Source organism: Bradyrhizobium sp. LA6.8 (assembly GCF_040547935.1).
GTDB classification, from domain to species: domain Bacteria; phylum Pseudomonadota; class Alphaproteobacteria; order Rhizobiales; family Xanthobacteraceae; genus Bradyrhizobium; species Bradyrhizobium barranii.
Genome location: NZ_JBEPQQ010000003.1, coordinates 952,092 through 1,003,352 on the forward strand (window position 1 = coordinate 952,092; position 51,261 = coordinate 1,003,352).

Genomic DNA, 51,261 nt, shown 5'->3' on the forward strand with positions numbered 1-51,261 from the left:
CGGCCTATGTGATGACGCCCGGCCTGTGCCTGGCGTTCCGCGGCGTGAGCGGCGACTTCATCCAGCGATTCTGCAGTGGCGCGCCGATCCCGGCGAACCCGCCGCCGCAAGTCTTCGTGGCTTTCTATCGCAGCCTGTTCGACCCCGGCCGCGAGGCGGCACGGCCCGTGATCGTGCGCGGAACGAAGCTCGGCGAGACCGTGGTCTCGGTCGACCCGGCCGTGCAGACCGCCGACGCCTGGCACGAGGCCGGCCGCCTGATGCTCGCACTTGCAATCGCACTGCCGCTATTGTGCGTCCTGGTCTACGCCGCACTGGCGCGTGCGCTGCGCCCCACCCGCATGATTCGCTCCGGCCTCGAACGGATCGCAGCCAATGACCTGTCGACGCGGCTGCCGCCGTTCGATCTCGCCGAACTGTCGGCGATCCGCGACGTCTTCAACCATCTCGCCGAAAGCCTCGACACCGCGCTGGCCGAGCGCAGCGAATTGACGCGGAAACTGATCGCACTCCAGGACGAGGAGCGCCGCCATCTCGCGCGCGAGCTGCATGACGAGTTCGGCCAGTCGCTGGCCGCCATCCGCGCGCTCGCCTCCTCTGCCCGCCAGACCGCCGTACAGGACTGCCCCTCCCTGCTTGGCGAGTGCGACGGCATCGCGCGGACCGCAACCGGCATGATGGAGACGCTGCGCGGCGCGCTGTTCCGGCTGCGCCCGCCTGATGTCGAGGAGCTCGGGCTCGTGGCGAGCCTCGAAGGCCTGGTCGCGGGCTGGAACGGGCGCAGCCGCGGCCAGACGCGGTTTTCGATCCGTTTCGACGGTGCGTTCGCGACCCTGCCCGCCACGATCAGCGCGAGCCTCTACCGCATCGTGCAGGAGGCGCTCACCAACGCCGCCAAGCATGCCGGCGCCACGCGGGTAAGCCTGGAGCTTGCGATGCGTGCCGACGAGATCGCACTTGCGATCGACGACGACGGACGGTCGAACGATCCCGTCGCAAAATCCGGAATGGGCCTGCTCGGCATGCGCGAGCGCGTCGCGGCCCTGCGCGGCCAGTTGAGCTTCGAGGCCGCGCCGAACGGCGGCTCCGCGCTGCGCGTGGTCATTCCGCTTGCAGGCCTCGATCGGCAGCCACTGGAGCGCGCGGCATGAGCGCGGCCGATGCAACCATTCTGCTGGTCGACGACCATTCCGTCGTCCGCGAAGGCTATCGCTCCGTGCTCCAGAAGCAGCCGGGGCTTCGTGTCGTCGCCGAAGCCGCCGACGGCGCCGAGGCCTACCGTCTGTTCAAATCCGAGGCGCCTGACCTCGTGATCATGGATCTCAGCATGCCCGGCATCGGCGGCATCGAGGCCGTCAGGCGCATCAGGCAATGGGACAAGGCGGCACGGATCCTGGTCTTCACCATGCACGAGAATGCCGGCTTCGCCGTGCAGGCGATCCGCGCCGGCGCGCGGGGCTATGTCACCAAGACCAGCCCGCCCGAGACGCTGGTGCGCGCCGTGATGGACGTGCTCGCCGGCAAGATCGCCATCAGCCCCGACATCGACCACGAGCTCGCGCTCAGCCGTATTAGCGGCGAGAGCTCGGCCGCCGACGTGCTCACGCCGCGCGAGTTCGAGGTGCTGCGGCTGCTGCTCGCCGAGAACACGACGGAGGAGATCGCCGAGACGCTCCACGTCAGCCCGAAGACGGTGGCGAACCTGCATTCGCTGATCAAGGACAAGCTCGGCGTCGGCTCCGACATCGAGCTGGTCCGGCTGGCGCTGCGGCAAGGCATATTGACCGAGGTCGATCTCGGCGAGGCCTGATCGCCGCCGAGCGCTTAAGGTTCCAGCTTTGCTCCGTCGGGCGAAAATGCCTCCACCGCGTCGCTGATTTTGCCGCGTGCCCGAGGATCATTCGCGCGCGACCACCTGGTCCAGCCACGCGCAGTTCAGCGGCGGCACGCGCGGATCGGCGACGCGCACGCCGCGGGCTGCCGCATCCAGCCGCATGTCGCGAAGCCGCTTGCGCTGTTCGTCCGGCATATGGAGGCGCTCGTGGCCCCACAGCGAAGGCCCGTCAAAGGTCTCGTGCGGCTGCCAGGTCTCGGGATCGATGATGCGCCCGCCCCAGCCGTATTCGATGAAGAAGCCGGAAGGCGTGTTCACATAGAACGAGGTCATGTGGTCGTTGGTATGCCGGCCCAGCGTGTAGACCACGCGACCGTCTTCGAGCTGCGCGAGGTCGTAGCCCTGCCCGACGTCGTCAAGGGTCCCGAGCTCGACCATGAAGTGGTGCAGCGCCTTGCGCCCCGATCCGACCATCGCGAAGGAATGGTGGCGACCGTTCACATGGAAGAAATAGAGCCCGTAGGGTTTCAGCCCGTAGTCCGAAACGTGGAAGCCGAGCACGTCGCGATAGAACGGCAGCAGCGGCTCGACATCTTCGACATTCATCACGACGTGGCCCATGCCGAGCGCGCCGGTGCGAAAGCCCGAGATCGGCCGGCCCGGCCTGAACGGCTCGTTCGCAAGCTCCGGCTTGCAGAAAGCCTCCAGCCGGTTGCCCGCGGGGTCCGAGAAAATGATCAGCTCGGCGACATGGCGCTCGTCGGCGAGCGCGCGCGAGCCACGCGTCACCCTCACGCCATGGCTTTCGAGCCTGCCAGCAAGCTGCTCCAGCTCCACGGTCGAGGGAACCTCCCAGCCCATCACCGCCAAACCGGCATCGCTGCTGCCATCGACGATCAGCCGCTGTTTGCGATCATCCATGCGGAAGGCGCGCATCTTGCCGCCGCGATCGACCTGCTGCATGCCGAGCAGCCCGGTCGCCATCTGACCCCACTGATCGAGCTGGGACGAGTTGATCCCGATATAGCCGAGCGCGGTGATTTCCATCGACGTCCTCCCGAGGGCATCGCGTTCACCGCAGTGCGGCGAACTTGATACCGGCCGCGCGCGATCCTACGGTGGTGTCCCGCAATCGCTTCGCGTTCGCAAAGACGATAGTCGCGGCGCGATCTGCCACAAGGGAGGAAATACGAAGTGTCCAAGGAGCGGACGCGGAACGGCCAACCTCGGCAATCGGAGGGCGTGCGCGCCTTCAAGCGCGGGCTGGACGTGCTGCAGGAGGTCAACCGCTCCGGCGGCATTCGTGCCGGCGACGTCGCCCGCGCGCTCGATCTGCCTCGCCCGACCGTCTATCGCCTGCTCGAAACGCTGGAGGAACTCGGCTATGTCGCCCGCAGCGCCAGCGACGAGCGCTTTCGCGTGACCCGCCTCGCTCTGAGCCTCGGAGACGGTTACGATCCCGGTGTCGTGATCTGCCAGGCGGCCGCGCCTTTTCTCGCCGAACTCAGCAAAACTCTGGTCTGGCCGGTCGATCTCTCGACTTACGAGAACGCCGCGATGGTGGTGCAGGAAACCACCCATTCGCGCAGCCCGCTCTCGATCGACCGCGGCATGATTGGAAAACGGCTGCCGATGCTGCGGACCTCCGCAGGCCGCGCTTATCTCGCCGCATGCCCCACGCGCGAGCGGGACCTCATCGTCAGCCATCTCCGCCGCATCGATGAGGCCGACGACCGTCCCTTCCTCGATGAGGGCCGTCTCAACCAGATGATCGCCGAGACGCAAGCGCGCGGCTACGCGGTCCGCAGCGAAGGCGAATACAATCCCAAGACCGCCTCAATCGCCGTTCCGATCGTGCGCAAAGGCGCCGTCTACGGCTGCATCTCCATCATCTGGATCCGCTCGGCGCTGGGGATCGAGGAAGCAATGGCGCAGTTTGTCGGCCAGCTCCAGGAGACGGCGTCCGCCATTCCGGTCGAGCCGTAGCGCGGCCGGTATGTCCACGCCGTCATGCCCGGGCTCGCCCCGGGCATCCACGTCTTTCGTGCCGCGCGGCAAGGCGTGGATCGCCGGGTCAAGCCCGGCCATGACGACCTTGCCAAGGGCCGTCCGCTGGGCGGACACTTGGCGCGACGGCGTTGATGCTGCGGCGCGGCTTGGGGAAGAGATAGCCCCATGCAGGATAAATCCGCCCCCGAGGAATTTGACGTCGTGATTGTCGGCCGTGGCCCGGTCGGTGCCACGCTCGCCAATCTGCTCGGCCTATGCGGCGTGCGGACCCTGGTGCTGGAGCGCGAGGCGCGGACCTATCATCTGCCACGCGCGGTGCATTTCGACGACGAATGCATGCGCGTATTCCAGACCATTGGCCTGGCCGATACGATCCTGCCGCAGGTCATTCTCAGCCCCGGCATGCTGTTCCTCGACGCCGACGGCAAAATGCTGCTGGACTGGTCGCGGCCGCAGACGATGACGCCGATGGGCTGGAATCTCAGCTATCGCTTCCACCAACCCGATCTCGAGGACGTGCTGATCAGCGGCCTCGCGCGCTGGCCGCACGTCAGCTTGCGCAGCCGCTGCGACGTGTTCGCGCTGGATCAAGACGAGAGCGGCGTGCGCGTCCGTTACGAAGATCTCTCGAACGGCAAGCTCAGCGAGGTCCGCGCCGGCTATGTGATCGGCTGCGACGGCGCGCGCTCGCTCGTCCGTCGCTTCATCGGCTCCGGCATGGACGACCTCGGCTTCCACGAGCGCTGGCTGGTGATCGACGTGCAGCTCGAGCGGAACCGCGACGATCTCGGTGACTACAGTATCCAGCACTGCGACCCGCACCGACCCGCGACCTATGTCCGCGGCACCGGCACGCGGCGGCGCTGGGAGATCACGGTCCTGCCCGACGAGGATTCGAACGACGTCGCGCAGCCGGCCAAGGTCTGGGAGCTGCTGTCACGCTGGCTCACGCCCGACGATGCCGAGCTCGAACGGGCCGCGGTCTACACCTTTCATTCCGTCATCGCCCAGCAATGGCGGAGTGGCCGGCTGCTGCTTGCGGGCGATTCCGCGCACCAGACTCCGCCCTTCCTCGGCCAGGGCATGTGCGCCGGCATCCGCGATGCCGCCAACCTTGCCTGGAAGCTTGCCACCGTCATCCGCGACGGCGCCGCACCTGAACTGCTCGATACCTATCAGAGCGAGCGCCAGCCGCATGTGCGCGAGTTCATCGAGCTCGCTATTCGCCTTGGCGGTGTGATCAACACCAAGGCAATCGAGGCGGGTCTTGCAGCTGGCGAACCGCGCAAGAATGCTCCGGTGAAGCTCGAAGTCAAGAAGCCCCTGCTTGGTCCCGGGCTCGCGCTCGGCGACCTGCCTCTCGCCGGACACCTCGCACCACAATTCACGCTGAACGACGGCGGCCGTGGCGACGACCGGATCGGTTATAGCTATGTGCTGCTTGTCGAGGGCGCAGCCCGTCCCGCTCTCTCGCAGGCGGGCATCAATATCCTGACCAGTGACGTTGCCGAGGGCATCGGCCCCTGGCTCCGCGAGCACGGCATCATCGCCGCGCTCGTTCGCCCCGACCGCTACATCGGCGGCACCGCCCGCAACGATGCCGAGCTCGACCGGCTCGTCGCCGCCATCACGCCTCCAACCCACGTGCCGTCCGCGGCCTGACCGAACTCTCCTCAAGGACATCCCATGAAGCTGCTTTCGTTTATCGCCAGTGGCCGCGCCTCTTTTGGGGCCGTCAAGGACAATGGCGTCGTCGATCTCGGCTCACGCATGGCGCCCTGCACCACGCTGCGGCAATTGCTCGAAGCCGGTCGCGTTACCGAAGCGGCAAAGCTGGTCGCCTCCACAGCGCCCGATCATCCACTCGACACAATCAGCTTCGCACCTGTGATCCCTGATCCCGGCAAGATCATCTGTGTCGGTCTCAACTATCGCGACCACGTCGCCGAGACCGGCCGCACCGTCACCGAGAAGCCGGCACTGTTCGTCCGCTTCCCCTGCAGCCAGGTCGGCCATCTCCAGCCGATCGTGAAGCCGAAAGTGAGCGACGATTTCGACTATGAGGGCGAGCTCGCACTCGTCATCGGCAAAGAGGGCCGCCACATCCCGGCAAGCCGTGCACTCGACCATATCGCCGGCTATTCATGCTACAATGAAGGCAGCATCCGCGACTGGCAGCGCCACACCAGCCAGTTCCTTTCCGGCAAGACGTTTGCGGAGAGCGGCAGCTTTGGCCCGTGGCTGGTGACGGCGGATGAGATCCCCGATCCGTCGAAGCTCAGCCTGCAGACGCGTTTGAACGGCACCGTCGTCCAGGACACGACCACCGACCTCCTGATCACCGCCGTCCCCGAGCTGATCGCTTACATCTCCACCATCTGCCCGCTCGTCCCCGGCGACGTCGTCGTGACAGGCACGCCGGGCGGCGTCGGCGCCAAACGCGCGCCGCCGCTGTGGATGCGCCCGGACGACACCGTCGAGGTCGAAATCTCTAGCATCGGAGTTTTGCGCAACAAAGTCATCGCCGAACCGGCCTGATCGCCGCCATCGACCAATCAAACATAACAATATTCAGGAAACGCCATGGCCATTCTCCGCACCCCATCCGCCGCCCTCCTGCTGGTCACGCTGGCGCTCGCGGGCTCCCCTGCGCGCGCCGAGATCAAGGGCGCCGCCATCCGCATCGGCGTCCTCACCGATATGAACGGCATTTTCGCAACCGCGATGGGCCCGGGCTCGGTCGAGGCGGCGCGGATGGCCGCGGAAGAATTCGGCGGCAAGATCAACGGCAAGCCGATCGAGATCCTGCAGGCCGATCACCAGAACAAGCCGGACCTCGCTGCCTCACTCGCACGAAAGTGGTTCAGCGACGGCGTTCAGGCGATCGCGGATGGCGGCAGTTCCGGTGCGGCGCTCGCGGTGCAGGAGCTGGTGCGCGGCAACGGAAACATCTTCCTCGTCTCCGGCGCGGGCGCCAACCAGCTCACCGATGAGGCCTGTGCGCCGACCAGCGTGCAATGGACTCAGGACGCTTATTCCACCGCAACCGCGGTCGTCTCCGGCATCATGCAGACCAGCAAGGAGCCGTGGTTCTTCATCACCGGCGACTATGCTTTCGGACACTCGATCGAGGCGACCGCGCGCGACCGCATCGCGGCCCTCGGCGGAAAGGTCGCCGGCAGCGTCAAGGCCCAGCTCGGCACGCCCGATTACAGCTCCTTCCTGCTGCAGGCGCAGTCCTCCGGCGCAAGAATCCTGGCGATCAACGTCGCCGGCGACAACGCCACCGCGATCAAGCAGGCGGAGGAGTTCGGCCTCGCCGACCAGGGCATGAAGATCGTGCCGATGTCGTTCCAGAACGTCGACATCGAGGCTGTCGGCCTCAAGGCAACGCGCGGCGATCTCATCGTCACCTCGTTCTTCGAGGATGTCTCGCCAGCCGCCCGGAAGTTCTCCGACGCGTTCTATGCGCGCCGCAAGGCGATGCCTTCACAGATCCAGGCCGGCGTCTATTCCGCCGTGCGCCACTATCTGCAAGCCTTGAAGGACACCGACACGGACGACAGCGCCACCGTGATGGCGAAGATGAAGGCAACGCCGGTGTCGGACGCCTACACGCCCAACGGCCGCATTCGCGAGGACCAGCGCATGGTGCACGATCTCTATTTGGTGCAGGTCAAGACGCCGGAGGAATCCAAGGGCCCCTGGGACTTCGTCAAGCTGGTCGCGACCATCCCGCCCGACCAGGCCTTCCGCCCGCTCGACCGCAGCAAGTGCGGCCTGGTCGGTAAGTGATCGACTAGGCCAGATAACGCGTTAGATAGCCTTCCATGGCGTAGAGGGCGCAGAGCGCGAGGCTCGACCACACTGCGGCGGTGAAATACAGGAACATCCAGGTCAGCTCGCCCTTCCAGTGCGCGATGTCGTGGGTCACCACCCAGCGCGTCGCGACGTCATGCAGACCTTCGAGGAAGCCGAGGAGCTTGTTGCCCTCTTGATGCCCTGCCCGCCAGCGGCTGAGATACATCGGCACGTCGACGGTGACGAGGAAGGCGAGGAAGCAGGCGATGCCGACGATGCCGGCGATCAGCGCCCATCGCACCGGTCCCTGGAATTCCGGCATGAGGCGGCACAGCGCGATGCCGGCGAGGAAAAACGTCACCGCCCACAGCGAGTTCTCGATCGCGTTATAGAGGAAGTTCGTGGTGACGACCGCGTACCAGGAGAAGCACTCCGCGACGATGATGATGGGCACGATCACCAGCGCGATGTTCACCGCGGTCTCCGCGCCCGTCATGTGACCCAGCTGATGCAGGATGATCGCCCATTGCGCGACGAAGCACAGCTCGGCCACGGTCGCGACGGTGCGGCCGACGAAGACGCTGGAGAGCCAGGTGTCGAACAGGCAGATGCGCTGCACGTCGGCGCGCGGCAGGAACGATCGGAACGCGCAGCCGAACACATAGCCGGCGCAGAGCAGGAACATCAGCCCGATATCCGAACCGCCGCCGGCGCTGCCGGCAACCGTCGGATAGAACTCGCGGTACAGCATGAACCAGACGAGAATGTTGGCAGCACTGACAAGCGTCAGGGACCCCCACCACCACGCGAGGGGATTTGACCGCGCCTGCCACTGCAACATGAATCGCTCCGCCGTAACCGATATGACATTTAGTGGTAGCAATTCTGTCATAAATCGGCGGCACGACGCGACAAAAATCTACGTTATGGCGCTGTCATAATTGACCTGCGCGCTGTCATATTCGCGAAGGCGGCTGCTCTCCCCATGCGTTTCCGAGCTTATTCCGGGGCGCCTCTTCGAGGCCCCCGGAATAACGCTGGGGATTCTATTTCTTCATCCCACCAACATACGCCGCGAGCTTGTCCAGCGTCTGGTAGCCGTATTCGACGGCACCGAAGCCGATCATGCCGTCGCGCTGCTCGGTGCTCGAGGCCAGTTGCCGCATCATCAGCACGGTCTTGCCGTTGCTCTGCTCGGCAAAGGTGAGGGTGAAGCGGAACATGCCGGGATCATCGTCCTGGTCGACGCCGTGATCCATCTCCATCAGCGACGGCCGCTCGATGCGGCGGAAGCGCATGCGGTTCGGATAGACGGTGCCGTCAGGACCGATCATGTTGAAGCGCCAGACGCCGCCGACGCGCACGTCGATCTCGAAGGTCTCGATCTTGAAGCCCTTCGGCCCGAACCATTGCGGGAGATGTTTTGGATCGGACCACGCCTCGAACACCAGATCGCGCGGCGCGTCGATCACGCGCGACATCACGATCTCGCGATCGATCGACCATTGCGACAGGGCGGGATTGGCAGAATTCGTCATCACTCAGAACCTTTCCGTTTGGTTGTGCGGGACGGCCGCTTGGCGGCCGCCCTCTCCTTCTCTTTCTTCAGTTGCATGACGTAAGCCTCGAACCGGTCGAGCCGCGCCTCCCAGATCGCGCGCTGCTGCTGGAACCAGTCCTCCGCGCCGACGAGCGCGTCCGGGCTGAGCCGGCAGGTGCGCACGCGGCCGGATTTCTCCGACTGAACGAGCCCGCTCGTCTCCAGCACATGGATGTGTTTCATGAAGCTCGGCAGCGCCATCTCGAACGGATCGGCGAGCTCACCGACCGACGCCTCGCCGGCGCAGAGCCGCATCACGATCGCCCGCCTTGTGGGATCAGCGAGGGCTGCGAAGATCTGGTCGAGCTGGGATAATTGGTTAGCCATGAAGCTAACTATAGGCCCACCACCGCCCTGCGTCAATAATTGTTAGCTCACAAGCTAAGTAATTTCCGCAAGCCCCCCGCCGGCGGAACCCACAACGCGGAATCGTGAATTGGGGCACCCGGCCCTCGCCGTTAGAAGAGAGAGGGGGCGCATCGCATCAAGCGTCAGAGCCGTGCCGTCTGTTGTCACCTCGTCACACCTCACCCGGCGGGCCCTCGCGCGGGCCGCGTTGGTTCCCCTCGTGTTGGCCTGGCCGCGCCGCGCATCCGCGGATTCCGACATGATCGCGCAGATGCGCGACATCGTCGCCAACGAGCTGGCGCCGACCGCGACGCCGGACCAGCCGGGCGGCCTCGCCGCTGCGCTCTATGCCGGCCGCCATGTCGAGTTCTTCAACTACGGCTTCGCCGACGACGGCACGCGACGACCGGTCACACCGGACACGCTGTTCAACCTTGGTTCGCTGCGCAAACCGTTCGAGGCGACGCTGGTGGCGCTGGGCTCGCTCCGGAGTGAATTGCGGCTCGACGACCGCCTGCCGAAATATCTGCCCGAGCTCACCGGAGACTATGTCCGCCGCGTCACCGTCGGCCAGCTCGCCACGCACACGTCGGGCATGCTGCTGTCGACCGACCATCCGCCCTGGCCGAACGATTCGTTCTCGCGGGCGCAGTTCATCGACATGTTCAACGCCTGGGAGCCGCAGGCCGGCGAGGCGCCCGGCAAGCAGCGCATCTACAGCCATGCCTGTTACGTGCTGCTTCAGCTCGTGCTCGAGCGCTGCTACGGCGTTCCGATCGCAACTCTGTTCGAAGAGCGCATCCTTGGGCCGATCGGCATGAATGCGACCTCTCTGCCGGAGCGCGGCGAGGACAACCGCGCCGTCATGGACGTGGCGTGGATGCAGCGCGTCGTGCAAGGCTATTCGGATCAGGGCATGGCGATCGGCCCACCCGGCAACCAGCAGAGCTATTTCGACTTTCCCGGCGCCGGCCAGATGTTTTCGTCCGCGCGGGATCTCGCGACCTTCGTTGCGGCCTGCGTCGACGGCCGCTCGGTCGATCCGCATTTGCGCGAGGCGCTGCGGATGACGCAGCGCGAGACCTTCCGCGTCGACGACAAATTCGGACAAGGCATGGCCTGGGAGACGGTCCACCTCCCCGACGCCACCATCGTCGATAAGCCCGGCGGCCTCAACAATGCCTCCGGCTATCTCGGCCTCGTCCCTATCAGGCAGATCGGCTTCGTCCTGCTCGCCAATCGCGGCGAATACCCGCACGAGATCGTTCGCTACAAGATCCTGCCCGCGCTGACGAAGCTCATGGCCTCGCACTGAACCGTCCCTCGCAACAGAAAGCCCCGGCAGAGCCGGGGCTTTCCGCGCCAGATCAGGAACGGGATGAGCTCAGTACCTGGCGACGACCGGTCCGCCGAACTTGTAGTTCACGCCGACGCGCACGATGTTCGACTTGAGATCGACCGAGTGGGTATAAACGTTGCTCGGATATTGCGTTACGCCGCCGACCAGATTGGTACTGGTCGCGCTGGCGCGGCCGAGATCGACGTAGAGATATTCGGCCTTGAGCGACCAGCCGCCGCCGAAGGCATATTCGGTGCCGACGCCCGCGGTCCAGCCGAGGCGCGTGTCGCGGATCGCGGCCGACTCGGTCGCGGCTGAGAACGTGTCGGTGAAATTGAAATTGCCCTTCACCTCGGAGATCGCCGCGCCGCCCGTCGCGTACAGCAGCCAGGTCGGAGCCGCGAGGAAGCCGATGCGACCGCGGATGGTGGCGAGCCAATCGGCCGAGACCTGCGACGACACGGTAAAGCCTGTCGGCGCGCAGCAGGGATAGAGCGCAGAGCCCGTCGCGCTGCCCTTGAAACCGAAATAGTTGATGTCGCCTTCGAGGCCGAGCACGGCGTGGTTCACCTGCCAGTTATAGCCCGCGGTGAAGCCGCCGGTCACGCTGGAGCTGTTGACGCCTTGGGCGCCGACCGTGTTGATGGCGGGGACGCTGCTGGCGGCGAAATAGCCGGCCGGCGTCCAGATGGTCGAGGTGTTCAGATCGGCGTTGCCCCACTGCCCGCCGACATTGCCGCCGACGTAAAAGCCGGTCCAGTTGTAGGCCGGCGCCATCACCGGCGCCTTGGTGTATTGCGCCGCGAGGTCGGCCGCCTGCGCGGATGCGGTGCCGAGCACAATTGAAGCGACCGCCAGCAAAAACTTGTTCATTCCGAGTCTCCATGCCCCACGCGATCGACGCTCGCGTTTCAATTGCGCACCGGTGGGAGCCATCCGGCGCAGATTGGGGATAGGGAGTGGACCGCTCGCCGTCTCGGTCTGCGGCGCAGTTCGTATGGACTGTGACGTAGTCCGTGACTTATCGCGCAAGACCAGTGACGAGTGTGACCCGAACGCCACGCGTCGCCCCGCCGCAGCGGCGCACCGCGCAGGCCGCGCGTCGCGTTACGACAAGTGCACCAGAATGGCGGAGCGAAGCCGCGCGCCGACTCACACCGAGCGTGTCAGTCCGCCGTCGACGCGGATATTCTGGCCGGTGATGTAGGCGGCACCCTCGGACGCCAGGAACGACACCGTCGCCGCGACCTCCTCGACCTTGCCGTAGCGCTTCATCGGCACGCTCTCGCGCCGCGCATCGGTCTGCGGCAGGCTGTCGATCCAGCCCGGCAGCACGTTGTTCATGCGGATGTTGTCGGCGGCATGAGTGTCGGTGAAGATCTTCGTGAAGGCGGCAAGGCCTGCGCGGAACACCGCAGAGGTCGGAAACATCGCGCTCGGCTCGAATGCCCAGGCGGTCGAGATGTTGATGATGGCGCCGCTCTTCTGCGCCTGCATCACCGGCGTCACCAGCCGGGTCGGCCGGATCACGTTGAGGAGATAGGTGTCGAGGCCGGTGTGCCACTGCTCGTCGGTGATCTCCGTGATCGCCGCGCGCGGCCCGTGGCCGGCGCTGTTGACGAGCACATCGATGCGTCCCCATTTGGCTATCGCCCCGTCGACGAGCCGCTTCAGATCATCGTTCGACTTGTTGGAGCCGGTGACGCCGAGGCCGCCGAGCTCGACTGCCAGCGCCTCGCCCTTGCCGGAGGACGACAGGATCGCGACGCGAAAGCCGTCGGCCGCGAGCCGCCGCGCAGCCCCTGCCCCCATGCCGCTGCCGCCAGCCGTGACAAGTGCGACCTTCTCTGCTGCCATGACCGATCATCCCTGTGTTGAGGCGAGCCCCGGGCCCGGCCTATCATGAGGCCTTCTACCGCCGGACCTGCCGCCAGGTCCACCGCCGAAGGCATCCGTCATGAGCGATCTGCAGATCCGCAATTTTCGCCCCGAGGAGATCGCCATCGCCGTCGACTGGGCCGCGGCCGAGGGCTGGAATCCGGGCCTCGGCGACGCCGCCTGTTTCGCGATCCCGGACGCGAAGGGCTTCTTCGTCGGCGAGATCGACGGCGAGCCGGTCGCAACAATCTCCTGCGTCAATTTCGATGATCGCTTCGCCTTCCTCGGCTTCTACATCGTGCGCTCAGGCTTTCGCGGCGCCGGCCACGGACTGCGCATCTGGAACGCGGCGATCGCACATGCAGGCGCCCGCGTGATCGGGCTCGATGGCGTCGTCGCGCAGCAGGATAATTACAAGAAGTCCGGCTTCCAGCTTGCCTACGCCAATATCCGCTATGGCGGCATCGTCGCCGCGCCGCCGAATCCACCCGCCGAAATCGTCGCGCTCGACAATGTCCCGTTCGCGCTCGTTGAAGCCGACGACGCGACCGTCTTCCCGGCCGCGCGCAGCACCTTCCTGCGCGCCTGGATCAACACATCAGGCCATCTCGGCGGCGCGCTGCTGCGCGACGGCGAGCTCGCGGCATGGGGGGTGATCCGGCCCTGCCGGACCGGCCACAAGATCGGCCCGCTCGTCGCCGACGACCGCGGAGCGGCGGAAGCGATCGTGCAGGCGCTGCTGGCGAGCGCAGGCGGCGGCGAAGTCTTCCTCGACGTCCCCGCGATCAATCGCGCGGCCATCGCGCTCGCGGAATCGCTCGGGCTCAAGCCGGTGTTCGAGACGGCGCGGATGTACACAGGGCCGATCCCGCCGCTGCGGATCGACCGCGTCTTCGGCGTGACCAGTTTTGAGCTGGGCTAGCTGGGCGGACGACGCCGCTCAGTAGCAGCGCATGATGTTGACCGTGTGCTCGCCGCCGCCGCGGCCGGGCACCGTCACCTGCTCCGTCGGGCAGCTTGGCACATAGGGCCGGTCGGACGGCACCACATTCGGCGGGAAGCGATGGGTCCAGTCCCAGGGAACGTCGTACGTATAGGTGTAACGCACGTCGGTGGAGGCCGGCTGCCCGGCATCGACGAAAGGCTGGTTATAGCCTGCGTTGTCGTAGAACCCGCCGCCGCCCGGCCAATAGACCCAAGGCGTGTTGCGGCCGCGGAACCGGGCGCCAGGACCGATCTGCGGACGCGCGATCGCGCCGGAAGGCGCGGCGGCCATCCCGTGCGCGGCGGTGGCGGTGGCGCCGGGCCTGGCAAAACCGTCATTGGCAGAAAGGAGCAGCGCGGCTGCGCTGAGCGAGGCGAAGAGCGCCCCATATGATCTGGACATCATGATACGCACCAACTCGTTTGGCTTCGGCGGCTCCCCACCGCACGCTAGGCCGGGCCGTCGCCCACCCGCAAACGTATAATTAATTGTTGGTTAAGGCACGGAATTACAGCGGTGCGGCGGCCATTGCCGCTGTCCCGAAATCGGTCAGCGCGGCAATATCCGGATCGTGACGCCGTGCATGCGCGCCCCGATCATCGGCTGGAGATAGGCGCATTTGGCGTATTTCGCTCGGTAGGCCTCGTCGATGCGATGGTTGATCGCCCCCTCGACCGGCGCAAAGGTGACGTCCTTCATCATGCCTGCCGCGACGATCCGTCCCGCCTTCTGCCGCACCGCGGCCTGGTACCAGTTCGAGTTCCGCCCGTTATACGGGCGCGCGTAGAGCGCATCGTCAACCGCGACCGACCAGATCCAGGTCGGCGTGCCCGGCGTTGCGCCGTCCTCGCGGAACGGCGCAACGTGCAGGTCGTCCGCATCCGCGATACGGCGCAGCTCATCAATTGGCCAGGACGTCATGATGCTCACGCCCTGTATTGGGCATCGGTGACATGTTCGAGCCAGTCGACAGTCTTGCCGCCAACCGATTCCTGGATAGCGATGTGCGTCATCCCGGTCGCAGGCGTCGCACCATGCCAGTGCTTCAGATCAGGTGGAAACCACACGACGTCGCCGGGCCTGACCTCCTCGATCGGGCCGCCCTCGCGCTGCACCCAGCCAAGACCCGACGTGATGATCAGCGTCTGGCCAAGCGGGTGGGTGTGCCAGGCGGTGCGCGCGCCGGGCTCGAAGGTCACCTGCCCGGCACCGACGCGGCCGGGTTCGGGCACCTGGAACAACGGGTCGATGCGCACCGATCCCGAAAACCATTCCGCAGGTCCCTTGCGGGAGGGCTGCGAGCCATTGCGTTTGATGTTCATGTCGATCTCCTTGGCATGGGCGAGCCTTGCAGGCGCGCTCGCAAGCAGCGCTGCTACGAGCACGCTCCGTCGCGATAAATTGCTCACGGCTTCGGCCGCTTCTCGAACACGTCCTTGAACACCGACACTGCCGAGAACGCGTTGGGCCAGCCGGCATAGAACGCAAGCTGCGTGACGACCTCACCGGCCTGTTCCTGTGTCAGCCCGTTATCCATCGCCCGATTCAGATGATAGGTGATCTGCGCGACCTGTCCGGTTGCGACCAGCGCGCTGACCGTAACGAGGCTGCGGTCGCGCGGCGCCAACTCCGGACGCAGCCAGAGATCGCGGAACAATACATCGGTCGTGTATTGCACGAGGCCGGGTGCGACGTTGCTGAATTGCTGGCCCACGCGCGTCGCCCGCTCGGATTCCGCGGCCTCGTTGAGCGGCAACAGCGCAGGCGAGACCGCCGCCAACTGGTCCGACGCGATCTTGCGGGCAGCAAAGACATCCTTCGCAACCGAGACTGCCGACATCGCATTCGCCCATCCCGTGTAGAACGCCAGATGCGTGACGATCTCGGAGATCTCGGCGGGCTTGACGCCGCTGTCGAGCGCCAGGTTCAGGTAATAGGCGAGCTCGACGGTCTGGTTGCGCGCGATCAGCGCTGCCAGCGTGACGATGCTGCGGTCGCGCGCGCTCAACTGCGGACGCTTCCAGAGATCGCCGAGCACGACGGTCTCGCGGTATTTTTCCAGCGCGGGTGCGACGTCCCTGATGCTGTCAGACATCGGTTTGGCTCCTTCGGTTCCCTGCTCGCTCCTCGCCGGCGCAGCGGCAATCAGGCCGAGTGCAGCGATGGCGATGGTCATTCGTCTCACGGGAAACATGGCGCGCCTCGCTCAATAGTCCTGGCGCGTCGGGCGGAACAGGATCTCGTTGATGTCGACATCCTCGGGCTGGCTGATCGCGAGGGCGACGGCACGCGCGAACGAGGACGCGGGGATCGCGACCTGCGCATAGAATTGCTGGATGCGGGAGGCCGCATCGCGGTCGGTGACGCTGTCGGGCAGTTCGGTCGCGACCGCGCCGGGCGAGATCACGGTGCTGCGGATGTTGTAGGGTTTCACCTCCTGGCGCAGCCCTTCGGAGAGCGCCCGCACCGCGAATTTCGTCGCAGCATAGACGGTCGAGCCCGGCCCCACCCTGTGGCCGGCAACAGAGGAGACGTTGATGATGTGACCCGCCTTCTGCGCGGTCATGTGCGGCAACGCCGCCGCGATGCCGTAGAGCACGCCCTTGATGTTGACGTCGATCATGCGGTCCCACTCATCGACCTTCAACCGTTCGAGCAGCGACTGCGGCATCAGGCCGGCATTGTTGAGCATCACGTCGATGCGACCGTGGGCCTTCACACCCGCGTCCACCAGGGCCTTCACCTGCGCGCGGTCGGCAACGTCGGTCGTGACGGCCAGCGCCTTGCTGCCGCTCGCCGTGATCTCGTTCACGAGCGCGGCAAGGCGATCGGCGCGCCGCGCACCGAGCACGACCGCGGCACCCTGTGATGCAAGCAGCCGCGCGGCGGCCTCGCCGAGACCGCTGCTGGCGCCGGTAATGACAACGACCTTGCCTGAGATACCCTCGTTCATGACGTTCAACCTTCTTCAATGCGCGCAGCGACGATCCCTCCGTCGTTCGCGGACGGGATGTCCATTCCGGTGATTTGCTGTCGGCTGAAGCTAGGCCGTTTCCGGCCAAGTGATTAGATGATAAAACCTGAATAGATTTATCGCCTGGGCTAATGAATGGACCGCGACAACGCCAGTGACCTCCTCGCCTTCCTCGCGGTCGCGAGAGAGCGCAGCTTTACGCGGGCCGCTATCAAGCTCGGCATGTCACAATCCGCGCTCAGCCAGATCGTGCGCGCGCTCGAGGAGCGGCTCGGCGTGCGGCTGCTCAGCCGCACCACGCGCAACGTCGCCCCGACCCAGGCCGGCGAAAGGCTGTTCCGGTCGATTGCTCCGAAATTCGAGGAGATGGACGTCGAGCTCGCCGCACTCGGTGAATTCCGCGAGAAGCCCGCGGGCACCATCCGGATCACCGCGACGGAGAATGCGGCCGATGCGGTGCTGCTGCCGGCGCTGGCCAGGATCCTGCCCGACTATCCCGACATCAAGGTCGAGGTCATCATCGACTACGGCCTGTCCAACATCGTCGCCGAGCAATATGACGCCGGCATCCGGCCAGGCGGTCTCGTCGCCAAGGACATGATCGCAGTCCGCGTCGGTCCCGATCTGCGCATGGCCGTGATCGGCGCCCCGTCCTATTTCGCAGGACGCAAGAAGCCCCGCACCCCGCAGGACCTGACCGAGCACAACTGCCTCAACCTGCGCCTGCCGACGCATGGCGGGCTCTATGCCTGGGAGTTCGAGAAGAACGGCCGCGACCTCAATGTTCGTGTCGAGGGACAGCTCGTCTTCAACGGCGCTGGCGCATTGCTCAGTGCCGCGCTGCGCGGCTTCGGCCTCGCCTACATCACCGAAACCCAGGTGCAGCCCTATCTGGTGAGCGGACAGCTCGTCCGCGTGCTCGCCGACTGGTGCCCGCCCTTCTCCGGTTACCACCTCTATTATCCGAGCCGCCGCCAATCCTCGCCGGCGTTTTCACTGCTGGTGGAGGCGCTGCGCTACCGCGGCAGGCAAAACAACACGCGCCCGTAGCCAGTAGCCCGGATGGAGCGAAGCGCAATCCGGGGCCGCTGCATCTGCGGGCGAGAACCCCGGATTACGCTTCGCTCCATCCGGGCTACAAGACCTTGCGTTGCCCGACGGGCAAAACACCCAAACACTCGGTCAACCCGCATCGGCAAAAATATTCCACTTTACCGAAATTCGGAATTGGCGGATAGTGCATCCAATCCGGCCCAAGGAAGAGGGGCGTATCGCGATCGTGTGACGCGCAGTTTCATATGACACCTCCCGGGATCAGCCGGGATTATCCGGGAAACGGTGGGAAGTGATTGGAATGCAAGGGCTTGGGCGGCCCTCGGCGAACTTCGGCGGCACAGACGGCGCGCAAGTTCAAATGTCACCCAGCGGGCGGCCGGCGCGCGAAATAGCCCGGAAAACCTGGAGGCGCCACGCGAACTCGGACTCAAATCCGGGTTTTGGAGAAGCGGAGTCCGAGTTCGACGAAAAATGCCGTAAGCGCTTGTCTGGCAATGACTTAGCGGCGCAGCGCCGCTGCCGGCCACGGGCGAACTCGGACTCGGAACTCGGACTCATGACGGGGCAGGAGAATGCGGGTAGATATCGGATGATCGACTCAACCTGCAGGTTCTTGAATGATCGCTTCACCACGCGATGTCGCAGCCATAGCCCCGCAGCTGTTGCGGTTTAAGGAGCTGTTTGTCGAAGCCTTCGACGAACTCCATGCCGCGACTACCGAGAACTCTCGAAGCAAAAAATATCATATCGGGCCTCACAGCCACTATCCGATCATGACCGTGCTCGATAACGGTTTTCCATCCTTCAGCGAAGCGGGCTTCTATAATGATGGAAGCCCGAGGGACTACGTCGGAGCCATCCGACCGACAGGTCTCTTTGCAATTTTCGGCGGCGGGCACGGGCGTCCCGATTCGGATTTCGTAAAGTCTCTCGAGCTCCGCACATTTCTCCAGAATAACGACATCGGTGAGCGGTTGCGCTTGGGCAGCTCGGGGACCGTTTCTCGCCACCAGGTGAATGCGATGGTCGCTCACGCTGTGGAACGATACATCCACCTCTTCGGGTTGACGGCTCCCGTTGATGTGAAGCGTCGCGATGCAATACTGCGTCCTCTAATTAGGGGTGTAGTTTTCAAAGAACTAAGTCTCCGACTCGTCATTCCAGTCACGCTCACGCATTTTGATGTCCACCACTATCGGCTGACCGATACAAGTTACATCGTCAAACTACCGAAAAAGCTTCAACTCGCCCGCGGCAGCATGAGCACGCGGGGGACCGGCGCCGTAGACATGGTGGTTGGCGCCGCGACGCATGCATTCGTTTCAAATCAATGGCATCTTGACGTTGATGATGTTGATACTGTCCGGCGCTCACTCAATGATAGGTCACCCTCTGGCGCGCTTGATGCAGCGGATAGTTTCCTGGCGGCACTTCGCATCGTGACCGGCATAAGTGCTGGCTATGCACAGCTGCTTTGGGCTCCGCGTGCATGGGCGTTGGAGTATTTTTGCGATCTCACGCCGGTTTATGGAACCACGGTGCGTCGATATCCGAGCCATCTTGACAACTTCGGATGGATTCGCACCGGTGAGACAGTCCCGAAGGAGGCACTGCCTGAGTTGCGTCGTGTTTACCGGGCGATTATCGAGAGCGAGAGCGAGGCAATGCGGCTAGCGCTGAGACGACTTAATGGTTGCCTCTCCCGAACTGATGCTGCAGACGCAATCCTGGACGGCACAATCGGTCTTGAACTGCTCCTCGGCGACACCCAGGGCGAAGCATTGTCGTACAAACTACGGCTACGGGCTGCTGCACTCGCGTCCCTGCGGAACGATCCAGCATTTCCCCCGCAAGAGGTTTCCTTCAAAGTAAAACGCTTGTATGAGGCAAGGTCTGCGATCGTCCATGGCCAACGGAAGACTCGCTCGAAAAGGGCCTTGGAGTCGGCGTCGCGCGACTTGACCAAGGAGCGTTTGCTGGCCGCAGAATTGCTGCGGTTCGTTCTGGACGTTCTTCTCATTTACCCTCAGTTTCAAGACGAGCCGCTAAGAATCGACTCCGGGCTTCTCCTGCGCGGAGACGATTTAAGTCTGGGCGATATCGGCGGTTAGCTAGCAATTGCCTAGCGGCATTTTTTAGTGGCCCGATCTGAAGTCGTCGACCGCACGGACGTCATGATCAACTCCCGCGCCTGGTGCGCCTTGTTGCTGCGGGCCACCGAATAAGTCAGCTGCACAGGCCGCATGCGGAAGCCGGCGAACGTCTTCCGGATCTCCGGGACGTCGTTGATCGACATGATGAAGCGGCCTTTCAAGCCCCGTAAAACATCCGCCATCTGGGCGTATTCCGACCGCTCGAACAGGCCGGCGCCGTAGTCCTTTTCGCCGCCGAAGTACGGCGGATCGAGAAAGAACAGCGTGCCCGGCCGGTCGTATCGGCTGATGAATTCCGCCCATGGCAGGCACTCGATCGTGACGCCGGCCAGCCGCTCGTGCAGCTCGTCCAGCATCGGCGCGAGCTTGGCCACGTTGAAGCGCGCGCCGGCCGGATCGACGCCGAAATTGCGGCCCGCCACCTTGCCGCCAAACGCCGTGCGCTGGAGATAGAGAAAGCGCGCGGCCCGCTCCAGGTCGGTGAGCGTCGCCGGGTCGGATGCCTTCAGCCGCTCGAACTCGGTCCGCCCCGTGATCTGCCACTTCAGCATGTCCATGAAGGGCACGTAGTGGCGTTGCAGGATGCGAAAGAACGTCGCGACGTCGCCGGAGCGGTCGTTGATGATCTCTCCCTTCCTCGGCCGCCGCCGGCGCAGGAAAACGCCACCCATGCCCACGAACGGCTCGGCATAGGTCTCGTGTGGAATCCGCTCGATGCATGCGACGATCGTTTTCGCCAGCTGTTTCTTGCCGCCGATATAGCCCGCGGCCGGCTTCACCGGCTTGTAGACAACCCTTGAACTCATCTCTTCGAATCGCTCCGCCCCGCCTACGGTCGCCGCGCTGCGCAGCAGCGGCGGGTCGGCGAGGACGGTTACTCTCGTCGTGCGGGTCAGTCTGCCAGGATAGGCCCGCGGTTGCAGCGTTTGCGCGCTGTCGACCCCCGCCACTACCGTGCCGGGGGGTAACCCTCACTCATCCAGCGCCTCGTCGAGGCTCGCCGGCATCTCACCTGGTCGGTAGGCGAAGCCGGGATCGATGCCTTCGGGCACCAACACAGTTCGCGTGCTGCCGTCCGGAAGGTTGATCGTGCGTTCGACCATCTGCGAGACCGGCGCCTGGTCGGAAACCGTGAGCCCGTAGCGCCGCAGATCGTCCTCGGAGAGGCTATCGACCCAGCAATGGCAGCCCCAGCCGTTCGGCGGGTAATGCGTCTGCCACCACGGGTCATCGACCGGCAGAATCGTGCCGTCCCAGCTCTCGTGCAGCGGGCGCGGATGCTTCTGGCCTTCGAGATGGCGATAGATGAGGTACGGCCGCGTGCGCTTGACGCGCTGGATCTGATCCCAGCGGCCGGCGGCATAGGCCGTGCTCATGTTTGTGTCGAAGATTACGCGGCTGCGCCAGCCGCGCGATCCGTTGTAGCTCCAACCGTGGTCCTCGACGATGCGGTCGAAGTCCTTTCGGAAAGATTCGAGCGTCTCGCCGCTCTCGATCGCCTTGTTGACGGCATCGTGGAAGTCGGCGACCAGGCCATCGGTCATCGCGCCGGCGACGGTGAAGCTGGCCGAGTGCTCTTGTTGCCAGAGATCTGTCCAGGCGGCGGTCGGGACGTTCGTTTTCTTCTTGAGGAAGTTGATCGCCTCAGTCGGATTGGTTGAGAACGGCAGCACCTCGGCGTGCAGCGATGCCCAGGAGCAGCCGCAAGCCCGCCTAATCGGTGTGCCGTGGTACTTAAGCATCCGGAATCTGCGCCCGACCTGTGAGATTGGCGACCACGCGCGCCATCCGCATCAACCCCGCGAGATTCCGCTCGGCGATTCCAGGCTTCAGCTTGCGCAACTCCTCCTGGACCTGGTCTAGCGAGGTCGAGCGCTCGACGACGGCGCGCACCTCGTTGATGATCGCATCCGCGCCGGATCCGCAAAGCCGCTCGGCCTGGTCTGCCAGCGCCGCGATCGGATCATGCACCTCTTGCATGCGCGTGGCCGCATTCAGCGATGGCGCGGCCGAGAACGCATCGCCGCCAAATCCGCCGAAAGACGGCGCCTGCGCGGGCGCGACCAGCAATTCGTCGCCGTCTTCCGGCACGGGAATGCCGAGAAGCTCGTTGAAGAACGTCTTCTTGACCTTGAGGCCCATCGGCACGAGCTTCGTGGCGCTCTCGACGGTCAATTGAACGTCGGTGTCTTCGGACCGGCCGATGCGAAGCCGCGGATAGGCCTTCTGCGCGCCGAATTGCAGATCGATGCCAGGTCGAACCAGATCGCGGTTGAGAATTGCGCTCAACGCCTTCGCGTCAGCGCGCTCGATGTCCTCCTGAACCTGCCGGTGCTCCTGGCCGACGGCGTGTCCGCCGGCAATTGCATCAGTCGTCGCAGTCTGGCCGAGCACGGCCTTGGACACTTGCTGGTCGAGCCAGTCGCAGCGCTTCTGGTAAAGGTCGCTGCCGGGGCCGACGTTCTTGGATTCGATGAACTCGATGTTCATCATCTCCGGGATGATCGCCGCACAGTCGCCGGCAATGTTAGCGACCGCGTTGAACAACGTGTCCTTGTCACCTTGCGAGGAGCCTGCCGGATACTTGCCGACACGGACCGGTTGGCCGAAGGTTTGCGTGAAGATCGCCCAGTCGCGCTGAGTGAACGCCTTGAACATCCACGCCCACGCGACCAGGCGCGAGAGGCCGGATCGGATCGGCAGCCCGGACTTCGCGCGGATCACGGTGGTGATGAACTTGAACGGCGCCAGCGTTGTCTCGCCCGATGACGTCATGGGCACTGTGCCGACACCATCAGCGCTGTAGTCGCCGAGCAAAAGCGGCGTCTCTCCGTCGTTGCGGTCGAAACGAAACCAGCGCGGATCGCGCCAGGCGAGCTTCTTGACGGTCCAGTCACCTTCGGACGTGTCCCAGATGATCTCCGTGACGCTGACACCCTTGCCGATGGCATCGAGCATGTCGAACAGTTCGTCCTGGAGCGTGTCGCGCTTCAGGACGCCCTCAACCCAGGCCGCGTGCGCCTTTGCATCCGGCGTATCCTCAGCGGGCTCGACCGTGATGTCGAGCTGAGAGACTTGCCGCTTTCGCGTGCCAAGGACGCCGGCATAATGCAGGTCGCGCTCCTCGATCTGCTCGGCCAGCTCGAAGAAGCGCAGCGGATCGTACGCATCGGCTGCCTTCAGTATGTTGGCGAGCCGAATAGGATTGAGCCCATCGGCCGGGTAGCCCGAGATCGGTGACCTCACGCTACCGACGCGCGGGCCGGCGATCTCTTCGGTCAACACTTCGCGCTGGATAGCGCGGCCGAACTGATCGAGGATGGGTGACGTCTTGACGGCCATTAAAAGCCTCCTCGAATTCGAGCGCCCAACGGAGCCTTCCACCAGGCGCGGCCGGTGTCTCTATCCTCGTCGCCGGACGGGTTCTCAGGATCACGAGTCGCCGCCGAGCGATAATCGAACTCGACCAAGTTCGCCCGCGTTTGCGCATAGGCCAGCACCAGCGCAATCGCGACGTCGCCGTGCCGCTTCTTTCCGTCAGCGCCCTTGGTGCGGATATCGGGGACGCGTGGAACGCCCTTGATGGTCTGCACCAAGGCCAGATCGTCGAGGCCATCCGCGTCCTTCGGCAGCAAAATACTACCGTCCTCGAAGGCGCTCTTGAGCGGCGGGAAATTTTCCAGGTACCACTCGGTCGACATCTTGACCTGCTCGATGCGGAGCGGTCCGTACTTCTGCGCCGCGACCTCGGCGAGGTAGGCGCCGTTGCCGGAAGCGTCCATCTTGCCTCCGACGAAGCGCGGCAGGCCATCGCAGAGATAGAAGAGCACTTGCCGTTGCTGCTCGAACGGGATGTTCGACATCTCGATCCAGAACGGCACGGTCCGCCGCAGCGTCTTGCCGATCTCGATCGGTATCAGCACCGAAAGGTCGAGGTTGCGCGCGAAGTCCTGGCCGAAGGCGTGCTGGCGCTCCGGATCGAGCTTCTTCAACAGCGGTTCAAGGTGCTCTTTGCACCAGTCAGCGATGTCGGCTTCGCGGTACTCCTTCGGCAGGAAGGTGAACTCGGCCGGCCGCGGCAGGCGCAGCACCGGCGCATCCATCACCATGCGCGCCTCGATCAGCGCACGCGGCAGATAGACGCCGCCGCCCTGCGAGGGAATGCAGAAAAGCTCCTCGTCGGCGGCGTCGCCGTAGGACGCGATGATCTCGGCGCGCCACTTGGCTTCGCCCTCCGGCGTCCACTCCTCGCCCGTAACAAGGCAGATTCGCTGGTAGAGGCCGTCCTTCAGCGCATCGTCGAAATCGTAGCGCTCGACGTGGTAGGGTTTTCTCTTGGCACGCGCGTCCTCGATCACCCGATTGAACGGGTTGGCCACGCCGAGATGTGTAGAGATCACCAGGACACGGCCGCCCCACATCAGAAGCGCGAGCGCCGCCTTCATCATGGCGTCGAGATCGTCGTGGAACGCTGCCTCGTCGAGGATGACGAAGCCCTGCATGCCGCGCAGCGAGCGTGGCCGAGACGGTAGCGCGATGATCTCGAAGCCAGAGGCGAAGCGGATACGGAACGCCTGGATGTTGCTATCGGGATCGCCGTCGTCGAAGACGAATTCCTGCACCTCGGAGGCGGCTTCCTCGAAGCTCTTCGCCCACATGCCGCAGACGTCGATGAACTCCCGCGCCATCTCCTTGTTGTAGCCGATGTAGAACACGTCCATGCCACCGGCCGACTTGACGGCCGCGGCGGTGAGCGCGGCATCGGACGCGACGCCCCAGGTCGCGCCGATACGACGTGACTTCTCGCAGATCGTGACATTATGGCTCGCTGTCGAATTCAGCAGCCGCTTCTGATAGCCCAGCAACACACCTTCGATGCCGCCCGCATCGCGCGCGAGCTGCGCGCCGACAGCCAGGCCGGCGCGGCGCGTCTCTGCCCATTCGGCATCGGAGATGGTGCGGGCAGACTCGGTCATAGCCGAAGGAATCTCATTTCGTTCATGTTTTCAGCAGCGCCACATTGTGATTGGCTCCTTGCAACCAGGAGGAGAGAAGATGACGCAAGGTGGACCGGGTAACGAACCGCAGCCCGAAGAGCGGAAGATCAACATTTCCCAATCTCTCAATGCGCAAATCGCAACAGGCGGCTCACTCATGATGGCGCTTCAGGCGGTCCTCAAGTACGCCGTCTGGCCGGACCGGATGAAGATCGATGCTCCAACTCCGAACAGCCGGCTCGAATTTCTCGCCAAGGAGGCACTCCGCGAGATCAAGAACGCTACGGCCAATGGCTTTCCGGCAGCCGACGAGGCAGCGGGAAAGCAAACTGCCCTTATGATTGTCGAGCAGATCGCCGGCGCGATACGGAAGGAGATTGAGTCTCGCCATGAGTAGTCTCCCTTAAGACCAGTTCCAGAAGCCTTGCGCGCCGGCAGACGGAATCGGCGTTTCAAACCGCTTGATGTCCGACAGCGGCCAGCCATAGAGGCTATGGTCAAGACGGGCGCTGTCCGCGATCGGCGTACCCTTGAAGATGTCGAGCACGCTGCGAGGCTCGCCGATGACGGCCGAGCCTAGCGCGACACTGAGCGGAGCCATGTGAAGATTCGCGTGCTTGCCGTGCGCCCTCAATGCCGCGAGCATTTGGCTCACGACTGGTCCGGCAATCCGAGCGTCAAGCGCGGACTCGCCACCGTCGATGCGATCGAGCAGATCTTCAAGCTCGACGAGCGGCGGCCGGCGCGCGCTGGCGTGGATGACAATGCGCTTGCCGACCAGCCTTGCAAGGTGCGGCTTGTCTGTGAACATCCAATCGCGGAATTCGTGCGGCTTGGCGCCGAGGATGATCAGCGTTGCCCACGGCTGATAGACGGTCAGCGCCTTCGTCCCGGCCGGCAGATCGAACGCCTTGAGCCCCTGTTCGGCCTTCTCGACAACACGAACCGCCTCGCGATGGTTGTCGCTGATGCGGCCGGTGGTTCGGTAGCTCTCGTAGACGGCCGCTTGCAGCGGCCTCGGCACCATGCGCCAGTGACGCGGGCACATGAAGATATTGCTGCGGACGTTCGTCTTGCAGCCCTCGATCGGACACTCGTGGCTCATGTCGCATCTTCCTCCTGACTGAAAGACGTTGGTGATGACGAAATGGATCGACGTTGCCACGCCGATGCCGGCGAAGATGATCCAGAGAACGAGACACAGCGCCGGCCGCACCTTGCTTCTGCGCTCAGCCCTCAGCCGCGTGTCGCGCTCGTCGAGGTGATCCCGTGAACTCATGAGGCTTTCTTCTCGATGCCGAGAATTCGGCTCTTGATCGCGTCAACCGTCTCGGCCGTGAGACCTTTGGTCCTCGCGACGGTCTCGACGGCCTTGATTGCGTTTTCCTTCAGCTCGGCCGCGATCTTGCGGCGGCCGTCGGCGCTGATGCGCTTGGCTTCCTCGGCGTGCTTCAGCGCGCGCGACGTCATCATCAGCATCTCGGCGGTGTCGCCGTCGGCGCCGAGCTCGCCGGCGTTGCCGAGCATCTCCGAGATCAGCGTTTTGATCGTTTCCGCGACCATCAGGGTCAGCGAGTTGTCACCGGCCTCGTCCAGCTTCGGCGCGATGATCGCAGCGATCTCGCGGGTCTCTTCCAGGCGCCGTCCGAGCAACGCGACCCGCATGGCGGTGCGGTTGAAAGCCGAGCGCGAGATTTTCTCCGGCAAAGGTGCGCTGGCATCGTTGGCGAGCGAAGCCGCCCTTAAACGGGCGTTGAACTCGTCCAGAATTTCGAGCTGGCTGCGCTTCCGTTCCTTGAGCTGCTCAAAGGCCCAGACCTTGGCTTCATCCGCCCATTCCGGGAGCTTGTCGATCTCCGACAACCGGCCGCGGCGGGCCTTTGCGTGCTGTGCCATCGGGCGCTAGCCCTCCGGCAGGCTGGGACGCTTGATGCCCTCGATCAGAAGGCGTCGCTCGACGTGCTCGATGCCCTTCGGAGCAAGCGTGACAATCACGGCCGTGCCAGCGCTGACCTTCGTCGCCGCGCCCATGTCGACGAGCCAGTTCAGCTCCTCGCGAATCCAGTCGCGCGATTTGGCGATTGCAAACGACTCCAGCACCTCCTGAAGCATGCTGTCGCTCGACGAATAGTTCGACTGCTGATGCAGCCAATGCAAGATGATCAGCCGCGCGTGCTCTCGAATGATGTCCCGTCCCATCAGCTCATCACCTTCTCGACCATAGCTTCCTGGATGCGATCGGCCATCGCGGCGATCGGCTTCATCCGCTCGGTCAATTTGCCGACCTCGGTCTGCATGCCCGCCAACGCCATCTCCAGCCGATGCGTGACATCCTTGTCGGGCAAATGCGCCATGTCGGCTTCGAGCTTGACGACACGGTCCTTGACCATGTCGCTCTCAGCCTTGACCACGGACGTGCGCACGATCGCGGCTTCGCGATCATCCTTCTGTGTCTTCTCGATCGAATCCAGCCGTGCGTCGATCTTCTTCGCGCGGCCGTTAAGGATCGGGTAGAGAAACGCAGCGAGCGCTATGGCGATCGACACCCACGGCGCCCAATCAATAAAGTTCACGTCTCACTTCCCCTTTGCAAGCCGCTCGCGTTGCCGCTTCTGGCATTCACGCGTGGCGTCGGTGTTGGCATTGGCTTCACCGAGCGCGACGGCGTATTCGCCGATCTTCTGCCACGGGTCGCTCTGTTCGGTGACAACGGGATCATCGACGTTCCGCGCCAGATCTTCGCAGGCGCGCGACAAGACCGCGCTTTGGCTTGCCCGCGACGGCGCCGGCTGCCTGCTTTCGACGTTGGAGGTCGTGCAGCCAGTCGATGACGCCAGCGCGAGGAGCACAAGCGGCAGCGTTAGGATCGTCGCCAAACTTCGCCTGGTACACACTGAGTTTACCCCTTGCATCCTGTGCCTGCGCATCAGCGTCGGCTTTGAGGTCTTCGGCATCGGCAGCCGCCTTGGCCTGATTGCCGAGTTGAAACTCCTTGAAGGCGAGATCACTCTTGACCCGCTCCAGCTCGGCGCGTGTCCGCTCGGATTTAACGCCAAACAGATAGAGCAGCGCCGCGAAGCCGATGATGGTGACCAGCGAGGCCGCCTTGGTGAAGGCGGCAGCCTTGGGAAACAGCAGGGTGACGAAGGGCAGATGGGCAAGCGCGAAGCTCGCAACCACGACAGCGGCAATGACGACCAGCACGAGCGGTGACGTCGCGATCTGCCAGAACACTTCCGCGCTGAAGCTGTTGATGGCGTCGAGGGCGGAAACCAACCACGCGGCCGGGTCGAACCAGATGAACAAGGTCATGCCGGCTGGCCCTCCGGCACGTCCGCGCGGATCTCGCCGTCGATAGCCTGCCGCGCCTTCTTGGCCTTCATGCTGGACCAGAGCGAATAGAGCAGCGCACCGACGCCGGCGAGCACGCAGAGGATCACGATGGCCGTGTAGATCTTCATCAGCCAATCGGAGCTGCCTGCGATCGGTTCGACCTGGTCTTTCACACCCTGGAGCATGGTGCCGACCGTGCCGGAGCCGACACCGCCTTTGACGGCGTCGCCGGCGTCGATCGCCGGCTGCGCCACGTCGCTCGCATAGGCCTTGGCGTCGCCCTGGTCGAGGTGGGCCTCGATCGGCTTCGGCCCGACTGAGCCTGTCGCCCAAGCCTGGCCGATCTGCTTGACGTTGGCGACGCGCTTGCTCCAACCGGCGCCGAACGTCGACCAGGTCGAGAGGTGCTGGAGCATACCGAGCCGCAGCGCGCAGAGATCGGCAACCAGTTTGTCGTGGTCGGGATGCGCATTGAGCGCGGCGAGCGTTGCTTCGCCCAGATGGCCGTCGCAATCGTTCATGCGCAGCGCGCGCTGGAGCCACTTCACCGCCTGGAACGGGCCGGAGTTCACCGCCGAATCGAACATGACGATGTCGACGCCGGCCGGCAGGTCGTCGCCGCGGATCGCATTCCAGTACTGTGCACGATAGATCTGGTCGCGCTCGCGCTTCCAATCGGCGGTGTCGCGCATATCCGGCGTCAAGGCCCGACGCGGCTTGCCGCTGCGATCCCGGAAGCCGTCATAGACACGTTGAATGATGCCTTCCAGCGTAACGCCGCCGGGATCGCGGAGGTGGTTCGACCAGCCGCCCTCGTACCGAAGGACGACCGGCATGCACTTGCTGAAGTCGGTCCTCATTCGAGCATCTTTCCGAGTTTCTCGATGATGACGTGCACGCGCCCGGCGTCGATCATGCGCAGAACGCGAGCGGCGCCCCGTGAGAGGTCGATGTCGACGCCAGTGGATTTGGCAGGGCCGCGGTCGTTGACGCGACAGATGACGCTCCGGCCGCGCCAGTGGACCCGCACGAGCGTGTCGAAGGGATAGGTCCGGTGGGCACAGGTGAGATCGTCGGTGTCATAGGTCTCGCCGTTGGCCGTGTAACGGCCGCTCTCGTCGCCGTACCAGGTCGCGACGCCGGCGTAGATCTCGGCACGGGCGGGCGCGCTGACAAACAACAGCGCGAGGGCCACGCATGCCCGTTTCAAAGATCGTTTGAATGAAGGTTGAAGCAAGCTGGCCCCCCGGCTGAGGAGGCCACAATCCCGGAATTACTCGAAAATCCCGACCCTGACAGGTGTCAGGCCGGTGATGATCCGGTGCGCTACTCTCGCACAGGCAGCGCAGAAGTCAAAAAAGCTTGCCCTGCTTGTCGTTCTTCGGCTTGCCGTGCCTTGCGCGGTGCCGATGCACGGTGCGCTGTGTCAGGCCGAGCTGCTTGCAGATCTCGGCCGACGATTTGCCTTCTCGATCGAGAGCGTGAATCCGCTGGGCGACTGAACGCAGAAACTGGCGGTAGGTTCCGCCAACGTGCAGCGGAAGGTCGATCCGCTGGCCGCGGCCGTCGACCTCGAAGTGTGCGCAGATCTTGCGCGCCAGCTCGATTCCGACGCACTCGAAGAGCCAGTAGTTTTCATAGCCTTCGTGCAGCCGGCTTACGGCCGGGAAGTAGACGCGCTGCCCGCCGCGCTTGGCGGCGATCATCAGGGCGGCGGTCTCACCCACCACCTCCGCGATCTCCGCCAGCACACCGGGCAGCTGTTCGGTCATCGCCGCGCCTTCATCTGCTTGGGCTTCATCGGCGGTGCGAGGACGGTGACGAGCCGGCCCTTGACGACCACGTAGTGATTGCCGTCCGCGGCGATCGTCACCTCGGTCTGGTCGAGCAGCTCGGCCGCGCCGACGGCGCGGTCGAGAGAGTCCGCAAGGTGCCGGCGCAGACCTTCGACATCGAGGCCGCCGACGCGCTCGAGGAAGCGGAGCAACGCATGATCGCAGACGCGCAGTGGCCGGGCCATGGTTCACCTCGCGCGTGCGCGCCAGGGCGCGTTCGGACCGGCGTTGACGAAGGATGCGCCGTGAGGCCTCGTCGGCTTTGCGTCTCGCCGTTGTGAGCGGAACAGATGCGAGGCGCAATAAGGTACGTCCGCGTTGTTGGCCTTCGGAGCGCAGCAGAAGAAGAAATCGGCGTCTCGCGGATCTCCGACCGGCCAGTGACAGCACGCATCATTGAGCTGAAACAGCGAGCGGCGCTGCTCGACCGGAATCTGGGCATCGGCGACGCTTGGCGGGATCGACTTTTCCTTCGCGGGCTCGTTGACGCGCACAACGGGTCCGCGCGTGCGAACCCGCCGCTGGCGCGGTTGCCGAACGCCCTTGGCCTGGTCGGTCGAGCCACGCGGCAACTTGCGCTGCGGGTCGGCCAGCTCGCCGCGGTGCATCTTGCCGATCACCGCGTTGCGGCTAACACCCCCGATCAGGCGGGCAACGCGAGCGGCCGAAAGGCCGCCGTTGTAGAGCGCAGTCGCCACCGTGACGCGGGTCTCGGTCCAGCCGCGGCCGGCCTCCGCCTGCGCCTGGTGGAGCTGTGGGTGATGCATCGTCATGATGGGCGCTCCTACTCTTGCCGCGCCAGCGCACCGCGCAGCTTGTTGCCCAGCGCCTTCTGGACGTCGTCATAGTCGCGCGTCGAGAAGGCGTCCCAGCGGTTCTTGCGGGCGATGCGGCCGGCGTAGAACTGGAGGTCTTCCATCGGGTCGACGGCCTGGCCGACCGGCTTGACCTCGCCGATTTCGATCAGCTTGCGCCATTGCGCGTTGAGGATGGCGCGCTTGCTGGCGATGACGCGGTCACCTTCGGTCAGGTCTTCGAGGTCGTGGTGGCTCGGCCACTCGACGCCGCCGTCGCGTTCAAGCCACGACTTCAGGCCTTCAATCGCGCTGGATGCCGCTTTGGCGTCCTTAAGAAACCGGACATGCGACACGCCGGTCTGCCGCTGAAGGAAGGCCAGCATCGCGCGGTCGGTGCGCTCGCGGACGATGCCCAGATTGTAGCCGGCGATCCACAGCGCGCGGAGCTTGCCGCCGAGGGCGCTATCGAGGCCGGCGACGGCACCCCGGATCTCCGCCTCGCCAGCGACGCTGCGCAGATCCTCAATCACGCGACCGGCCTCGCTGGTCGTCAACTCCTTGGCGGAGCGCTTGCCGCCGGCGCGCCGTGCGAGGAAGTCGCGATAGGTATCGTCGTCGAACTTTGCTTTGGCCTTCAGCACGTGAATGGTCGAGATCATCGACGTGGTCGCGAGATGGGAAGACAAAGGCATGGTTACTCTCTCCTGTTGAACGCTTCTTGGTTTGGGTTAGGCCGCGACCTGGCCTTCGGCTTCGTCGAGCAGCAAGGCGACCGCATCGGCGACGACGTCTTCCGGCTTCTCGCCGGTGCCGGCGCAGTAGCGGCGCAGAGCGGCATCGAGCGCGAGCGGCAGTTCGTAACCGCCGGTGCGTGGCGTGGGCTCTGCGAGCAAGGTGATGGATCGCGCGCGGCGTGGCAGGAAGGTAATCCAGCCGCGCTCCTGCAATCCGCGCAACAGCTCGACGACGCGTCCCGGCGATTTCAGTCCCAGCATTTTCGCAAGCTCCCTTCGTGTCGGTGTCTGTTTGAACGTGAATTGATGACGCTCGATCAGCTCCAGGCATTCGCGCTGGCGAGCCGTGAGGCCGATGCGGATCGGCGCCGGCGTCATGCCGCTGACTCCGACAGCTCTGCGCCGAACGGCTCGACCGCGAATACCTCGCCGGCGCGGCCGACCGAGACCCCCTCGATCGTTCGCGCCAGTTCGGCGTTCTTGAGCATCGCCTCCTTGTCGACCTCCTGCTTGGTACGCAAAAAATCGAGATAGGAGTCCGACGTGATGTCGTCACCGCGATCGGTAGCCTCGGCGGCGGCGTTCACGATGCGCGCGATGATGTCGTCGTGCTCGCCGGAGAGCCGCACCTTCGGCGGGTTGTGACGCCAGCTCACCGTGCCGGTGCCGAGGTTCGCCGTCTTGGTGCCGCTCTCGCCGAGCAGCGCTTTGCGGTTTGCTTCGCAGAAGGTTTGCAGGCCGCGAAACAGCTCCACCGCTTTCTGCATGTGCGGCCTCGCGCGGTCCTCGACGTCACGCTTGGTATTTGCCAGCGTCTCCTGCAACTCGACTTCGAGCAGAGCCAGCTCCCGCGCGACGGCGCCGTATTCGGCCAGCATGGCCGCAGCTTCATTGCGGTTCTGCGGAATGCGGACATTGGCTGCCGCGGCCTTAGCTTTCACCATGGGACTACTCCTGAGCTTGGGTTGGGACGGTTGCGGGGGAACGGCCGAAGCCGAGCGCCTCTAACGCGGCGCCGACGACGGCAATCTTTTCGAGGGTCTCGCGGCGCAGCTCGGCACGGGCGGGGCTGCCCTTCGGCTGGTCGTCCATGGCGTCCGCGGTCTGGAACATGTCGTAGGTGCGATCGGCGATGTCGCGGAGCCGCAGCAGGAAGGCCGCCATGGAGATGACATCGACGGTCGAGGCCTGCATCGCGAAGCGTTGCTTGGCCTGGTGCGTGGAGTGGCCGACGATGAGTTCGGCCACGGCTTCCGGATCGACCGCGGAGATCTGTGCGGCGAGCCTGGTCTCGACGAGCTCTGCGGAGGTGGTCATGAGGCGCCTCCGTCCGTCGTCGAACGCGCCAGCATGCCGGCGATGATCCTGTCGAGCCGCACCTTGGTGAGCGAGACGACCTTCGGATCGCGCTCGCCCGTGAGGTCGATCGGCACGACGTTCTGTTCCGGCAGCTCTGCTCGCAGCGCCGCGTCGAAGGTGTCATTGGCGACACCAAGCTCCATCAGCCCGACCTGGGCCATGACGGCGCGCAGGTCACGCTTGAACTCGGCTGCCTCATAGGTCGTCATCGGCGCGCGACCGCTGATCATCGCGTCGAAGCGCGCGTAGAGTTCTTGCAGCTTCCGGGTGGTGCCCATCATCGCGGCACCTCCGGCAGACGCGAGTTCGGACACCTCGGCGCACCCATGCCGTGGCAGGAGCGATAGCAGCGGCCGCTCGCCTCTGAGGAAAACGGCGGTGTGACCTTCTGCAAGTCCAGGCACTGATCCCGCCCGATCTCGCCATAGACGGGGCACATGACTTTCGCGCCGAGCAGCGCGCCGCGCACCTTCTGCTCGACGGCGCCCATGTCGCCCGGATATTTGTTGGCGAACACGTGCGAGAGGACGGCGGGCGAGTAGCCGATGTTCTTCGCCGCGCGAGCGGCAGTGATGCGGTCGGCTTCCTCGGCCAACGCTTGTATCCAGTCCGGCGCGGGATTGCCCCACGCCGCTCGCGCCTTCTGGACAAAGGTCTGTTTCTCGTACCTCACGACTTCACCTCTCTCGCGATCGGCGCGGCGCCCATGAACTTCTTGAGGTTCGGGTCCCAGACCGATTTGCCGTTGATGTGCTTGAGGCTCGGCGGAAGCGGGCCAGTGCTCATGCCCGGCTTGAGACGCCAGGCCGAGGCGCCGCCTTGCCCTTTGACGCCGCCACGCCGCGTCGTCCGCGTCACGGCGAGATAGCCGGCCTTGTGCAGCCGGCGGACGAAGCAGCCCGCAGTCTGCTTGTTCGGCTTCAGGTCCTCGGTGGTCGCGGCGAACACCAACTCGTCCAGGCTGAAGCCCGTCGTCAGGTTGCGCATTGCGATCCAGAGCTGTTCATGCGCGGTGGTGGTCGGCACTAGGCTGCCATCGGGACGCAACCGTGGTGCCTTCAGAGGGTGCTTCAAGAGCTTGTAAAGCGGTGTCGGGTATTTGCCCTTGATGGCGTGCTGCCGGGACGCGATGCGCTCGACGAAGCCGGCGGCGACCAGTGCCGTCAGATACTTCGAGATGCACTTGACCGACACGTTGCTCATCCCATCGACGTCGGCGACGGTGAAGCAGCCTTGCCCCTTGTCGAGCCTGACCATGATCTCCCAGAAGCCTTCGAAGCCGCGAGGCACGCGGACCGGAAGGCTCGCACTGTCAAAGTGCTCCTTGTGCATCAGGCGGCCCTCACAATCCGGCGCGGAAACTGCTCGATGTCGCGCTGAGCCGGCGGCTCGCCGGTATAGAAGTCCTGGTTGCCCCAGACCTTGAGATCGAGCGCCTTGTGGCTACGGTTGCGCGCGTAGTCGGCGACCCTTTCGAGGTTGACGACGATGCGCCTCGCCCGGCCGCCGGAACGCTGGCGAATGGTATCGAGCAGATCGTCATCGATCCTGACCGTCGGCACGAATGCCTTGGCGAGCACTCGCGCGTCGTCGAGATCGCAAGGCTGCGCCGGAAACCAGTCCAGCACGCGGTTGTGCATGCGCTCGACGGTAAGCAGCTTAGCGGGAAGCTTCTCCTCGCCGATCAGGATGATCGGCACGCCGGACTCCTGCTGAAGCTCGCGGATCACCTCGATCATGTTCTTGTCGACCAGCTTGTCGGCTTCGTCGACGATCAGCGGCCGCGAGGCATCGGCGCCGAGCGCGGCTTTCGCCAGCTCGGCGAGATCGGAGGCGCTCCAGCTCTTGCGTACGGTCTCGCCGCACTCCTTCAGGATGTGACGGAGCAGCGCCCGGCGCGTCCAGGTCTCGCCGACCTCGATGCGACGTGCCTTCACTTTCATCTGCACGTACATCGAGGCCCAGCTCTTGCCGAGGCCGGACGGGCCGTGGCAGACGCCGAAGCCCGGCAGATGCGGCGCGCGCTCGATCAGCTTGACCGTCATCGCCATGAAGGACGCGACGTTCTTGAGGGCGACCGGGCCTTGTGCGGGTGTGTTCGTCATGGAGTCCTGACCTTCCATTGATGGTTTAAGAAGACGAGGCAGCCTCGTCGGTTGATGCGATCTCGCCGTAGACGGCGAGGAAGCCGCGGTACACAGAGCCTTCGCGGAAGCTGCCGAGCCAAAGCAGCTCGTCCGGTTCGACGAATTCCTTCGCCGCAATGCGCGCTTCGAGCGCACGTGCGCGATTCCAGAGTTGATGATCGGTTTCGACGGGCCGCAGGGCCTGGACGTTCGCCGGCATTGGCGGTTCGGCGCGCAGCTGCTCGGCCAGCGCCGCGATGTCCGGCGCGTGAGTTGCCTCGACCGGTGTGTGCGCCACGCGCGCCGCAGCGAGCGCCGGCGTGTCGTGCGCTTCGACCACCTTGGGGAATTCAATCAGCTTTCCGTTGCTGGCGGCGAGCTGCGCCTGGCGGTGGATGGCCGGCGCAAAATCCTTCGCCTTGATCTTGCGCGCGGTCTTCTTCACCGCGTCCATGCTGTCGTTGATCAGCCGCTTCTGCTCGGCACGTGCGGCGGCAATGGCCTTGGCCGGATCGATGCCGGCAAGCTCCGGCGCGATGGCTTCGCCTAGATAGGTCTCGCCGTCCTCAGTGTAGACATACGCACGGCCCATGTCGGCGGGGTCCATGCGGATGAACACGGTCTCGCCGACGTCGAGGAAGCCGCCGATGTAATGCGCGCCGTCGATGCGCAGTCCTGTCTTGGTGACGGTACGCAGGCCATCCTTGCCGGCGACCGGCGCGAGCAGCATGTCGAGCGCGCGCACGTCCTCGATCTTGCGGATGCTGCCGGCCGCCATCGCTGCCGCCTCGAAAGGCGTCCGGCCGCCGAGGCTGGCATGCGGCTTGGTCCCGTAGACATCACGGCACCAGGCGTCGAGGTGAGTTTGCAGCTCGGCCGCCGACAGCGCGATCTGGAAGGTGTCCTCCGGAGCGTCGCCGAGCCGGGCCGAGAATGCCTTGCGGTTCTCGATCACTTTGCGGTCCGCGACGCTGTGGCCGATGAAACCTTCAAGCGTGCGCATCAGGCCACGTTGCATAGTGCCGATCGCGCGCTCGACATGGCCCTTCTGCTCCGGGCTGAAGGGGGCCGACTTTTCGTGGTCAATGCCGAGTGCCGCAAACAGGCGGCGCGTCGTGTGCGCGATGAAGTCCGAGCCGTTGTCCGTCTTGATCCGCTCCGGCACGCCCCAGGCAAGGATGGCCTTGCGGATCAGAAGCCCGACCGCGGCAGCGCGCGGGGTCTCGGTGACGAGCGCGACCAGGCGCCGCGAGTAGATGTCTTCGCAGACATAGATCGCCTGGCGGCGGCCCTCGGTGGTCATCACGTCGGCGGGCGATGCGTCGATCTGCCAGATCTCGTTGAGGCGCGAAGCTGGCTGTGCCACGCGCGCGGCGAACCGCATCGTGCTCTTGAAGTTGTCGGGGTTGCGGATCGATTCGAGCGCGACACGGAAGGTCGTTCGCCAGCCCTTCAACGCGGCTTGAAAGGTGCGGATCGGCGGCAGCTCGACAACCTGGTCGCCGACCTTCAGCTCCGGGAAGCTGTCTGCGACCAGCGAACGGATATGATAGGCGGTGAGCTGCGGCTGCTTGGCGACCAGGGCGAGGATGTGCGTCCGCACCTGGCCATCATTGGCGCGATCGAGCACGCCGGTGCCGCGACGGGCGGCGGCGCGATCGACGCCGAGTTTCGACTTGTGCCCGGCCTTGGCGGCGGCGCGCCAGCGCGCCAGCGTGCGCGGGTTGAGGCTCTTTACCTCGCTCCTGATCCACGGCGCGATATCAAGCTGGCCGGTGTTGTAGAGGTCGCAGAGCTGGCGATCGGCGCGCTTGTGGCCGACATTGGCGTCACGCGCGATGCGATCGGCATGGCCGAGCAGCGCAAGGCGGGCATCGCGCGCATTGGCGGCACCGCCGGTGACGTTGACGGCTTCGGGCTCGCTAGCAGCTTCGCGGGCCATTGCCGCCGGAATCTCGACGGCTTCGATATGCTTGCCGACATAGGCGGCGCGTGCCGGCGCCGGCAGCGACTCCAGCGCATATTCCACGCCGCCGCCGCGACCCGCGCGCGGACGCGACTGCCAGCTCTGCTTTTCCGCCGTGCGCTTGATGGCACGTTCGGCAGAGGACAGGCCCGGCAGCCTCTCTGCGGCGATCTCTGCGGCTGACAAAAAGATCTTCACGTCCAAACTTCCCCCGTGCCCAATTCTGGGCGAGTCCGTCTGCCGCGCGTTCAGCGCGAGCGGTCGTCGTAATCCGAGTGTTGCGGCCAGAGCTGGCTGGCTTCGTCGTGGCCGCGCGACTTGCCGCCGATGACGCCGATGCGGAAGCTGATCCAGCAGGCGCCGATCAGCACCGGCAGGTAGAGAACGGCGAGCAGCGTGATGATGATTTCGAGCTTGCTCACTTGGTGGCCCTCCATTGTGCGTCGGCGTCGTTGATCTCGTTGCGAAGCAGATCGGCGAGTTGCTCCCTGCGGACTTCGCGTCGGAGCAGCGGTTCGTAACGAGCTTCGACGGCGACGAAGGGCGTGCCTTCCAAGGCTGCGTTCAGCAGGCGGGCGTCGCCGGTCACCATGGCGAGCGCGATCAGCCGATGCGCCGGAATGTTGTTTCGCTCGTTGGCCTCGGACGAATATTGGTAGAGCGTGCCGGCGGTGACGCTCTCGTCGAGAAAGGCCGACATGCCGGCGGCGATCTGCTCGCGCGAACGGCCCGAGTCCTTGATCGCCGCGGCGACGGCCTTGGAGATCCGGCTCGCCACCTTCGGCGAACGCACGCGCTCGTCGGCGAAGCGGTCGACAACCGGCGCCAGGCGTTCCTGCTCGTCACGGCGCCGGCTCACTTGCGCGCCTCCGGCAGCGGCATCACGGCCCATGGCTTCACCTTGGTCATGACGCTGGCGACGGTGTTGAGATAGACGCAGACGAACTGCGCGACGAACATGTCGTCGTAGGTTTGCGCCTTGTCATGACGCCCCGTCGTCTTCGGCGCATGAAGTAGTTGCGCCGTCGCGTGACGGCCCGTGTTGGCGTAGCGCCCCGTGAAGAAGCGCTGCCGCGAACCGTCCATGCGAGCGATGCAGTGCTTCGTCATGGCCGCACCGTCGCGATCGAGACCGCGTGCTGCAAACGGACGACGCCAACGCGCCGCTGGTCGTGCGCGTTGCCAATGATCAGCACAATGCCGGCGACAGTGAGAACCGCGACCGCGATCAGGCTGCGACCGGCAAGGGCTGTGCGCTCACGCATCGCAGAACCCCTGCATCTGCGCGAGCACGCGCGGCATGATCAGCGTGTAGGCATCGCCGGCGTCGTTGGAGCCGATCGCGATGCCGTCATAGGCCAGCGCATGCTCGCGCCCATCGGCGCGGTCGCGCACAATCAGGCAGAACCGGTCGACGGCGACGAGATCGACGGTGGCTTCGACGAAGGTCGCGGGATCGGCGGGGGAGGACGGCGGGTGGCTCATGAGGCCCCCGGGGTCGACTCATGGGCGCAACGCGTTTTTGAGTCTCGCTGTGCGCTGCGCCCGGTAGAACTACGACTGCCGGAGAGTTCAGTCAGGAGTACCCGATGGCACAGCGCCGACACGAGCACCGCCGCCCGATCCTTGACCCGCATCATGTCGGAGACGACTTCGCCTCCGGCTGTGACGTGCAGGATTATGAGGACTGGCTGCGACTGGTGTGGTGGGTGGACGTGCCGGGCAACGGCAGCGGCGCCCGCTGCAAGGTGCGCGGCATAGTCCTGCCGCGATCGTCGTTGCACCAGGTCGTCCTGAATTTGCGCGACAGCGTCGGCTACGGCCGAGAAACGCGGCGGCATTGACCGTGCGGTCATCATGCTGCTCGCTCCTCGGCCAGAAAGACGCGGTCGTCCCATCGCAACCGACGGCGACGCGCTTCAGCTCGGATCAGTCTGACGTGTCTCAGCGATGGTTCGCCGATGCCGGCTTCCCAACGAGAGATCGTCGCCTGTCGGACGCGACAGATTTTCGCCATCTCCTCCTGGGTGATGCCGAAAACTTCGCAGCGGGTGTGCTTGATGGGATTCATCCATCTATGGATATCCAGAAAAGGATAAAAAATCAACCAACAAATCACGGAATGGATTGGATACCGGGATATACAGAAATGTATATTTCGGGGATGGAGATAAGCCACTTAATACAAGGGCTTCTGTCGGCCCGGGGCTGGACCCAAGAGGATCTAGCCGCCGCCGTCGTCACGAAGCAAAACAACGTTTCTCGTTGGCTCGCCGGCGTCGAGCCCCGCGGCAAGGCGCGGGATCGCATCATGGAGCTCGCTCGTGAGTCGGGCCTCATCGAGGGGGAGCGCGAGGGCGTCACGACGATTGCCATAATGGGCAAGGTCGGCGCGGGCGCCGTCATCGATCCGGATCATGAACAGGTGCCTCCGGAGGGGTTGGAGCAAGTCGAGCTTCCGATCGCCATAGCGGATGACGTGATCGGCTTCCGTGTCGAAGGCGATTCGATGCTGCCCAAATATGGAGATGGCACAGTGATCGTTGTTCACCGGGGCCAGGTCCAGTCGGTCACGAGCCTCGTGGGCGAAGAGGTTGCGGTCCTGACATACGAGGGAAAGCGGTATCTGAAGACACTGAAGCCCGGCTCGGCACGCGACCTCTACAATTTGGAGAGCCTGAATAGCTCGCGCGCCATCACCGGGGTTAGGATCAGATGGGCCAGCGCTATCGTGGCAATCATCCCGCCGAGGCAAGTGCGGCGTGTCGGGCGCGCGAAACCCACGAAGGCCGCGGCTCGATCGCAAAAGGGAGCGTCCAGATGAAGGGCGCCGCCGTGCTGGCGATCTCACTACTCTGGAACGCAGGAAGCACGGCTGGTGAAGTCTCATTTGTCACCGCCTGCGAGGGAGCCGTGAAGCAACGGCTGTTGGCGCCGTCGACTTATCACTTCGTCAAAGCCTCGGAGGACAAGGAAGCGGTTTCATTCGATGCGTACTTCGCCAAGAGCGGCTATCCCGAGAGCGTGCAGAAGCTCATGCGATTGACCGCGAAGGATACTCCCGTCCGGCTCGTTGCCTCGATCGAGTACGTATCCTCCAGCGCGGCGGGAGTGCCCGTCAGATCTCGATCGAGATGCACATACGAAAGTCTTGGCCAGCCGTCATTGTCGGATGAGACCGGGAAGTTGATGGTCGAGATCGACGGAAAATCGAACACTCAATGGCTGGCCGAGCGATCGGCCGCGCGACGCTAGGATCGGAATTGATGCGTTGGATAGTTGGACTCTGGTTGATCGTCGCCAGTTCGGTGGCGGCCGGTGCGGACTCACCGATAAGGGGCGACTACGACTGGATCGCCGAATGCGTGTTTCTGAAGCTCGACCCATTGTCGCCGGGCAACGTTCGCTTTGCTGATCTGCGCTCGCACGGCACGGCCATGGTGACGTTGGACATCCCCGCGGGCGCGGGAACGATGAGAAACGTCAAAGCCGTCCTCGCGCGTGCCGGGGATGGGTTGACGGCTGTGAACCTCGAAGGGTCGGTCGGAGGCCACTTTACAAACAAGGCCCGTGAGCTGGTCGCGGAGTGCTCCGCCGAGGCCCCGGCGCCAAGGCGAATCGAGACCCGGCCCCCGGCAAAAGGGGTGACCCGCTAGGAAGCCCGCCCATGCGTTTGGGCGTCGGCGCGCACAAATCCGTCTGGAAGTCTTTGAAGATAGAATTGAAGCCCCTGAGCCCCGGCGCGGGCCTATTCCGCCTCATCCCCTCGGTCGCCATCCCGATCGGGGGCCTTCAGGGCATCGTTTCACGGGAAACCGGTGTTTCACGGCCCATCATTCCGTTGACCAAGCCGCTGTTGCCGGCCGAGGCCGGCGCACCAGCCCTAGCGGCTTCTCTCTGGGCAGATTCGGCGCCATCATGGGCGGTGTCCCCACGCATCATTCAGATCCCGCTCTCGGGCGGCGACCGCAAGGCCCAGGCCAAAGGCATCCGCCAGGCGCACGGCCTGCACGCGAGCTATTTCCGGGAGTCCGTGCTGATCCGGGAAGCCGCCGAGGCCAAGCTGCGCGACGCCGACCGGCTTGAGTGCGACGCGTGGAATGCGATCATGTGGGCTGGCGGCCCGGCGATGCCGTCGCCTGGCGAAGCCCAGGCGAACCCGACGATCGCCAAGGCACTCAATGCCGGCTACGACCTGGTCGAGGCCAAGTGCAACCGATGCCGGCGGATCTCGCTGGTGTCGCTGCGCGCGATCAAGCGGCCGGCCGACACGCCGATCTGGAAGCTGGAGCCGGTGCTTTATTGCGAGCCGTGCTCGGACGTGCGAGGCCGGCGGCAGCGCGCCCATATTCTGCGGCTGACATTTGCCAGGCCGGACGGCGGCACGACGGAGAAGGCCCAGCGATGACGAAGTTTTCCACCGACTACGCGAACCCGGAAGCCGCCGCCCGCAAGCTGGTCGAGATCGCGGCCAGCGTCGGCGCCGCCCAAGACGGCCGCATCTTCATTGAGAAGATCAACGCGCCGTTCCTGTTCACGCTTAAAGCCAAGGGCAGCGAGTTCGGCGCCGGCCTGAGGTTCGCGGTCGAGCGGGGTTGGCTGGAGCTGCACGAGAGCGGCACCTACGTGCGGCTCAGGCCGGCGGGCGAGGATTTGGCGGCTGCCAGCTAGGAACTGCAGCCAACGGCAAGTATAATCAGGGTTCAACTTGAACTGATTTGGGGGACGCCTTGAGCTGGTGCGATCGATTGGCCTCTACTCCGGGGGTGGGCTTCCATCTTACACCTCACTTTTCAACGGTCGAAATTATGCAGAGTTGGTCCCCAATGCTGGATCGCATGGTAGACCAATTCCATAAGCCGACCTTTTCGATTGCAGAGAACGGAGGCCTTCTCAGTTTCAGCAATAGGGACGGCTTCGTCTACCAAGCAGATCACCTGCGGGCCGCAGTTACGTTTCAGTACCACCTGAAAGCGAAGCCGGTTAGTGGCGGGCCGCCAATTATGGAAATGCTCTCGACTCCTCAGCCCTACACGGAGATGCTTCCGATTGTCTCCGAAAAACTCGTTGAGGCGACTCGGTTGCTGCCTCAGGTCTCAAAGCGAAAGATATTGCAGGTCGGAATCGTTAGCGTTACGCGCGCAGCTCTCGCAGACCTGCCGCCGGGCATCGTTCGCTTCATCGAGTATCTGAAACGCCCTTGGAGCAACAAAGATCTTCCATCGTTCAGTATCGAGATAGTTTCAGAAATTGAAGAAGCCGAGCACTGGGTCGATCGATGCCAGCATAGAATCGTGCTGGCGGAAGATCCCGACGAGTTGATGTCACTGACGTTCGACTTTCATCGCAAGTTCAAAGTCGGCCAACCATCCAGCGAATCGCAAATGAAGACGCTGCTAGCAAAGGGCAGTGAAGCCGCACTATCGTATTTCGAGAGAATAGGAGAAGGAAACTTATTCGATGAGTACCTTATCGGCCGCAAGGCAATTTGAATTCGACTTTCGGAGCGACAACTCCGACGTCGCTCAGCAATCGATCTCTTCCGGCGCAGCCCCCCGTACGCGCGCCGGCGGCGCTGACATCTTTGACATGCCTCGTTTCCCGACCTTCTCTTATCCAACGAGCGTGGGCGCCGCGGCCTCGCGCAATGCGGCACGCTTGAATGCCGCGTCTATCGACCCTGTCGAGCATAAGGGATTACTCGAAGAGCGGCAGATGCTTCTCGACAAGGAGCTAGCGGAAACATTGAGCCATGAAGAAGCGAACCGCTTGGCATATGTGCGTTGGTCGCTTGATCGTGTTGACGACGCCAAGTATGGGCTCGGCCTGGAAAGGTTGGAGAGCATGGTCTCAGATCTCGAACGTTTTCACACCGATGTTCGCCAGTTTCATTCCGAACTTGACCGCTTAAAGAAGTCGGGGGGACGACGTGACCGATATCGCAATTAAGGATCGGCGAGTTGTGTCGCGCTCATCGGTGGAGCCCGGTAAGCCATATACGGAATATCGACAGAGCTTAAGGAGAGATTTTTTCTATTCGTGCGCTTATTGCACGATGACTGAATTCGAGGCGCAGGCGATCCGTATGACCATCGATCATTATGAACCAAAATCGGTTCGCAGTGATCTGGCCAACGACTACAGCAATCTCATGTACGCTTGTGACATCTGCAACGAGCGTAAAGGGAATCGGTCCCCGCCTCCTGAAGCTCGCGCTGAAGGCTTTCGATTCTTCCGCGCCGATGCCGAGCCTCGCCAGGACCATTTCGAAACAGAGCCCGACAACCAGTTGAAGGGAAAGACAAGCGTCGGGGACTTCACGACAAAGATGCTGGACCTTAATCGCGAAAATTTGCTGGGCCTTCGCGCGGTTCGCAGGCGAATGGCCGAGTGCATGCCTCTCATCGCAGAGGGCGTGCTTGCTCTGCGTGCATTTCCCATCGACCATCTTCCGCCGTGGGTCCGGGTTCGTGCCCTGAAGACCATCGAGAGCATGACAGACGCCGCAGCTTCCATGCAGGAACAAGTGGACGATGTGCTGCTATCTTTTGCAAAATCCGAGATGATCGACCCCGACGAAACATCAGACGATCGACGAACCGCGAGAGAGGTTTACGTCAAAGGACTCGAGGCACTTTTTCCCAGTAAGGGATTCCGTTCCTCACGGCGCGGACGGCGCCCGCGCTCGCCCTGAAGGAGTGGATAGGCGTCAGGCCGCGGCTTGTAAGTCACTGGAAAGAAAAACTTAGCCGATCTCCAACGGTTTGCGGGTTTCTTCGACCAGCGCGTAACCTGCCGCGGTCAGGTGCAGGTTGTCTGACAGATAGTAGGTCTGATCGAACGTCTGGAGCTGCGGAATCGAAGCCGCGTCGGCAACGACAAATCCATTCGCGACCGCGTTGCTGATAAGCAGAGAATTGTAGAACAGCCGACAGTTTTCCCGGAAGTTGCCGGTGTTGAGATTGAAATTCGTCCTCGGGATCGTCGTGGTCGTCACGATCCTGGTGAAGCCCGCCGCCTGTGCCGCCTGCACATAGGGCAAGAAATAATTGTTGTAGAGGTTCTGCGCCGAGACCGCGTTGCCGGTCTGCGCGTCCGCCGCACTGGTGTAGCTGATAACACCGATGTCGTTGGTGGGGTCGATGATGTGGAGGACGTTCTTCGCCTTCGCCGCATCGAACAGGCCGAGCACGCGCGCGCGGTTGGTGTAGGCGGTCGCGAGGGTCTGGCCGGCTAGCCCCATGTTGTAATATTCCCAGGCGCGCACGTCGCCTTTCTGGCCGCGGCCGAAGCCGCCTTGCCAGCCGGCGCTTTGAAGCGAGGCCGCGCCAACTCCGCTCATCAGCGAATTGCCGTCCTCGACCAGCCGGTAGCTCCAAGGGAAGTTGCCAGCGCGATCCGGATTGAAAGACACGTTCAGAGCGTTCTCGACCACCAGATTTGCCGCTGCGGCATCGGCCTGAGCATAGATCGCAATGCAGAAGACATCGTTCTGCGCGTTGTACTGGTTGTTGAGCGAACTCTTGCCGAACCGCATGCCTTGGATCGCCGATGACGAGATCGCGCCGGTTGTGAAGGTCCGCTCGACGCCGTCGAAGCGCGCGCGGACATTGGCGCCACCGCACACCGTCGTGATTGTTTGCAAATGGCTACGCGGGAAGAACGTGTTGAAGATTAGGCTGCCGAAATTGACCGCCAGCCCGCCGCCGGAGCCGAGCAGGAAAGAGTTCGAAGTTGCGAAGCCAGTGTCGGAGAATCCTTCCCAGATCGCGTTCTGTTGGTTTGGGCAGTGGTCGACCATCATCATGTAGACGCTGATGGCCTGCCGGTTGAGGCCGGACAGCACCGGCGTGTCCAGCCATTTCGCGACAGCGCTTTGCGGCCAGGTGTCGATGGTGATGGGGCGGATGCTCATCCACTCGTTCAGCGACGAGAAGATCGGGCGGTTGGCGTCAGTCGCTTGGACAAGATCGAGACCAGAGCCCGACTGATCGTAGACCTTCACGATGGTGAGGGCCGTCCCGCCGGCAAAGACATCGGCAGCAGACTTGTCCACCAGGTTGCCGGAAAAGCCGATGTCGAGCTGTGCGCTGTCCAATGCTCGCTGCACCCTGAGGCAGTTTCCTGTCCAGCCCGCGACTCTGATGACGGAATAGACCGCCTTGAGGTTGGTAGCGGGTAGGACGATGGCGGGCGAGTTAGCTAACCCAAGATCTCTGAAATCCGCCGGCACGGCCGCCAGCGGTTGCGTCAGCGATCGTGTCAGCAGCTGCGTCGTTCTAGCCACTGAAGACACCGCACGAGACGCCGGCGCGGCGGCTGAAGCGATATGTGCCGGGGGCGACGATCATCAGCGCGGGCTTCAGTGCAGAGAGCGTTTCGACCAAGAAATACTGACCGGCGTCGTCCTTCAGCAGGATATCGACGAAGGCAAGGTCGCCCACGGCCGGGCCAGCAGCGTCTTTCAGGCAGACAGTGAGAGGCGTTCCGGTTGATACGACTTGGTCTGCGGAATCCGCAGCGGTCACGCCTATGGCGAGGATCTGAGTTGGCATTGCGCAGTGCTCCAGCGTTAAGGGCGAGCGTTGCGCTATCACTAGGGCGGCGGCCTCGAATTCCGCACCCTGACACGTGTCAGGGTTACGAACACCGCATCAGTCCGGCCATTGTGGCCGCATGTCGGGACAAAACACAAGCACAGCTTTCCACATCGTGTTGGCGCACAGCAAGACGCCGGACGTAGTGCTCGGCGCTGGGATTGAAATCGTCTTCAACTCCGAAGGCGACGGCGCGGCCGAGTGGATCATGCTGCTGCCGATCGATGCCGCCGGCCTTGTGCCGACCAAGGATGGGCGCGGTCCGTATCGCGTCGCCGATGCTGCGAAGCTCGCGGCCTCGGCCCTTTCGGTGCATAGCGGCCGCATCCCCATCGATGAGAACCACGCGACCGATCTGGCGGCACCTGAGGGCCGGCCGGCGCCGGCGCGCGGCTGGGTCACGACGATGGATGTTCGGACCGACGGCATCTACGGCAAGGTCGAGTGGTCCGCGCCAGGCGCGACGCTGATGGCCGAACGCGCCTATCGCTTCATCTCTCCCGTGCTGATCTGCGACGCGTTGAACAACGTGCTCGACATGCCGCGGGCCTCGCTCACCAACACCCCCAATCTGCGCGGAATGGCCGCGCTCAATTCAACGGAGAACGATCAGATGGATTTGCTCGCGCAGCTTCGCCAACTCCTGGGCCTCGGCAATGACGCGGATTCCGCGTCGGTGGTTTCGAAGGTCACGAGCATGTGCGGCACCGATACCGCCTTGCAGTCGATCGCGAAGGCGGCGGGCCTCCAGGCGGACGCAACGAGCGACTCCATCGTGACGACCGTGACCACGCTTGCCGCTGCCGGCAAGGCCAATGGCGCCGAGACGATCGCCGCGCTCCAGAGCGAGTTGAAGGAGATCGGCGGCAAGCTCCAGGCGGCCGTGACCGCGACTGCGACCGAGAAGGCAACCGCCTTCGTCGACGGTGCGATCCGCGAAGGCCGCGTCGGCGTGAAGCCGTTGCGCGAGCACTACATCGCCATGCATGCACAAGATCCTGCGCGCGTCGAGAAGGAGATCGGCGCACTGCCGAAGCTCGGTACGGGTTCGATGCTCCTGGTGGAGCCGCCGGCGCCGAAGGACGGCAAGGTCGCGCTGAACGCCCAGCAAAAGGAAGCCGCGCGCCTCCTCGGCATCAAGGAAGACGACTACGCCAAGACGCTCGCCAGCGAAGCGTCGAGCGACTGAGACCCAACCACACACAAACACGCGACCTGACCGGAGCCCCGCATGACCGCCTTGACCGCCGACCGCATGACGCAACGCCGCGAGAAGCCGATCCATCATTACGATGTGAAGGCCACGACCAAGATCTGGATGGGCGCGCTTGTCGCGCTCAATGCGGGTTACGCCCAGGGCGGCACTACGGCGACGGGCCTCATCGCGGTCGGCCGGGCCGAGCACTACGCCGACAATTCGGCGGGCGCGAACGGTGACATCAAGATCAAGGTCCGCGCCGGCGTGTTCAAGTGGAACAACTCCACGTCGACTGATCAGATCACGCGAACCGAGATCGGCTCGGATTGCTACATCGTCGACGACAACACAGTCGCCAAGACCAACGGGTCGTCGACCCGCTCGGTCGCCGGCAAGGTCGTCGATGTCGACAGCGACGGCGTTTGGGTCGCGACCGGCCCCGGCAACGTCATCTGATCTTTCCGCCCCCTTGATCCATCACACAGGCAGCATCACTCCATGATCGTCAATCGCCAGAACCTCGACGGCCTTCGCGTCGGCTTCAAGACGACTTTCCAGAACCAGCTCCAGCAGACCACGACGCTGTTCCAGCGCGTCGCGACGGTCGTTCCGTCGACCGCGAAGTCGGAAACCTACGGCTGGCTCGGCAAGATCCCGAACGTGCGCGAGTGGCTCGGCGAGCGCATCGTGCAGAACCTCTCCGAAGCCAGCTATGCGATCAAGAACAAGCCGTTCGAGTTGACGATCGGCGTCGACCGGGACGACATCGAAGATGACAATCTCGGCATCTATACGCCGCTGTTCGCCATGTTCGGCGAGTCCGTCGCGGCGTGGCCCGACCAGCTGGTCTGGCCGTTGCTGCTCGCCGGCTTCTCCACCAACTGCTATGATGGCCAGTTCTTCTTCGACACCGATCATCCGGTGCTCGATGCCGCCGGCAACGCGACGCAGGTTGCCAACACCGATGGCGGCGCCGGCACGCCGTGGTTCCTGCTCGACGTCTCCAAGGTGCTGAAGCCGCTGATCTGGCAGCTGCGCAAGTCCGGCCAGTTCGTTGCGCTGGACAATCCCACCGACGAGAACGTCTTCAACAAGAAGGAATTCCTCTACGGCTGGGACGGCCGCGGCAACGCCGGGTTTGGGCTCTGGCAGTTCGCCTGGGGTTCGAAGCAGGCGCTCGACGCGACCCACTACAACACCGCGCGTGCGGCCCTGATCGGCATGAAGGGGGACTTCGGCCGGCCGCTGAACGTGCTCGCCAACGGCACCAAGCCGCTCCTGGTCGTGCCGTCGACGCTGGAAGGTGCCGCCCGCCAGCTGATCGAGGCCGAGCGCAACGCCGACGGCTCCAGCAACATCTGGTTCGGCACCGCAGACATCCTCGTCTGCACCTGGCTCGGCTGATCCGGCCCGGCTGATCAGAGGCGAACATGGCAAAGGCAAGCAACAAGGCGGCCAAGGGCGCAGATGCCGCGGCCCTTCAGAAGCTGGTCGACGAGCTGCGCGAGCAGCTCGCGGCCGCAACGGCCGGCACGGCAGTCGCGCAGCTGGAGGCCGAGAAGGCCGCGCTCTCGGCCGATCGCGACCAGATCATGGCGAACCTCGCCGATGTGAGCGCGAAGCTGGAGGCATCGATCGAGGCGCGCACCACGCTTGCCGCTGCGCTCGAATCTGCCCAGGCCGAGATCCTCAAGCTGCAAAGCATGGGCTGCGCCGGCGAGACCGCACCCATCGAGCAACCAGCACCAGTCATCACCGGTCCGGCAATCGCTGTTCGCACCAGGCCCGGTCGCCAGCAAACGCGTTATCGCGCGGGGCGCGCCTTCGGTCCGGTTGCGGTGCCGATCGCACTCGCTGATCTCACCGAGGACGCTCTCAAGGCGCTCCAAGCCGATCCCGAACTCGTCATCACCGATCACAAGTCCAGTCAGGAGGACTGATGTCGTTCCACGTCGCATTTACCGGCCGATCGCGCGTCCACGCGCTTCAGCTGCTTGAAACCCACAAGGCGCATTTGCCGGCGCCTGTCTTCGACTATCTTGCTATTGCGATCAACAATCTGCCGCCGCCAAGCCGTGACTCTTCGATGGCTGTCCGCGTCAAGGCACATGGGCATTTGTGCTCCGGCGGCGATGGCGCGCATTCGAGCGCGACGATCGACGTCGAGCCCCTGACGATCCCGGACTGACGTCCGGTTCAACGCGGGCAAGTCGAGTGGGCGTCGAAAGTCGATAGCCTTCGGCGGGTTCAATTCCTGCCCCCGCACCCAGTTTCGGAATTCGTGCGCCGTGCCAATCACCCGCAGCTGATTGGGTCCTGACAGACAGCGGCACACGGATCACCCCTCGGTCCTTTCCTAGGGCGCGAATGCCTGAGCGGCGGGACCGAGGGACCAGTTTCACCAGGGGCGCATCACATGCCGAAGGCTGATTTCTTGATTGACGATGCTAGCTACCAGGAAGGCCGCGCTGCGTTCACCGCCGGCGCAACCATTCGCTCGATAGCCGAACAGGTGCAGACGTCGGTCGTCGCCGGCACCTTTGATGATGACAAGGTTCTGTCCAGCGCGATCGGCTTCGCCGATGCGCTGCTCGACCATCTGCGCGGAAAGTGCACCTGACATGATGCCCGTCCTGTCACAACGCTGGCCGCGGGAAGTCGTCGTCGACAACTGCGACGGTACGGTCTCGCTGTTGCAGGACGTCGGCTCGATCGACTGGAGGAACGTTCGCGGGCGCCGCGCCGGCGACGTCATCCGCAAGCCTGCCTGGCGCGCGCCCGTCGTGTCGGAGGCCGCATGACCTACGCCACCCAAGCCGACCTGGTCGAGCGCTTCGGCGAACCCATGCTGATCGATCTCACCGATCGGGCCGACCCGCCAGCGGGCGCGATTGACGCGACCGTCATTGTCAACGCGCTGACGGATGCCGATTCCACCATCGACGGCTATTTGCTCGGCCGCTACGTGCTACCGCTGGCGCAGACGCCGTCGCTGCTCAACGACCTCGCCAAGGCGATCGCCATCTACAAGCTTCATCGGGACGTCGTCTCCGACAAAGTCAGGAGCGACTATCAGGATGCACTGAAGACGCTTCAGCTCATCGCCAGCGGAACGATGCGCCTCAACGTTGCCGGCGTCGAGCCGCCGTCTTCCGGTGCTTCCGGAGTGAAGGTCACGGATCGCCCGCGCGACTTCACGCCCGAGAACCTCAAGGGCTTCATCTGATGACCGGTGCAATGCTCCAGGTCCAGCTGAAGGATGCCGAGGGGACGCTCGCAGACCTCGGTGAGCTGATCGAGCGTGTCGAGAATCCGACGCCCATGTTCGAGGACATCGGCCTGGCGTTGGTGACGTCGACGCATCATCGCTGGGATCAAGGCGTTGCGCCGGATGGTTCGCCGTGGCCGCCGAGCCTTCGCGTCATCGCGCAGGGCGGCAAGACGCTGGTGCTGTCATCGCGGCTCTATCGTTCGATCACGGCCAATGCATCGCCGACCGGCGTCGAAGTCGGCACCAATGTCGTCTACGCGGCCATCCATCAGTTCGGCGGTCCGATCCAGCATGCGGCGCGGACCGCTGTGCTGCACTTCAAGACCAATCAACGCAGCGGTACCACGCGCTTTGCCAAGCCGTCCAAAGCCGATCGCGCGCGCAAGGCCGAGATCCGGGCGCATGTGCAGCAGATGCCGGCACGGCCGTTCCTTGGCCTCGACGAGGACGATCCGCGCACGATCCTGACCATCGTCGAGAACTATGTTTCGGCAGGAGGCCAGCTCCAGTGACCACGCTTGTTGATAGCGTAGCGCAGCGGATCTCCGCCCAGGTTCCGGACCTGACCGGCAAGATCGAGGGCATCCTCGCGCTTGCCTCGTTGATCGCCGCGGGCGCCATGCCTCAGCGTGAGGTCTGCGCGTTCGTGGTGCCGCTTGGCTTCGACGATCGCGGCGCGGAGTCCGCCACTGGTTTTCATACGCAGACATTGAGCCATGGCATCGGTGTCCTGCTCTGCATCAAGGCGCTCGGCGACGCCAAGGCGCGGAAGGCTCTGCCGACCATCGAGGATCTGACGGCCGATGTCGTCGAGGCCGTCGCTGGCTGGGGACCGACCGGCGCTGTCGGCGTCTTCACCGTCACCCGCGGCCGGCTGCTGTCCGCCGACAAGGGGCTGGTGATTTACCAGCTCGACTTCGCGTTGCTCGACCAACTGAGGATCGTTTGATGAGCGAACAGGAACAGCCCGTTCATGGCGGGAGCTACACGCGGCAGCTGGACGGCTCGCTGCTCCGCAATGAAGAGAAGCCGGCGGCGAAGGATGCCAAGACGCCGGCCGCACCGAAGAA

General features: G+C 64.2%; 73 protein-coding genes (2 of these 73 running past the window's edge). 31 read left to right on the top strand and 42 right to left on the bottom strand.

Annotation, left to right across the window (positions count from 1 at the left end; genetic code table 11):
- Both ABIA90_RS18235 and ABIA90_RS18240 read left to right on the top strand, forming a co-directional pair.
- Positions 1-1,151: the 3' portion of a HAMP domain-containing sensor histidine kinase gene (locus tag ABIA90_RS18235; RefSeq protein WP_354117903.1), read on the top strand. The gene continues 235 nt to the left of window position 1, outside the view; the window shows 1,151 of its 1,386 coding nt (coding positions 236-1,386); its start codon lies beyond the left edge, outside the window; the stop codon is at positions 1,149-1,151.
- Positions 1,148-1,810: a response regulator gene (locus ABIA90_RS18240; RefSeq protein WP_028152282.1), complete on the top strand. Its 663-nt coding sequence runs from the start codon at positions 1,148-1,150 to the stop codon at positions 1,808-1,810. Before ABIA90_RS18235 ends, ABIA90_RS18240 begins: the two co-directional genes overlap by 4 nt.
- Positions 1,811-1,897: 87 nt before the next feature.
- On the opposite strand, the gene ABIA90_RS18245 is transcribed toward ABIA90_RS18240, so the two are convergent.
- Complete coding sequence (locus ABIA90_RS18245) at positions 1,898-2,881, bottom strand: VOC family protein (RefSeq protein ID WP_354117902.1); 984 nt, start codon at positions 2,879-2,881, stop codon at positions 1,898-1,900.
- Positions 2,882-3,028: 147 nt separating this feature from the next.
- Here ABIA90_RS18245 and ABIA90_RS18250 point away from each other — a divergent pair, with 147 nt between their 5' ends.
- The 4 genes from ABIA90_RS18250 to ABIA90_RS18265 all read left to right on the top strand — a co-directional run bounded on the left by ABIA90_RS18250 (position 3,029) and on the right by ABIA90_RS18265 (position 7,639).
- Positions 3,029-3,820 carry a DNA-binding transcriptional regulator gene (locus ABIA90_RS18250; protein WP_354117901.1) on the top strand — a complete coding sequence of 264 codons (792 nt, stop codon included), beginning with the start codon at positions 3,029-3,031 and terminating at the stop codon, positions 3,818-3,820.
- Positions 3,821-4,009: 189 nt separating this feature from the next.
- Positions 4,010-5,506, top strand: a complete 1,497-nt coding sequence (mhpA, locus tag ABIA90_RS18255) for a bifunctional 3-(3-hydroxy-phenyl)propionate/3-hydroxycinnamic acid hydroxylase MhpA (protein WP_354117900.1) — start codon at positions 4,010-4,012, stop codon at positions 5,504-5,506.
- Positions 5,507-5,530: 24 nt separating this feature from the next.
- Positions 5,531-6,382, top strand: coding sequence for a fumarylacetoacetate hydrolase family protein (locus ABIA90_RS18260; RefSeq protein WP_354117899.1), 852 nt, complete (start codon positions 5,531-5,533; stop codon positions 6,380-6,382).
- Between the two features lie 45 nt (positions 6,383-6,427).
- Positions 6,428-7,639: an ABC transporter substrate-binding protein gene (locus ABIA90_RS18265; RefSeq protein ID WP_354117898.1), complete on the top strand. Its 1,212-nt coding sequence runs from the start codon at positions 6,428-6,430 to the stop codon at positions 7,637-7,639.
- 4 nt (positions 7,640-7,643) lie between these two features.
- Here ABIA90_RS18265 and ABIA90_RS18270 read toward each other — a convergent pair whose 3' ends face one another.
- The 3 genes from ABIA90_RS18270 to ABIA90_RS18280 all read right to left on the bottom strand — a co-directional run bounded on the left by ABIA90_RS18270 (position 7,644) and on the right by ABIA90_RS18280 (position 9,572).
- On the bottom strand, positions 7,644-8,486 hold the full coding sequence (locus tag ABIA90_RS18270) for a hypothetical protein (RefSeq protein WP_354117897.1): 843 nt from the start codon (positions 8,484-8,486) through the stop codon (positions 7,644-7,646).
- A 205-nt stretch (positions 8,487-8,691) separates the two neighbouring features.
- A complete protein-coding gene (locus ABIA90_RS18275; protein WP_071912944.1) occupies positions 8,692-9,183 on the bottom strand; it encodes an SRPBCC family protein in 492 nt (163 codons plus the stop codon).
- Positions 9,183-9,572, bottom strand: coding sequence for an ArsR/SmtB family transcription factor (locus ABIA90_RS18280; RefSeq protein ID WP_166097165.1), 390 nt, complete (start codon positions 9,570-9,572; stop codon positions 9,183-9,185). The genes ABIA90_RS18275 and ABIA90_RS18280 overlap by 1 nt, the downstream gene beginning before the upstream one ends.
- 280 nt (positions 9,573-9,852) lie before the next feature.
- Between ABIA90_RS18280 and ABIA90_RS18285 the strand changes: the two genes are divergently transcribed.
- Positions 9,853-10,908 carry a serine hydrolase gene (locus ABIA90_RS18285; RefSeq protein ID WP_354117896.1) on the top strand — a complete coding sequence of 352 codons (1,056 nt, stop codon included), beginning with the start codon at positions 9,853-9,855 and terminating at the stop codon, positions 10,906-10,908.
- Between the two features lie 69 nt (positions 10,909-10,977).
- Here the strand turns inward: ABIA90_RS18285 and ABIA90_RS18290 are convergent, their stop codons facing one another.
- Together ABIA90_RS18290 and ABIA90_RS18295 are read right to left on the bottom strand one after the other, a co-directional pair.
- Entirely contained in the window at positions 10,978-11,805 is an 828-nt protein-coding gene (locus ABIA90_RS18290; RefSeq protein ID WP_208087391.1) for an outer membrane protein, read from the bottom strand.
- A 279-nt stretch (positions 11,806-12,084) separates the two neighbouring features.
- Positions 12,085-12,789: an SDR family oxidoreductase gene (locus ABIA90_RS18295; protein ID WP_283016813.1), complete on the bottom strand. Its 705-nt coding sequence runs from the start codon at positions 12,787-12,789 to the stop codon at positions 12,085-12,087.
- A gap of 100 nt (positions 12,790-12,889) precedes the next feature.
- On the opposite strand from ABIA90_RS18295, the gene ABIA90_RS18300 reads away from it, so the two are divergent.
- Positions 12,890-13,732 carry a GNAT family N-acetyltransferase gene (locus ABIA90_RS18300; protein WP_283016814.1) on the top strand — a complete coding sequence of 281 codons (843 nt, stop codon included), beginning with the start codon at positions 12,890-12,892 and terminating at the stop codon, positions 13,730-13,732.
- 18 nt (positions 13,733-13,750) lie between these two features.
- Here ABIA90_RS18300 and ABIA90_RS18305 read toward each other — a convergent pair whose 3' ends face one another.
- The 5 genes from ABIA90_RS18305 to ABIA90_RS18325 all read right to left on the bottom strand — a co-directional run bounded on the left by ABIA90_RS18305 (position 13,751) and on the right by ABIA90_RS18325 (position 16,748).
- Positions 13,751-14,200 (bottom strand): hypothetical protein, encoded by a 450-nt coding sequence (locus ABIA90_RS18305; RefSeq protein WP_354117895.1) that lies wholly within the window; start codon positions 14,198-14,200, stop codon positions 13,751-13,753.
- Between the two features lie 144 nt (positions 14,201-14,344).
- Positions 14,345-14,716, bottom strand: coding sequence for a DUF2255 family protein (locus ABIA90_RS18310; RefSeq protein WP_071917396.1), 372 nt, complete (start codon positions 14,714-14,716; stop codon positions 14,345-14,347).
- Between the two features lie 5 nt (positions 14,717-14,721).
- On the bottom strand, positions 14,722-15,117 hold the full coding sequence (locus ABIA90_RS18315; RefSeq protein WP_354117894.1) for a (R)-mandelonitrile lyase: 396 nt from the start codon (positions 15,115-15,117) through the stop codon (positions 14,722-14,724).
- Positions 15,118-15,200: 83 nt separating this feature from the next.
- Positions 15,201-15,989: a carboxymuconolactone decarboxylase family protein gene (locus ABIA90_RS18320; RefSeq protein WP_502917984.1), complete on the bottom strand. Its 789-nt coding sequence runs from the start codon at positions 15,987-15,989 to the stop codon at positions 15,201-15,203.
- Between the two features lie 12 nt (positions 15,990-16,001).
- A complete protein-coding gene (locus tag ABIA90_RS18325; RefSeq protein ID WP_354117893.1) occupies positions 16,002-16,748 on the bottom strand; it encodes an SDR family oxidoreductase in 747 nt (248 codons plus the stop codon).
- A gap of 156 nt (positions 16,749-16,904) precedes the next feature.
- Between ABIA90_RS18325 and ABIA90_RS18330 the strand changes: the two genes are divergently transcribed.
- Both ABIA90_RS18330 and ABIA90_RS18335 read left to right on the top strand, forming a co-directional pair.
- Entirely contained in the window at positions 16,905-17,819 is a 915-nt protein-coding gene (locus tag ABIA90_RS18330; RefSeq protein WP_354117892.1) for a LysR family transcriptional regulator, read from the top strand.
- Between the two features lie 623 nt (positions 17,820-18,442).
- Positions 18,443-19,936 carry a hypothetical protein gene (locus ABIA90_RS18335; protein ID WP_354117891.1) on the top strand — a complete coding sequence of 498 codons (1,494 nt, stop codon included), beginning with the start codon at positions 18,443-18,445 and terminating at the stop codon, positions 19,934-19,936.
- A gap of 11 nt (positions 19,937-19,947) precedes the next feature.
- Here the strand turns inward: ABIA90_RS18335 and ABIA90_RS18340 are convergent, their stop codons facing one another.
- The 4 genes from ABIA90_RS18340 to ABIA90_RS18355 all read right to left on the bottom strand — a co-directional run bounded on the left by ABIA90_RS18340 (position 19,948) and on the right by ABIA90_RS18355 (position 24,954).
- Complete coding sequence (locus ABIA90_RS18340; RefSeq protein WP_354118360.1) at positions 19,948-20,784, bottom strand: DNA adenine methylase; 837 nt, start codon at positions 20,782-20,784, stop codon at positions 19,948-19,950.
- Between the two features lie 165 nt (positions 20,785-20,949).
- Positions 20,950-21,720, bottom strand: coding sequence for a phage head morphogenesis protein (locus ABIA90_RS18345; RefSeq protein ID WP_354117890.1), 771 nt, complete (start codon positions 21,718-21,720; stop codon positions 20,950-20,952).
- Entirely contained in the window at positions 21,713-23,320 is a 1,608-nt protein-coding gene (locus tag ABIA90_RS18350) for a DUF935 domain-containing protein (protein WP_354117889.1), read from the bottom strand. The genes ABIA90_RS18345 and ABIA90_RS18350 overlap by 8 nt, the downstream gene beginning before the upstream one ends.
- Positions 23,320-24,954, bottom strand: a complete 1,635-nt coding sequence (locus tag ABIA90_RS18355; RefSeq protein ID WP_354117888.1) for a terminase large subunit domain-containing protein — start codon at positions 24,952-24,954, stop codon at positions 23,320-23,322. Before ABIA90_RS18355 ends, ABIA90_RS18350 begins: the two co-directional genes overlap by 1 nt.
- A gap of 79 nt (positions 24,955-25,033) precedes the next feature.
- Between ABIA90_RS18355 and ABIA90_RS18360 the strand changes: the two genes are divergently transcribed.
- Positions 25,034-25,372, top strand: a complete 339-nt coding sequence (locus ABIA90_RS18360) for a hypothetical protein (protein ID WP_354117887.1) — start codon at positions 25,034-25,036, stop codon at positions 25,370-25,372.
- A gap of 6 nt (positions 25,373-25,378) precedes the next feature.
- Here ABIA90_RS18360 and ABIA90_RS18365 read toward each other — a convergent pair whose 3' ends face one another.
- From ABIA90_RS18365 to ABIA90_RS18480, 24 genes are all read right to left on the bottom strand, one after another.
- On the bottom strand, positions 25,379-26,254 hold the full coding sequence (locus ABIA90_RS18365) for an ASCH domain-containing protein (protein ID WP_354117886.1): 876 nt from the start codon (positions 26,252-26,254) through the stop codon (positions 25,379-25,381).
- The gene (locus tag ABIA90_RS18370; RefSeq protein WP_354117885.1) at positions 26,251-26,871 is read right to left on the bottom strand and encodes a DUF3486 family protein; all 621 of its coding nucleotides are present in this window, start codon (positions 26,869-26,871) and stop codon (positions 26,251-26,253) included. The genes ABIA90_RS18365 and ABIA90_RS18370 overlap by 4 nt, the downstream gene beginning before the upstream one ends.
- A gap of 6 nt (positions 26,872-26,877) precedes the next feature.
- Positions 26,878-27,174, bottom strand: coding sequence for a VpaChn25_0724 family phage protein (locus tag ABIA90_RS18375; protein ID WP_354117884.1), 297 nt, complete (start codon positions 27,172-27,174; stop codon positions 26,878-26,880).
- Positions 27,174-27,548: a DUF2730 family protein gene (locus tag ABIA90_RS18380; protein WP_354117883.1), complete on the bottom strand. Its 375-nt coding sequence runs from the start codon at positions 27,546-27,548 to the stop codon at positions 27,174-27,176. Before ABIA90_RS18380 ends, ABIA90_RS18375 begins: the two co-directional genes overlap by 1 nt.
- A 142-nt stretch (positions 27,549-27,690) precedes the next feature.
- Complete coding sequence (locus tag ABIA90_RS18385) at positions 27,691-28,287, bottom strand: hypothetical protein (RefSeq protein WP_354117882.1); 597 nt, start codon at positions 28,285-28,287, stop codon at positions 27,691-27,693.
- Positions 28,284-29,168, bottom strand: a complete 885-nt coding sequence (locus ABIA90_RS18390) for a glycoside hydrolase family 108 protein (protein ID WP_354117881.1) — start codon at positions 29,166-29,168, stop codon at positions 28,284-28,286. The genes ABIA90_RS18385 and ABIA90_RS18390 overlap by 4 nt, the downstream gene beginning before the upstream one ends.
- Complete coding sequence (locus ABIA90_RS18395; protein ID WP_354117880.1) at positions 29,165-29,503, bottom strand: septal ring lytic transglycosylase RlpA family protein; 339 nt, start codon at positions 29,501-29,503, stop codon at positions 29,165-29,167. The genes ABIA90_RS18390 and ABIA90_RS18395 overlap by 4 nt, the downstream gene beginning before the upstream one ends.
- A gap of 157 nt (positions 29,504-29,660) precedes the next feature.
- On the bottom strand, positions 29,661-30,080 hold the full coding sequence (locus ABIA90_RS18400) for a hypothetical protein (RefSeq protein WP_354117879.1): 420 nt from the start codon (positions 30,078-30,080) through the stop codon (positions 29,661-29,663).
- Positions 30,077-30,328 carry a hypothetical protein gene (locus tag ABIA90_RS18405; protein WP_354117878.1) on the bottom strand — a complete coding sequence of 84 codons (252 nt, stop codon included), beginning with the start codon at positions 30,326-30,328 and terminating at the stop codon, positions 30,077-30,079. The genes ABIA90_RS18400 and ABIA90_RS18405 overlap by 4 nt, the downstream gene beginning before the upstream one ends.
- Before the next feature lie 3 nt (positions 30,329-30,331).
- Positions 30,332-30,916 carry a GcrA family cell cycle regulator gene (locus tag ABIA90_RS18410; RefSeq protein WP_354117877.1) on the bottom strand — a complete coding sequence of 195 codons (585 nt, stop codon included), beginning with the start codon at positions 30,914-30,916 and terminating at the stop codon, positions 30,332-30,334.
- Positions 30,917-30,927: 11 nt separating this feature from the next.
- Positions 30,928-31,632: a regulatory protein GemA gene (locus ABIA90_RS18415; protein WP_354117876.1), complete on the bottom strand. Its 705-nt coding sequence runs from the start codon at positions 31,630-31,632 to the stop codon at positions 30,928-30,930.
- A gap of 36 nt (positions 31,633-31,668) precedes the next feature.
- On the bottom strand, positions 31,669-32,052 hold the full coding sequence (locus ABIA90_RS18420; RefSeq protein ID WP_354117875.1) for a LexA family protein: 384 nt from the start codon (positions 32,050-32,052) through the stop codon (positions 31,669-31,671).
- Positions 32,049-32,618, bottom strand: coding sequence for a host-nuclease inhibitor Gam family protein (locus tag ABIA90_RS18425; protein WP_354117874.1), 570 nt, complete (start codon positions 32,616-32,618; stop codon positions 32,049-32,051). The genes ABIA90_RS18420 and ABIA90_RS18425 overlap by 4 nt, the downstream gene beginning before the upstream one ends.
- A 4-nt stretch (positions 32,619-32,622) precedes the next feature.
- Positions 32,623-32,991 (bottom strand): hypothetical protein, encoded by a 369-nt coding sequence (locus ABIA90_RS18430; protein WP_354117873.1) that lies wholly within the window; start codon positions 32,989-32,991, stop codon positions 32,623-32,625.
- Positions 32,988-33,314: a hypothetical protein gene (locus ABIA90_RS18435; protein WP_354117872.1), complete on the bottom strand. Its 327-nt coding sequence runs from the start codon at positions 33,312-33,314 to the stop codon at positions 32,988-32,990. The genes ABIA90_RS18430 and ABIA90_RS18435 overlap by 4 nt, the downstream gene beginning before the upstream one ends.
- Positions 33,311-33,706: a transcriptional regulator gene (locus ABIA90_RS18440; protein ID WP_354117871.1), complete on the bottom strand. Its 396-nt coding sequence runs from the start codon at positions 33,704-33,706 to the stop codon at positions 33,311-33,313. The genes ABIA90_RS18435 and ABIA90_RS18440 overlap by 4 nt, the downstream gene beginning before the upstream one ends.
- Positions 33,703-34,365, bottom strand: coding sequence for a hypothetical protein (locus ABIA90_RS18445; RefSeq protein ID WP_354117870.1), 663 nt, complete (start codon positions 34,363-34,365; stop codon positions 33,703-33,705). The genes ABIA90_RS18440 and ABIA90_RS18445 overlap by 4 nt, the downstream gene beginning before the upstream one ends.
- The gene (locus tag ABIA90_RS18450; RefSeq protein WP_354117869.1) at positions 34,365-35,138 is read right to left on the bottom strand and encodes an AAA family ATPase; all 774 of its coding nucleotides are present in this window, start codon (positions 35,136-35,138) and stop codon (positions 34,365-34,367) included. The genes ABIA90_RS18445 and ABIA90_RS18450 overlap by 1 nt, the downstream gene beginning before the upstream one ends.
- Before the next feature lie 25 nt (positions 35,139-35,163).
- Positions 35,164-37,323 (bottom strand): TnsB C-terminal domain-containing protein, encoded by a 2,160-nt coding sequence (locus ABIA90_RS18455; protein ID WP_354117868.1) that lies wholly within the window; start codon positions 37,321-37,323, stop codon positions 35,164-35,166.
- A 50-nt stretch (positions 37,324-37,373) separates the two neighbouring features.
- Positions 37,374-37,547 (bottom strand): hypothetical protein, encoded by a 174-nt coding sequence (locus ABIA90_RS18460; protein ID WP_354117867.1) that lies wholly within the window; start codon positions 37,545-37,547, stop codon positions 37,374-37,376.
- Positions 37,544-37,984, bottom strand: a complete 441-nt coding sequence (locus tag ABIA90_RS18465; RefSeq protein WP_354117866.1) for a hypothetical protein — start codon at positions 37,982-37,984, stop codon at positions 37,544-37,546. The genes ABIA90_RS18460 and ABIA90_RS18465 overlap by 4 nt, the downstream gene beginning before the upstream one ends.
- Positions 37,981-38,235, bottom strand: a complete 255-nt coding sequence (locus ABIA90_RS18470; RefSeq protein WP_354117865.1) for a hypothetical protein — start codon at positions 38,233-38,235, stop codon at positions 37,981-37,983. Before ABIA90_RS18470 ends, ABIA90_RS18465 begins: the two co-directional genes overlap by 4 nt.
- On the bottom strand, positions 38,232-38,390 hold the full coding sequence (locus ABIA90_RS18475; protein WP_354117864.1) for a hypothetical protein: 159 nt from the start codon (positions 38,388-38,390) through the stop codon (positions 38,232-38,234). The genes ABIA90_RS18470 and ABIA90_RS18475 overlap by 4 nt, the downstream gene beginning before the upstream one ends.
- Positions 38,383-38,610 carry a hypothetical protein gene (locus ABIA90_RS18480; protein ID WP_354117863.1) on the bottom strand — a complete coding sequence of 76 codons (228 nt, stop codon included), beginning with the start codon at positions 38,608-38,610 and terminating at the stop codon, positions 38,383-38,385. The genes ABIA90_RS18475 and ABIA90_RS18480 overlap by 8 nt, the downstream gene beginning before the upstream one ends.
- A 104-nt stretch (positions 38,611-38,714) precedes the next feature.
- Between ABIA90_RS18480 and ABIA90_RS18485 the strand changes: the two genes are divergently transcribed.
- The gene (locus ABIA90_RS18485; RefSeq protein WP_354117862.1) at positions 38,715-38,969 is read left to right on the top strand and encodes a hypothetical protein; all 255 of its coding nucleotides are present in this window, start codon (positions 38,715-38,717) and stop codon (positions 38,967-38,969) included.
- An 11-nt stretch (positions 38,970-38,980) separates the two neighbouring features.
- Here the strand turns inward: ABIA90_RS18485 and ABIA90_RS18490 are convergent, their stop codons facing one another.
- The gene (locus tag ABIA90_RS18490; protein WP_354117861.1) at positions 38,981-39,142 is read right to left on the bottom strand and encodes a helix-turn-helix domain-containing protein; all 162 of its coding nucleotides are present in this window, start codon (positions 39,140-39,142) and stop codon (positions 38,981-38,983) included.
- Here ABIA90_RS18490 and ABIA90_RS18495 point away from each other — a divergent pair.
- From ABIA90_RS18495 to ABIA90_RS18530, 8 genes are all read left to right on the top strand, one after another.
- On the top strand, positions 39,065-39,949 hold the full coding sequence (locus ABIA90_RS18495) for a S24 family peptidase (RefSeq protein WP_354117860.1): 885 nt from the start codon (positions 39,065-39,067) through the stop codon (positions 39,947-39,949). The two genes, ABIA90_RS18490 and ABIA90_RS18495, sit on opposite strands and share 78 nt — an antisense overlap.
- Positions 39,946-40,380, top strand: coding sequence for a hypothetical protein (locus ABIA90_RS18500; protein ID WP_354117859.1), 435 nt, complete (start codon positions 39,946-39,948; stop codon positions 40,378-40,380). The genes ABIA90_RS18495 and ABIA90_RS18500 overlap by 4 nt, the downstream gene beginning before the upstream one ends.
- A 35-nt stretch (positions 40,381-40,415) precedes the next feature.
- Positions 40,416-40,781 carry a hypothetical protein gene (locus ABIA90_RS18505; protein ID WP_354117858.1) on the top strand — a complete coding sequence of 122 codons (366 nt, stop codon included), beginning with the start codon at positions 40,416-40,418 and terminating at the stop codon, positions 40,779-40,781.
- A gap of 11 nt (positions 40,782-40,792) precedes the next feature.
- Positions 40,793-41,533, top strand: a complete 741-nt coding sequence (locus ABIA90_RS18510; RefSeq protein ID WP_354117857.1) for a hypothetical protein — start codon at positions 40,793-40,795, stop codon at positions 41,531-41,533.
- The gene (locus tag ABIA90_RS18515; RefSeq protein ID WP_354117856.1) at positions 41,530-41,796 is read left to right on the top strand and encodes a hypothetical protein; all 267 of its coding nucleotides are present in this window, start codon (positions 41,530-41,532) and stop codon (positions 41,794-41,796) included. The genes ABIA90_RS18510 and ABIA90_RS18515 overlap by 4 nt, the downstream gene beginning before the upstream one ends.
- Positions 41,797-41,951: 155 nt before the next feature.
- Positions 41,952-42,617 carry a hypothetical protein gene (locus tag ABIA90_RS18520; RefSeq protein ID WP_354117855.1) on the top strand — a complete coding sequence of 222 codons (666 nt, stop codon included), beginning with the start codon at positions 41,952-41,954 and terminating at the stop codon, positions 42,615-42,617.
- Positions 42,586-43,074, top strand: a complete 489-nt coding sequence (locus ABIA90_RS18525; protein WP_354117854.1) for a hypothetical protein — start codon at positions 42,586-42,588, stop codon at positions 43,072-43,074. Before ABIA90_RS18520 ends, ABIA90_RS18525 begins: the two co-directional genes overlap by 32 nt.
- Positions 43,055-43,819: an HNH endonuclease gene (locus ABIA90_RS18530; protein ID WP_354117853.1), complete on the top strand. Its 765-nt coding sequence runs from the start codon at positions 43,055-43,057 to the stop codon at positions 43,817-43,819. The genes ABIA90_RS18525 and ABIA90_RS18530 overlap by 20 nt, the downstream gene beginning before the upstream one ends.
- Positions 43,820-43,870: 51 nt before the next feature.
- On the opposite strand, the gene ABIA90_RS18535 is transcribed toward ABIA90_RS18530, so the two are convergent.
- Both ABIA90_RS18535 and ABIA90_RS18540 read right to left on the bottom strand, forming a co-directional pair.
- Positions 43,871-45,421, bottom strand: a complete 1,551-nt coding sequence (locus tag ABIA90_RS18535) for an SGNH/GDSL hydrolase family protein (RefSeq protein WP_354122462.1) — start codon at positions 45,419-45,421, stop codon at positions 43,871-43,873.
- Positions 45,405-45,680, bottom strand: a complete 276-nt coding sequence (locus tag ABIA90_RS18540; RefSeq protein WP_354117852.1) for a hypothetical protein — start codon at positions 45,678-45,680, stop codon at positions 45,405-45,407. The genes ABIA90_RS18535 and ABIA90_RS18540 overlap by 17 nt, the downstream gene beginning before the upstream one ends.
- Before the next feature lie 121 nt (positions 45,681-45,801).
- On the opposite strand from ABIA90_RS18540, the gene ABIA90_RS18545 reads away from it, so the two are divergent.
- From ABIA90_RS18545 to ABIA90_RS18595, 11 genes are all read left to right on the top strand, one after another.
- Entirely contained in the window at positions 45,802-46,911 is a 1,110-nt protein-coding gene (locus tag ABIA90_RS18545) for a phage protease (protein WP_354117851.1), read from the top strand.
- Between the two features lie 42 nt (positions 46,912-46,953).
- Positions 46,954-47,376, top strand: a complete 423-nt coding sequence (locus tag ABIA90_RS18550) for a hypothetical protein (RefSeq protein ID WP_354117850.1) — start codon at positions 46,954-46,956, stop codon at positions 47,374-47,376.
- A 42-nt stretch (positions 47,377-47,418) separates the two neighbouring features.
- A complete protein-coding gene (locus tag ABIA90_RS18555; protein ID WP_354117849.1) occupies positions 47,419-48,324 on the top strand; it encodes a Mu-like prophage major head subunit gpT family protein in 906 nt (301 codons plus the stop codon).
- Positions 48,325-48,350: 26 nt separating this feature from the next.
- Positions 48,351-48,860, top strand: coding sequence for an HI1506-related protein (locus tag ABIA90_RS18560; protein WP_354117848.1), 510 nt, complete (start codon positions 48,351-48,353; stop codon positions 48,858-48,860).
- On the top strand, positions 48,860-49,108 hold the full coding sequence (locus ABIA90_RS18565) for a hypothetical protein (protein ID WP_354117847.1): 249 nt from the start codon (positions 48,860-48,862) through the stop codon (positions 49,106-49,108). Before ABIA90_RS18560 ends, ABIA90_RS18565 begins: the two co-directional genes overlap by 1 nt.
- Positions 49,109-49,336: 228 nt before the next feature.
- Positions 49,337-49,540, top strand: a complete 204-nt coding sequence (locus ABIA90_RS18570) for a hypothetical protein (protein ID WP_354117846.1) — start codon at positions 49,337-49,339, stop codon at positions 49,538-49,540.
- A gap of 1 nt (position 49,541) precedes the next feature.
- Positions 49,542-49,721: a hypothetical protein gene (locus tag ABIA90_RS18575; protein ID WP_354117845.1), complete on the top strand. Its 180-nt coding sequence runs from the start codon at positions 49,542-49,544 to the stop codon at positions 49,719-49,721.
- Positions 49,718-50,146 carry a gp436 family protein gene (locus tag ABIA90_RS18580; RefSeq protein ID WP_354117844.1) on the top strand — a complete coding sequence of 143 codons (429 nt, stop codon included), beginning with the start codon at positions 49,718-49,720 and terminating at the stop codon, positions 50,144-50,146. The genes ABIA90_RS18575 and ABIA90_RS18580 overlap by 4 nt, the downstream gene beginning before the upstream one ends.
- On the top strand, positions 50,146-50,703 hold the full coding sequence (locus ABIA90_RS18585) for a phage virion morphogenesis protein (protein ID WP_354117843.1): 558 nt from the start codon (positions 50,146-50,148) through the stop codon (positions 50,701-50,703). Before ABIA90_RS18580 ends, ABIA90_RS18585 begins: the two co-directional genes overlap by 1 nt.
- Complete coding sequence (locus ABIA90_RS18590) at positions 50,700-51,140, top strand: phage tail terminator protein (RefSeq protein ID WP_354117842.1); 441 nt, start codon at positions 50,700-50,702, stop codon at positions 51,138-51,140. Before ABIA90_RS18585 ends, ABIA90_RS18590 begins: the two co-directional genes overlap by 4 nt.
- Positions 51,140-51,261: the 5' portion of a hypothetical protein gene (locus tag ABIA90_RS18595; RefSeq protein ID WP_354117841.1), read on the top strand. Its footprint extends 16 nt past the window's final position; only the first 122 of its 138 coding nucleotides appear in the window; it begins with the start codon at positions 51,140-51,142; the stop codon falls past the right edge of the window. Before ABIA90_RS18590 ends, ABIA90_RS18595 begins: the two co-directional genes overlap by 1 nt.

Coding starts and splice junctions, on each gene's coding strand:
- ABIA90_RS18245 (WP_354117902.1), bottom strand. CDS start 2,881: ATGGAAATCACCGCGCTCGGCTATATCGGGATCAACTCGTCCCAGCTC.
- ABIA90_RS18400 (WP_354117879.1), bottom strand. CDS start 30,080: ATGACCGAACAGCTGCCCGGTGTGCTGGCGGAGATCGCGGAGGTGGTG.
- ABIA90_RS18390 (WP_354117881.1), bottom strand. CDS start 29,168: ATGAGGACCGACTTCAGCAAGTGCATGCCGGTCGTCCTTCGGTACGAG.
- ABIA90_RS18475 (WP_354117864.1), bottom strand. CDS start 38,390: ATGCGTGAGCGCACAGCCCTTGCCGGTCGCAGCCTGATCGCGGTCGCG.
- ABIA90_RS18560 (WP_354117848.1), top strand. CDS start 48,351: ATGGCAAAGGCAAGCAACAAGGCGGCCAAGGGCGCAGATGCCGCGGCC.
- ABIA90_RS18300 (WP_283016814.1), top strand. CDS start 12,890: ATGAGCGATCTGCAGATCCGCAATTTTCGCCCCGAGGAGATCGCCATC.
- ABIA90_RS18410 (WP_354117877.1), bottom strand. CDS start 30,916: ATGACGATGCATCACCCACAGCTCCACCAGGCGCAGGCGGAGGCCGGC.
- ABIA90_RS18340 (WP_354118360.1), bottom strand. CDS start 20,784: ATGAGTTCAAGGGTTGTCTACAAGCCGGTGAAGCCGGCCGCGGGCTAT.
- ABIA90_RS18265 (WP_354117898.1), top strand. CDS start 6,428: ATGGCCATTCTCCGCACCCCATCCGCCGCCCTCCTGCTGGTCACGCTG.
- ABIA90_RS18280 (WP_166097165.1), bottom strand. CDS start 9,572: ATGGCTAACCAATTATCCCAGCTCGACCAGATCTTCGCAGCCCTCGCT.
- ABIA90_RS18285 (WP_354117896.1), top strand. CDS start 9,853: ATGATCGCGCAGATGCGCGACATCGTCGCCAACGAGCTGGCGCCGACC.
- ABIA90_RS18290 (WP_208087391.1), bottom strand. CDS start 11,805: ATGAACAAGTTTTTGCTGGCGGTCGCTTCAATTGTGCTCGGCACCGCA.
- ABIA90_RS18510 (WP_354117857.1), top strand. CDS start 40,793: ATGCGTTTGGGCGTCGGCGCGCACAAATCCGTCTGGAAGTCTTTGAAG.
- ABIA90_RS18405 (WP_354117878.1), bottom strand. CDS start 30,328: ATGGCCCGGCCACTGCGCGTCTGCGATCATGCGTTGCTCCGCTTCCTC.
- ABIA90_RS18350 (WP_354117889.1), bottom strand. CDS start 23,320: ATGGCCGTCAAGACGTCACCCATCCTCGATCAGTTCGGCCGCGCTATC.
- ABIA90_RS18425 (WP_354117874.1), bottom strand. CDS start 32,618: ATGGTGAAAGCTAAGGCCGCGGCAGCCAATGTCCGCATTCCGCAGAAC.
- ABIA90_RS18365 (WP_354117886.1), bottom strand. CDS start 26,254: ATGAGTTCACGGGATCACCTCGACGAGCGCGACACGCGGCTGAGGGCT.
- ABIA90_RS18315 (WP_354117894.1), bottom strand. CDS start 15,117: ATGAACATCAAACGCAATGGCTCGCAGCCCTCCCGCAAGGGACCTGCG.
- ABIA90_RS18520 (WP_354117855.1), top strand. CDS start 41,952: ATGCTGGATCGCATGGTAGACCAATTCCATAAGCCGACCTTTTCGATT.
- ABIA90_RS18485 (WP_354117862.1), top strand. CDS start 38,715: ATGGCACAGCGCCGACACGAGCACCGCCGCCCGATCCTTGACCCGCAT.
- ABIA90_RS18330 (WP_354117892.1), top strand. CDS start 16,905: ATGGACCGCGACAACGCCAGTGACCTCCTCGCCTTCCTCGCGGTCGCG.
- ABIA90_RS18445 (WP_354117870.1), bottom strand. CDS start 34,365: ATGCACAAGGAGCACTTTGACAGTGCGAGCCTTCCGGTCCGCGTGCCT.
- ABIA90_RS18275 (WP_071912944.1), bottom strand. CDS start 9,183: ATGACGAATTCTGCCAATCCCGCCCTGTCGCAATGGTCGATCGATCGC.
- ABIA90_RS18320 (WP_502917984.1), bottom strand. CDS start 15,989: ATGTTTCCCGTGAGACGAATGACCATCGCCATCGCTGCACTCGGCCTG.
- ABIA90_RS18490 (WP_354117861.1), bottom strand. CDS start 39,142: ATGGCGAAAATCTGTCGCGTCCGACAGGCGACGATCTCTCGTTGGGAA.
- ABIA90_RS18525 (WP_354117854.1), top strand. CDS start 42,586: ATGAGTACCTTATCGGCCGCAAGGCAATTTGAATTCGACTTTCGGAGC.
- ABIA90_RS18345 (WP_354117890.1), bottom strand. CDS start 21,720: ATGCTTAAGTACCACGGCACACCGATTAGGCGGGCTTGCGGCTGCTCC.
- ABIA90_RS18370 (WP_354117885.1), bottom strand. CDS start 26,871: ATGGCACAGCACGCAAAGGCCCGCCGCGGCCGGTTGTCGGAGATCGAC.
- ABIA90_RS18435 (WP_354117872.1), bottom strand. CDS start 33,314: ATGATGGGCACCACCCGGAAGCTGCAAGAACTCTACGCGCGCTTCGAC.
- ABIA90_RS18470 (WP_354117865.1), bottom strand. CDS start 38,235: ATGACGAAGCACTGCATCGCTCGCATGGACGGTTCGCGGCAGCGCTTC.
- ABIA90_RS18240 (WP_028152282.1), top strand. CDS start 1,148: ATGAGCGCGGCCGATGCAACCATTCTGCTGGTCGACGACCATTCCGTC.
- ABIA90_RS18480 (WP_354117863.1), bottom strand. CDS start 38,610: ATGAGCCACCCGCCGTCCTCCCCCGCCGATCCCGCGACCTTCGTCGAA.
- ABIA90_RS18555 (WP_354117849.1), top strand. CDS start 47,419: ATGATCGTCAATCGCCAGAACCTCGACGGCCTTCGCGTCGGCTTCAAG.
- ABIA90_RS18585 (WP_354117843.1), top strand. CDS start 50,146: ATGACCGGTGCAATGCTCCAGGTCCAGCTGAAGGATGCCGAGGGGACG.
- ABIA90_RS18575 (WP_354117845.1), top strand. CDS start 49,542: ATGATGCCCGTCCTGTCACAACGCTGGCCGCGGGAAGTCGTCGTCGAC.
- ABIA90_RS18540 (WP_354117852.1), bottom strand. CDS start 45,680: ATGCCAACTCAGATCCTCGCCATAGGCGTGACCGCTGCGGATTCCGCA.
- ABIA90_RS18305 (WP_354117895.1), bottom strand. CDS start 14,200: ATGATGTCCAGATCATATGGGGCGCTCTTCGCCTCGCTCAGCGCAGCC.
- ABIA90_RS18580 (WP_354117844.1), top strand. CDS start 49,718: ATGACCTACGCCACCCAAGCCGACCTGGTCGAGCGCTTCGGCGAACCC.
- ABIA90_RS18430 (WP_354117873.1), bottom strand. CDS start 32,991: ATGACCACCTCCGCAGAGCTCGTCGAGACCAGGCTCGCCGCACAGATC.
- ABIA90_RS18325 (WP_354117893.1), bottom strand. CDS start 16,748: ATGAACGAGGGTATCTCAGGCAAGGTCGTTGTCATTACCGGCGCCAGC.
- ABIA90_RS18420 (WP_354117875.1), bottom strand. CDS start 32,052: ATGACGCCGGCGCCGATCCGCATCGGCCTCACGGCTCGCCAGCGCGAA.
- ABIA90_RS18310 (WP_071917396.1), bottom strand. CDS start 14,716: ATGACGTCCTGGCCAATTGATGAGCTGCGCCGTATCGCGGATGCGGAC.
- ABIA90_RS18335 (WP_354117891.1), top strand. CDS start 18,443: ATGATCGCTTCACCACGCGATGTCGCAGCCATAGCCCCGCAGCTGTTG.
- mhpA (WP_354117900.1), top strand. CDS start 4,010: ATGCAGGATAAATCCGCCCCCGAGGAATTTGACGTCGTGATTGTCGGC.
- ABIA90_RS18545 (WP_354117851.1), top strand. CDS start 45,802: ATGTCGGGACAAAACACAAGCACAGCTTTCCACATCGTGTTGGCGCAC.
- ABIA90_RS18500 (WP_354117859.1), top strand. CDS start 39,946: ATGAAGGGCGCCGCCGTGCTGGCGATCTCACTACTCTGGAACGCAGGA.
- ABIA90_RS18415 (WP_354117876.1), bottom strand. CDS start 31,632: ATGCCTTTGTCTTCCCATCTCGCGACCACGTCGATGATCTCGACCATT.
- ABIA90_RS18260 (WP_354117899.1), top strand. CDS start 5,531: ATGAAGCTGCTTTCGTTTATCGCCAGTGGCCGCGCCTCTTTTGGGGCC.
- ABIA90_RS18570 (WP_354117846.1), top strand. CDS start 49,337: ATGCCGAAGGCTGATTTCTTGATTGACGATGCTAGCTACCAGGAAGGC.
- ABIA90_RS18385 (WP_354117882.1), bottom strand. CDS start 28,287: ATGACCTTGTTCATCTGGTTCGACCCGGCCGCGTGGTTGGTTTCCGCC.
- ABIA90_RS18295 (WP_283016813.1), bottom strand. CDS start 12,789: ATGGCAGCAGAGAAGGTCGCACTTGTCACGGCTGGCGGCAGCGGCATG.
- ABIA90_RS18565 (WP_354117847.1), top strand. CDS start 48,860: ATGTCGTTCCACGTCGCATTTACCGGCCGATCGCGCGTCCACGCGCTT.
- ABIA90_RS18360 (WP_354117887.1), top strand. CDS start 25,034: ATGACGCAAGGTGGACCGGGTAACGAACCGCAGCCCGAAGAGCGGAAG.
- ABIA90_RS18375 (WP_354117884.1), bottom strand. CDS start 27,174: ATGGGACGGGACATCATTCGAGAGCACGCGCGGCTGATCATCTTGCAT.
- ABIA90_RS18450 (WP_354117869.1), bottom strand. CDS start 35,138: ATGACGAACACACCCGCACAAGGCCCGGTCGCCCTCAAGAACGTCGCG.
- ABIA90_RS18515 (WP_354117856.1), top strand. CDS start 41,530: ATGACGAAGTTTTCCACCGACTACGCGAACCCGGAAGCCGCCGCCCGC.
- ABIA90_RS18355 (WP_354117888.1), bottom strand. CDS start 24,954: ATGACCGAGTCTGCCCGCACCATCTCCGATGCCGAATGGGCAGAGACG.
- ABIA90_RS18270 (WP_354117897.1), bottom strand. CDS start 8,486: ATGTTGCAGTGGCAGGCGCGGTCAAATCCCCTCGCGTGGTGGTGGGGG.
- ABIA90_RS18550 (WP_354117850.1), top strand. CDS start 46,954: ATGACCGCCTTGACCGCCGACCGCATGACGCAACGCCGCGAGAAGCCG.